The sequence below is a fragment of the Actinomadura sp. NPDC047616 genome, from assembly GCF_040642915.1.
Classification (GTDB): domain Bacteria; phylum Actinomycetota; class Actinomycetes; order Streptosporangiales; family Streptosporangiaceae; genus Spirillospora; species Spirillospora miaoliensis.
Window position 1 is genome coordinate 56112 of record NZ_JBEYTB010000001.1, and the last position, 56156, is coordinate 112267.

54 protein-coding genes and 1 pseudogene (2 of these 55 cut by a window edge) are annotated in these 56156 nt (G+C 72.1%); 23 read left to right on the top strand and 32 right to left on the bottom strand.

Features of this window, described 5'->3' with window-relative positions; all coding sequences use genetic code 11:
* The 4 genes from glmS to ABZ801_RS00290 form a co-directional block, all read right to left on the bottom strand.
* On the bottom strand, positions 1 to 148 hold the 5' end (the start) of the coding sequence (gene glmS / locus ABZ801_RS00275) for a glutamine--fructose-6-phosphate transaminase (isomerizing) (protein ID WP_360690622.1). It extends 1655 nt beyond the left edge of the window; 148 of the gene's 1803 nt are visible here — the first part of the coding sequence; its start codon is at positions 146 to 148; the stop codon falls past the left edge of the window.
* A 20-nt stretch (positions 149 to 168) separates the two neighbouring features.
* Positions 169 to 438 (bottom strand): hypothetical protein, encoded by a 270-nt coding sequence (locus tag ABZ801_RS00280; RefSeq protein WP_344958710.1) that lies wholly within the window; start codon positions 436 to 438, stop codon positions 169 to 171.
* A 113-nt stretch (positions 439 to 551) separates the two neighbouring features.
* Entirely contained in the window at positions 552 to 1760 is a 1209-nt protein-coding gene (locus ABZ801_RS00285; RefSeq protein WP_360690626.1) for a M20/M25/M40 family metallo-hydrolase, read from the bottom strand.
* A gap of 13 nt (positions 1761 to 1773) precedes the next feature.
* Entirely contained in the window at positions 1774 to 2871 is a 1098-nt protein-coding gene (locus ABZ801_RS00290) for a LacI family DNA-binding transcriptional regulator (protein WP_360690629.1), read from the bottom strand.
* A gap of 152 nt (positions 2872 to 3023) precedes the next feature.
* Between ABZ801_RS00290 and ABZ801_RS00295 the strand changes: the two genes are divergently transcribed.
* The 10 genes from ABZ801_RS00295 (at position 3024) to ABZ801_RS00340 (ending at position 14424) form a co-directional block, all read left to right on the top strand.
* Positions 3024 to 3908: a BtpA/SgcQ family protein gene (locus tag ABZ801_RS00295; RefSeq protein WP_360690632.1), complete on the top strand. Its 885-nt coding sequence runs from the start codon at positions 3024 to 3026 to the stop codon at positions 3906 to 3908.
* A complete protein-coding gene (locus ABZ801_RS00300) occupies positions 3905 to 4822 on the top strand; it encodes a carbohydrate kinase family protein (protein WP_360690635.1) in 918 nt (305 codons plus the stop codon). The genes ABZ801_RS00295 and ABZ801_RS00300 overlap by 4 nt, the downstream gene beginning before the upstream one ends.
* Before the next feature lie 119 nt (positions 4823 to 4941).
* Complete coding sequence (locus ABZ801_RS00305; RefSeq protein ID WP_360690638.1) at positions 4942 to 5952, top strand: substrate-binding domain-containing protein; 1011 nt, start codon at positions 4942 to 4944, stop codon at positions 5950 to 5952.
* A 3-nt stretch (positions 5953 to 5955) separates the two neighbouring features.
* Positions 5956 to 6711, top strand: coding sequence for an ATP-binding cassette domain-containing protein (locus ABZ801_RS00310; protein ID WP_344958698.1), 756 nt, complete (start codon positions 5956 to 5958; stop codon positions 6709 to 6711).
* Positions 6708 to 7739 (top strand): ABC transporter permease, encoded by a 1032-nt coding sequence (locus ABZ801_RS00315; RefSeq protein ID WP_344958696.1) that lies wholly within the window; start codon positions 6708 to 6710, stop codon positions 7737 to 7739. The genes ABZ801_RS00310 and ABZ801_RS00315 overlap by 4 nt, the downstream gene beginning before the upstream one ends.
* Positions 7740 to 7787: 48 nt before the next feature.
* Entirely contained in the window at positions 7788 to 8837 is a 1050-nt protein-coding gene (locus ABZ801_RS00320; RefSeq protein WP_360690643.1) for a phosphotriesterase-related protein, read from the top strand.
* Positions 8838 to 8891: 54 nt separating this feature from the next.
* Positions 8892 to 9629 carry a glutamine amidotransferase gene (locus ABZ801_RS00325; protein WP_360690646.1) on the top strand — a complete coding sequence of 246 codons (738 nt, stop codon included), beginning with the start codon at positions 8892 to 8894 and terminating at the stop codon, positions 9627 to 9629.
* Positions 9626 to 10252 carry a TenA family protein gene (locus tag ABZ801_RS00330; RefSeq protein ID WP_360690649.1) on the top strand — a complete coding sequence of 209 codons (627 nt, stop codon included), beginning with the start codon at positions 9626 to 9628 and terminating at the stop codon, positions 10250 to 10252. The genes ABZ801_RS00325 and ABZ801_RS00330 overlap by 4 nt, the downstream gene beginning before the upstream one ends.
* A gap of 292 nt (positions 10253 to 10544) precedes the next feature.
* Complete coding sequence (locus ABZ801_RS00335; protein WP_360690652.1) at positions 10545 to 11459, top strand: cation diffusion facilitator family transporter; 915 nt, start codon at positions 10545 to 10547, stop codon at positions 11457 to 11459.
* Positions 11460 to 11565: 106 nt separating this feature from the next.
* Entirely contained in the window at positions 11566 to 14424 is a 2859-nt protein-coding gene (locus tag ABZ801_RS00340) for a hypothetical protein (RefSeq protein ID WP_360690655.1), read from the top strand.
* A gap of 116 nt (positions 14425 to 14540) precedes the next feature.
* Here the strand turns inward: ABZ801_RS00340 and ABZ801_RS00345 are convergent, their stop codons facing one another.
* The gene (locus ABZ801_RS00345) at positions 14541 to 15587 is read right to left on the bottom strand and encodes a hypothetical protein (RefSeq protein WP_360690658.1); all 1047 of its coding nucleotides are present in this window, start codon (positions 15585 to 15587) and stop codon (positions 14541 to 14543) included.
* Positions 15588 to 16423: 836 nt separating this feature from the next.
* Here ABZ801_RS00345 and ABZ801_RS00350 point away from each other — a divergent pair.
* Entirely contained in the window at positions 16424 to 18037 is a 1614-nt protein-coding gene (locus ABZ801_RS00350) for a BTAD domain-containing putative transcriptional regulator (RefSeq protein WP_360692657.1), read from the top strand.
* A gap of 222 nt (positions 18038 to 18259) precedes the next feature.
* Here the strand turns inward: ABZ801_RS00350 and ABZ801_RS00355 are convergent, their stop codons facing one another.
* The 7 genes from ABZ801_RS00355 to ABZ801_RS00385 all read right to left on the bottom strand — a co-directional run bounded on the left by ABZ801_RS00355 (position 18260) and on the right by ABZ801_RS00385 (position 23417).
* On the bottom strand, positions 18260 to 18478 hold the full coding sequence (locus ABZ801_RS00355) for a hypothetical protein (RefSeq protein ID WP_360690661.1): 219 nt from the start codon (positions 18476 to 18478) through the stop codon (positions 18260 to 18262).
* 281 nt (positions 18479 to 18759) lie between these two features.
* Positions 18760 to 19194, bottom strand: coding sequence for a S26 family signal peptidase (locus tag ABZ801_RS00360; RefSeq protein WP_360690664.1), 435 nt, complete (start codon positions 19192 to 19194; stop codon positions 18760 to 18762).
* Between the two features lie 94 nt (positions 19195 to 19288).
* On the bottom strand, positions 19289 to 21154 hold the full coding sequence (locus tag ABZ801_RS00365) for an ABC transporter ATP-binding protein (protein ID WP_360690667.1): 1866 nt from the start codon (positions 21152 to 21154) through the stop codon (positions 19289 to 19291).
* Complete coding sequence (locus ABZ801_RS00370; protein ID WP_360690670.1) at positions 21151 to 21681, bottom strand: hypothetical protein; 531 nt, start codon at positions 21679 to 21681, stop codon at positions 21151 to 21153. The genes ABZ801_RS00365 and ABZ801_RS00370 overlap by 4 nt, the downstream gene beginning before the upstream one ends.
* A gap of 36 nt (positions 21682 to 21717) precedes the next feature.
* Positions 21718 to 22290: a MauE/DoxX family redox-associated membrane protein gene (locus ABZ801_RS00375; RefSeq protein WP_360690673.1), complete on the bottom strand. Its 573-nt coding sequence runs from the start codon at positions 22288 to 22290 to the stop codon at positions 21718 to 21720.
* A gap of 181 nt (positions 22291 to 22471) precedes the next feature.
* Positions 22472 to 22846: a phage holin family protein gene (locus tag ABZ801_RS00380; RefSeq protein WP_344941111.1), complete on the bottom strand. Its 375-nt coding sequence runs from the start codon at positions 22844 to 22846 to the stop codon at positions 22472 to 22474.
* Positions 22847 to 22955: 109 nt separating this feature from the next.
* Entirely contained in the window at positions 22956 to 23417 is a 462-nt protein-coding gene (locus tag ABZ801_RS00385; RefSeq protein ID WP_360690676.1) for a hypothetical protein, read from the bottom strand.
* Positions 23418 to 23647: 230 nt separating this feature from the next.
* Here ABZ801_RS00385 and ABZ801_RS00390 point away from each other — a divergent pair, with 230 nt between their 5' ends.
* Positions 23648 to 24325 (top strand): HAD family phosphatase, encoded by a 678-nt coding sequence (locus ABZ801_RS00390; protein WP_360690679.1) that lies wholly within the window; start codon positions 23648 to 23650, stop codon positions 24323 to 24325.
* A gap of 318 nt (positions 24326 to 24643) precedes the next feature.
* Here ABZ801_RS00390 and ABZ801_RS00395 read toward each other — a convergent pair whose 3' ends face one another.
* The 3 genes from ABZ801_RS00395 to ABZ801_RS00405 all read right to left on the bottom strand — a co-directional run bounded on the left by ABZ801_RS00395 (position 24644) and on the right by ABZ801_RS00405 (position 27896).
* On the bottom strand, positions 24644 to 25573 hold the full coding sequence (locus tag ABZ801_RS00395) for a superoxide dismutase (protein WP_360690682.1): 930 nt from the start codon (positions 25571 to 25573) through the stop codon (positions 24644 to 24646).
* 170 nt (positions 25574 to 25743) lie between these two features.
* A complete protein-coding gene (locus tag ABZ801_RS00400) occupies positions 25744 to 26628 on the bottom strand; it encodes an SDR family oxidoreductase (protein WP_360690685.1) in 885 nt (294 codons plus the stop codon).
* 2 nt (positions 26629 to 26630) lie between these two features.
* A complete protein-coding gene (locus ABZ801_RS00405) occupies positions 26631 to 27896 on the bottom strand; it encodes an MFS transporter (RefSeq protein ID WP_360690688.1) in 1266 nt (421 codons plus the stop codon).
* An 80-nt stretch (positions 27897 to 27976) separates the two neighbouring features.
* On the opposite strand from ABZ801_RS00405, the gene ABZ801_RS00410 reads away from it, so the two are divergent.
* Both ABZ801_RS00410 and recQ read left to right on the top strand, forming a co-directional pair.
* Entirely contained in the window at positions 27977 to 28876 is a 900-nt protein-coding gene (locus ABZ801_RS00410) for a LysR family transcriptional regulator (protein WP_360690691.1), read from the top strand.
* A 187-nt stretch (positions 28877 to 29063) separates the two neighbouring features.
* Complete coding sequence (recQ, locus tag ABZ801_RS00415) at positions 29064 to 30929, top strand: DNA helicase RecQ (protein ID WP_360690694.1); 1866 nt, start codon at positions 29064 to 29066, stop codon at positions 30927 to 30929.
* A gap of 104 nt (positions 30930 to 31033) precedes the next feature.
* Here the strand turns inward: recQ and ABZ801_RS00420 are convergent, their stop codons facing one another.
* Complete coding sequence (locus tag ABZ801_RS00420) at positions 31034 to 31171, bottom strand: hypothetical protein (RefSeq protein WP_360690697.1); 138 nt, start codon at positions 31169 to 31171, stop codon at positions 31034 to 31036.
* A gap of 248 nt (positions 31172 to 31419) precedes the next feature.
* On the opposite strand from ABZ801_RS00420, the gene ABZ801_RS00425 reads away from it, so the two are divergent.
* Positions 31420 to 32286 (top strand): NAD(P)H-binding protein, encoded by an 867-nt coding sequence (locus ABZ801_RS00425; RefSeq protein WP_360690700.1) that lies wholly within the window; start codon positions 31420 to 31422, stop codon positions 32284 to 32286.
* On the opposite strand, the gene ABZ801_RS00430 is transcribed toward ABZ801_RS00425, so the two are convergent.
* The 6 genes from ABZ801_RS00430 to ABZ801_RS00455 all read right to left on the bottom strand — a co-directional run bounded on the left by ABZ801_RS00430 (position 32279) and on the right by ABZ801_RS00455 (position 39980).
* Positions 32279 to 35029, bottom strand: a complete 2751-nt coding sequence (locus ABZ801_RS00430) for an AAA family ATPase (RefSeq protein ID WP_360690703.1) — start codon at positions 35027 to 35029, stop codon at positions 32279 to 32281. The two genes, ABZ801_RS00425 and ABZ801_RS00430, sit on opposite strands and share 8 nt — an antisense overlap.
* A 78-nt stretch (positions 35030 to 35107) precedes the next feature.
* On the bottom strand, positions 35108 to 36355 hold the full coding sequence (locus ABZ801_RS00435) for an ABC transporter substrate-binding protein (RefSeq protein ID WP_360690706.1): 1248 nt from the start codon (positions 36353 to 36355) through the stop codon (positions 35108 to 35110).
* Positions 36352 to 37470 (bottom strand): branched-chain amino acid ABC transporter permease, encoded by a 1119-nt coding sequence (locus tag ABZ801_RS00440; protein WP_360690709.1) that lies wholly within the window; start codon positions 37468 to 37470, stop codon positions 36352 to 36354. Before ABZ801_RS00440 ends, ABZ801_RS00435 begins: the two co-directional genes overlap by 4 nt.
* Positions 37463 to 38353, bottom strand: a complete 891-nt coding sequence (locus ABZ801_RS00445) for a branched-chain amino acid ABC transporter permease (protein WP_344941150.1) — start codon at positions 38351 to 38353, stop codon at positions 37463 to 37465. The genes ABZ801_RS00440 and ABZ801_RS00445 overlap by 8 nt, the downstream gene beginning before the upstream one ends.
* Entirely contained in the window at positions 38350 to 39171 is an 822-nt protein-coding gene (locus ABZ801_RS00450; protein ID WP_360690712.1) for an ABC transporter ATP-binding protein, read from the bottom strand. Before ABZ801_RS00450 ends, ABZ801_RS00445 begins: the two co-directional genes overlap by 4 nt.
* The gene (locus ABZ801_RS00455) at positions 39168 to 39980 is read right to left on the bottom strand and encodes an ABC transporter ATP-binding protein (protein WP_360690715.1); all 813 of its coding nucleotides are present in this window, start codon (positions 39978 to 39980) and stop codon (positions 39168 to 39170) included. Before ABZ801_RS00455 ends, ABZ801_RS00450 begins: the two co-directional genes overlap by 4 nt.
* A 227-nt stretch (positions 39981 to 40207) precedes the next feature.
* Between ABZ801_RS00455 and ABZ801_RS00460 the strand changes: the two genes are divergently transcribed.
* Positions 40208 to 41392 carry a helix-turn-helix domain-containing protein gene (locus ABZ801_RS00460; RefSeq protein ID WP_360690718.1) on the top strand — a complete coding sequence of 395 codons (1185 nt, stop codon included), beginning with the start codon at positions 40208 to 40210 and terminating at the stop codon, positions 41390 to 41392.
* A 139-nt stretch (positions 41393 to 41531) separates the two neighbouring features.
* Here ABZ801_RS00460 and ABZ801_RS00465 read toward each other — a convergent pair whose 3' ends face one another.
* Together ABZ801_RS00465 and ABZ801_RS00470 are read right to left on the bottom strand one after the other, a co-directional pair.
* On the bottom strand, positions 41532 to 42419 hold the full coding sequence (locus ABZ801_RS00465; protein WP_360692660.1) for an alpha/beta hydrolase: 888 nt from the start codon (positions 42417 to 42419) through the stop codon (positions 41532 to 41534).
* 267 nt (positions 42420 to 42686) lie between these two features.
* Positions 42687 to 43466: a hypothetical protein gene (locus tag ABZ801_RS00470; RefSeq protein WP_360690721.1), complete on the bottom strand. Its 780-nt coding sequence runs from the start codon at positions 43464 to 43466 to the stop codon at positions 42687 to 42689.
* A gap of 199 nt (positions 43467 to 43665) precedes the next feature.
* Between ABZ801_RS00470 and ABZ801_RS00475 the strand changes: the two genes are divergently transcribed.
* Positions 43666 to 44934 (top strand): acyltransferase, encoded by a 1269-nt coding sequence (locus tag ABZ801_RS00475; RefSeq protein WP_360690724.1) that lies wholly within the window; start codon positions 43666 to 43668, stop codon positions 44932 to 44934.
* Here ABZ801_RS00475 and ABZ801_RS00480 read toward each other — a convergent pair.
* A complete protein-coding gene (locus ABZ801_RS00480) occupies positions 44927 to 45754 on the bottom strand; it encodes an NAD(P)H-binding protein (protein WP_360690727.1) in 828 nt (275 codons plus the stop codon). The genes ABZ801_RS00475 and ABZ801_RS00480 overlap by 8 nt on opposite strands.
* Before the next feature lie 89 nt (positions 45755 to 45843).
* On the opposite strand from ABZ801_RS00480, the gene ABZ801_RS00485 reads away from it, so the two are divergent.
* Positions 45844 to 46218 carry a helix-turn-helix domain-containing protein gene (locus ABZ801_RS00485; protein ID WP_360690730.1) on the top strand — a complete coding sequence of 125 codons (375 nt, stop codon included), beginning with the start codon at positions 45844 to 45846 and terminating at the stop codon, positions 46216 to 46218.
* Here ABZ801_RS00485 and ABZ801_RS00490 read toward each other — a convergent pair whose 3' ends face one another.
* Entirely contained in the window at positions 46219 to 47043 is an 825-nt protein-coding gene (locus ABZ801_RS00490; RefSeq protein ID WP_360690733.1) for an SDR family NAD(P)-dependent oxidoreductase, read from the bottom strand.
* Between the two features lie 208 nt (positions 47044 to 47251).
* On the opposite strand from ABZ801_RS00490, the gene ABZ801_RS00495 reads away from it, so the two are divergent.
* The 3 genes from ABZ801_RS00495 (at position 47252) to ABZ801_RS00505 (ending at position 50425) form a co-directional block, all read left to right on the top strand.
* Positions 47252 to 49240: a protein kinase gene (locus tag ABZ801_RS00495; RefSeq protein ID WP_360690736.1), complete on the top strand. Its 1989-nt coding sequence runs from the start codon at positions 47252 to 47254 to the stop codon at positions 49238 to 49240.
* 167 nt (positions 49241 to 49407) lie between these two features.
* The gene (locus tag ABZ801_RS00500) at positions 49408 to 49860 is read left to right on the top strand and encodes a hypothetical protein (RefSeq protein WP_360690739.1); all 453 of its coding nucleotides are present in this window, start codon (positions 49408 to 49410) and stop codon (positions 49858 to 49860) included.
* The gene (locus tag ABZ801_RS00505) at positions 49847 to 50425 is read left to right on the top strand and encodes a DUF3995 domain-containing protein (RefSeq protein ID WP_360690742.1); all 579 of its coding nucleotides are present in this window, start codon (positions 49847 to 49849) and stop codon (positions 50423 to 50425) included. The genes ABZ801_RS00500 and ABZ801_RS00505 overlap by 14 nt, the downstream gene beginning before the upstream one ends.
* Here ABZ801_RS00505 and ABZ801_RS00510 read toward each other — a convergent pair.
* The gene (locus tag ABZ801_RS00510; RefSeq protein ID WP_360690745.1) at positions 50410 to 50640 is read right to left on the bottom strand and encodes a hypothetical protein; all 231 of its coding nucleotides are present in this window, start codon (positions 50638 to 50640) and stop codon (positions 50410 to 50412) included. The genes ABZ801_RS00505 and ABZ801_RS00510 overlap by 16 nt on opposite strands.
* Before the next feature lie 936 nt (positions 50641 to 51576).
* The gene (locus ABZ801_RS00515) at positions 51577 to 51873 is read right to left on the bottom strand and encodes a hypothetical protein (protein ID WP_344941186.1); all 297 of its coding nucleotides are present in this window, start codon (positions 51871 to 51873) and stop codon (positions 51577 to 51579) included.
* 239 nt (positions 51874 to 52112) lie between these two features.
* Here ABZ801_RS00515 and ABZ801_RS00520 point away from each other — a divergent pair, with 239 nt between their 5' ends.
* Positions 52113 to 53504 (top strand): hypothetical protein, encoded by a 1392-nt coding sequence (locus ABZ801_RS00520; RefSeq protein WP_360690748.1) that lies wholly within the window; start codon positions 52113 to 52115, stop codon positions 53502 to 53504.
* Between the two features lie 7 nt (positions 53505 to 53511).
* Here the strand turns inward: ABZ801_RS00520 and ABZ801_RS00525 are convergent, their stop codons facing one another.
* Both ABZ801_RS00525 and ABZ801_RS00530 read right to left on the bottom strand, forming a co-directional pair.
* Positions 53512 to 53817: a hypothetical protein gene (locus ABZ801_RS00525; protein ID WP_360690751.1), complete on the bottom strand. Its 306-nt coding sequence runs from the start codon at positions 53815 to 53817 to the stop codon at positions 53512 to 53514.
* 186 nt (positions 53818 to 54003) lie between these two features.
* Positions 54004 to 54597, bottom strand: a complete 594-nt coding sequence (locus tag ABZ801_RS00530; RefSeq protein WP_360690754.1) for a TetR family transcriptional regulator — start codon at positions 54595 to 54597, stop codon at positions 54004 to 54006.
* Positions 54598 to 54700: 103 nt separating this feature from the next.
* Between ABZ801_RS00530 and ABZ801_RS00535 the strand changes: the two genes are divergently transcribed.
* Positions 54701 to 55390: a nitroreductase family protein gene (locus ABZ801_RS00535; RefSeq protein ID WP_360690757.1), complete on the top strand. Its 690-nt coding sequence runs from the start codon at positions 54701 to 54703 to the stop codon at positions 55388 to 55390.
* Positions 55391 to 55499: 109 nt separating this feature from the next.
* On the opposite strand, the pseudogene ABZ801_RS00540 reads toward ABZ801_RS00535, so the two are convergent.
* Together ABZ801_RS00540 and ABZ801_RS00545 are read right to left on the bottom strand one after the other, a co-directional pair.
* Positions 55500 to 55637 (bottom strand): annotated as a pseudogene (locus ABZ801_RS00540) (IS630 family transposase); the annotation flags it as partial.
* A 61-nt stretch (positions 55638 to 55698) separates the two neighbouring features.
* Positions 55699 to 56156, bottom strand: the final stretch of a protein-coding gene (locus ABZ801_RS00545; RefSeq protein ID WP_360690760.1) for a hypothetical protein. The gene runs 460 nt beyond the window's last position; 458 of the gene's 918 nt are visible here — the last part of the coding sequence; the start codon falls outside the window, past its right edge; its stop codon occupies positions 55699 to 55701.

Genomic DNA, 56156 nt, shown 5'->3' on the forward strand with positions numbered 1-56156 from the left:
CCTTGGCCTTGCGGACCTTCAGGTCACCGGAGCGGGCGATGACGGCCAGGCCCGCCGAGTCGTACCCGCGGTACTCCAGGCGCGCCAGTCCCTCAGTGAGGATCGGGACGGCGTCCCGGGGACCGACGTAGGCAACGATTCCGCACACGATGTCTCCGTTTGAGGCGTTTATCCGTAGACGATGCGACGCAGCTGGCGCAGCGAGAGTTCGGGCGGCGCCACCCGCCGGAACGGCAGCTCGGCCGCGATGCGCTCGAAGATCTGGTCGTTGGTCAGCCCGCGCGCCCGCAGCTCGCCGTGCCTGCGCCGGATGAACTCCTCCACCGGCTCGCCGAAGTACGCCAGCACGTCGGCGATGACGCGGGCGGCCTCGCCCGGCCGGAGCGGGCTGGTGCGGCACAGGTGGGCGACGAGCTCGTCATGGGGCTGGGCGACCATGAGCCACAATCCTGCCGACCCCGCCCGGCCAACGCCAACATTCCTGCCCGATATCGGGCAGGCATCGTCTCAAAGCGGCCCGCCGCGAGGCCGCGTCGGCTGCGATCTTCGCGTCAGCGACTGCGCAGGAGGCGGTACAGGGCGGCGGCGCAGTCGCCGATGTTGGGCACCGAGCAGGTTTCGTCGGTGACGTGGGCCTGCTCGGGGTCGCCCGGTCCGTAGACGACCACGGCCGGGCCGCCCAGCTTGTCGCGCAGCAGCGAGGCGTCGGTGAAGTAGGTCGCGTACATGGGCGGCAGCGCCGACGAGCCGGGGACGAGGGTCTCCAGGACGTCGCCGAGCCCCGGCTCGGACGGGTCGGTGGCCACGCCCGGCAGGTCGAGCAGCCGCTCCAGTTCGATGCCCGGTCCGCACAGGCGAGCGACCGCGTCGGCCGCCTCGTCGGAGCCGAAGCCCGGGACGGTGCGGATGTCCAGGCACATCTCGGCGTGGTCGGGGACCAGGTTGGGCTGCACACCGGAGTGGAAGGTGCCCACGTTCACCGTGGCCTGGCCCACCGCCGGGTGCGCGGGCCAGCCGTCGTGGCCGTGGACGCGCAGCGCGGCGCCCGCCAGGGCCGCGATCGCGTTGCTGCCCAGTTCGGGGCGGGAGCCGTGGGCGGACACGCCGCGGGCGGTCGCGCGCAGCCACAGCGCGCCCTTGTGGCCGAGGACGATCCGGTTGCCCGTCGGCTCGGCCACGATGAGCAGCGCGGCGGGACGCAGGCCGGCGGGGTCGAGGTGGGCGGCTCCGTCGCAGCCGGTCTCCTCGCCGAAGGTGAAGACCAGTTGCGGGCCGTCCGCCCCCTCGCGCACATGACGCACCGCCGCGGCGACCTGCGCGGCGACGCCGGCCTTCATGTCGCTGGAGCCGCGCCCGAGCAGCCGGCCGTCGCGGATGTCGCCGCTCATCGGGTCGAACGACCATTCCGACTCGCGCGCGGGCACGGTGTCCAGGTGCCCGGTGAACGTCACGTCGTCCTTGCCGGAGCCGTACCGGGCGACGAGGTTGGCACGCCCTTCGACCGGCTCGTCCACGCGCACCCGGTAGCCCGCGTCGGTGAGGATCTCCGCCACCAGGTCGGCCGCCTGCCGCTCGCCGCCGGCACGGGTGTCCAGCCGGACGAGCCGCTGCGCGAGCGCCACCGCCTCCTCGCGCATGGCGGCGTCGGCCGAAGCCCCCTCACGTCCGCCCGAACCACGCTCGGCCTCGGCGATGTCGGAGGCGGTGCGATCGGAGTTGGCGTGTGCGGGCGGCTGATCGGCGCGGGCGGGGTCGGTCATGGGGGGTCTCCCGTCAGTGGTCGGTGGGGCGTTCGCGCGGGGCGGGGGCGCGGGTGCTGTCGCGGACGACCAGGGACGGGATCAGGGCGATGTGGGCGCAGGGGCCCCGCTCGCCGCCGTCGGCCGCGGCGGACGCGGCGGCGGCCAGCAGCCGGACCGCCTCGGTCGCGATGCGGTCGCGGGGCTGGTCCACCGTCGTCAGGGCGGGCTCGCCGAGCCGCGCGAACTCGATGTTGTCGAACCCGGTCACCTGGACCCGTCCCGGCACGTCGATCCCGTGGGCGCGGCAGGCGCGGGTGACCCCCAGCGCGATCAGGTCGTCGGCGCAGACGATCGCGTCCGGCAGCGCGTCCATGCGGGCCAGCCGGGCGACGGCGGCCTCGCCGAACTCCACGGTGTAGTCGCCGAGCAGGACCCAGTCCTCCAGGACGGTCAGGTCGCGTTCGGCGGCGCGGCGCCGGAAGCCCGCCAGCCGCTGCTCGGTGGAGGAGTTGGTGAGCTGGGACCCCACGAACGCGGCCGACCGGGCGCCGCCGTCGTGCAGGTGGTCGATGACCTGGCGCATCGCGGCGATGTCGTCCACGCCGACCCAGTCGGTGTCGGTGCCGCCGACGAACCGGTCGAGCTGGACGAGCGGCAGCCGGTCGGCGGTCTCCTGCACCGCCGCGCCGCTGGCGGTGCCGTGGCTGGGGCTGACGATGATGCCGTCGACGTTGCGCGCCACCAGGGAGGCCAGCCGCCGGGCCTCGACCTCGGGGTCGGACTGGGCGTCGCAGAGGAACAGCTCCTTGCCCTCCCGGCCGAGCGCGTGCTCGACGCTCTCGACCAGCGAGGTGAAGAACGGGTTGGTGATGCTCGGGACGACCATGCCGACGGTGTCGGTGCGGCTGTTGCGCAGCGCCCGGGCGATGGAGTTGACCCGGTAGCCGAGCTCGTCGGCGGCGCGCCGGACGCGGCGCTGCATCTCGGCCGAGGTCTGGCCCCGTCCCGACAGCACGCGGGACACGGTGGCGGTGGACACTCCGGCCCGTTCGGCGACCTCGGCGATGGTGACCCGGTTCCCGGGGCCGCCCGCGCCCTGACGTCCGTTGCCTGTCTCGGTGCTACGCAATCGTTTACCTCCATGAAACGATCCGCAACCAGAACGTCATCGGCTGCCCCTTGATCAATTGAGTATAGACCCTTGACTGCCTGCGGATATATACCTACGGTTCATTCCAACTTCCACTGCAATCGATTACAGCAACAGGGCGGAGACACGGGATGACGCAGACCTCCGGGGACGGCCACGACGGGCTCGGGCTGGGCGTCTTCCCGCCCAAGCCGAACGCGATCAAGGACCTGTTCGGCACCCCGAAGGCCCTGATAGGCGCGGTGCACCTGCCGCCGCTGCCGGGCAGCCCCCATTACGAGGGCGTTCCGCTGGACGAGATCTCGGTCTTCGCGATCGAGGAGGCCCGCGCGTACCTCGACAACGGCTTCCACGGCGTCATCGTCGAGAACCACTGGGACATCCCCTTCCTGAAGCCGGGCGAGCACGGTTACGAGACGGCGGCGTCCATGGCCGTGGTGACCCAGCGGGTGCGCGAGGCCACCGCCGGGTCGGTCGGGGTGAGCGTGCTGTCCAACGCCGCCGAGTGCTCCATCGCCTCGGCGTGGGCGGGCGGCGCCGGGTTCGTCCGGGTCAACCAGTGGGCCAACGCCTACGTCGCCAACGAGGGCATCATCGAGGGCCAGTCGGCGCGGGCCACCCGCTACCGCAGCAGGATCGGCGCCAAGCCGGTCAAGGTCTTCGCCGACGTGCACGTCAAGCACGGCGCGCACGCCATCGTCGCCGACCGGACGCTGGCCGAGCAGACCGAGGACGCCGAGTTCTTCGACGCCGACGTGCTGATCGCCACCGGCTCGCGCACCGGCGACGCCGCCGCTCTGGACGAGGTGGAGGGCATCGCCGCCGCCACCGTGCTGCCGGTGATCATCGGTTCCGGGATCAGCGCCGCCAACATCGGCGAGCTGCTGCCCGCCTGCTCCGGCGGGATCGTCGCCTCGTCGGTGAAGGACAACGGCCGCTGGTGGGGCCGGGTCGACCCGGCCAAGGTCCGCGAGCTGACCAGGGCCGCGCAGCGCGCCGGAGCCGAGCTGCCGTGATCGTCTTCTGCGGCTACGCCAACAGCGACCTCACGGTGAGCGTGCCCGAGCTGCCCACCGCCGGCGCCCGTGTCCAGGCCACGCGCCTGGACCGCGGCGACGGGGGCATGGGCGCCAACGCCGCCGTGGCCGCGTCCCGGGCCGGCGCGGACGTCCGGTTCGCCGGGGTGGTGGGCGACGACGCGCTGAGCGAGGCGTTCCTGCGCGCCCTGGCCGACGACGGCGTGGACGTGTCCTGGACGGCGCGCACCGGCACCCTCACCACGTCGGTGATCCTGCTGACCCCCGACGGGGAACGTTCCATCATCAGCCAGGACGACGAGCTGGACACCGCGCACGTGGCCGGCGTGCTGCGCGCCGCGACCGCGGCCGGGGCCGGCTGGCTCTACCTGGACGGGTATCGTTTCCCGCAGGCCGCCACGGTGTTCACCCAGGTCACAGGCCCAGAACGGGTCCGCATGCCGCGTCTGCTGGTCGATCTGGACGGCGCCGAGACGGCCGAGACGGTGCGCGCCGCGCTGGCGGTCGCCGACCACGCGATCGTCGGCCGCGCCCAGGCGACCCGGCTGCTCGGCGACGACGCCGCGCTCGCCGGGGCGGCCGCCGCGTCCGGGACCCACCTGGTCGTCACCGACGGGCCCCGCGGCTGGACGCTGCTCACCCCCTCCGGCGAGCGGCACGACGGCCGGGCGATCCCCGTCACGACCGTGGACGCCACCGGAGCGGGCGACTGCTTCGCCGGCACCTACGGCGCGCAGCTCGACCGCGGCGCGTCCCCGGTCGAGGCGGCCCGGTTCGCCGCCGTCGCCGCCGGGCTGTCCTGCACCCGGCCGGGCGCGCGGGACGGCCTGCCGACCCGCGAGTCCGTCCTCGAATACCTGAGCAGCCACCCCTACCCCGCCCCAGCCGCATAGCCCAGCCGTACAGCCCCAGCCCTGTAAGCCCCAGCCCCGTGAGCCCAGCAAACCCCCACCCCATCCCCGCCCCACCCATCCGTCGGCGCCGAGGGACGACCCGAGGGAGAGGACCCCGTATGAAGAAGATGGTGACGGCCCTGGTCGCGCTCGGCCTGGCGGCCACCGCCGCCGGTTGCGACGCCCAGGCCCGCAAGGAGACCGCCTCCGAGCAGAAGGCGCAGCAGGCGGGGCCGCCCGCCCCGGCCAAGGTGGCGCAGTCCTGCCAGGTGCAGGGCCGCGCGCCCAAGATCGGCATCGTCACGATCAACCTGCAGGCGCTGTTCTTCAACCAGATCAACACCGGCGCCAAGATGGTGGCGTCCAAGGCCGGCGCGCAGGTGCAGGTCGTCAACGGCAACGACGACTCCACCACCCAGGCCAACGCCATCGACGACCTGGTGGCCAACAAGTACGACGCGATCATCGTGGACGCGGTCGACACCGAGGGCATCAAGCCCGCCGTCCGCCGCGCCCACAAGGCGGGCGTGCCGGTCGTCGCGGTGGACGCCACGGTCAAGGACCCGGCCGTGTCCACCCAGGTCGGCACCGCCAACGCCGAGGGCGGCAAGCAGCTCGCCGAGCACCTGCTGAAGATCTCCGGCGGCAAGGGCGACATCGGCGTGGTCGGCGCGCTCAACAGCACCATCCAGCTGGAGCGGCAGAAGGGCTTCACCGACGCCGTCACCGGCGGCGGCATGAAGATCAAGTCGGTGGTGGACGGCCGCAACATCCAGGAGAACGCGCAGACCGCCGCCGAGAACCTGCTCACCGGCAACCCGAGCCTGCCCTACGCCTACGCCACCGGCGAGCCCGCCCTGGTCGGCCTGGCCGCCGCGGTCAACTCCCAGCAGCGCACCAAGAACATCAAGGTGGTCGGCTGGGACCTGTCGTCCCAGGCGGTGGACGGGCTGCGCGCGGGCTGGATCGTCGGCGTCGTCCAGCAGAACACCTACCAGTTCGGCTACGAGGCCATGAACGCGGCCATCGACCTGGCCTGCGGCCGCAAGCCGGCCAGGGACATCCCGGTGCCGACCCAGATCGTGACGCCGCAGAACGTGCAGGACTACCTGTACTACCTCGGGAAGTGAACCATGAGTGACACACCGCTGGTGAAGCTGCGCGGCATCACCAAGTCGTTCGGCGCGGTGAAGTCCCTGCGCGGCGTCGACCTGACGCTGCACCCCGGCGAGGTGCTCGGCCTGGTCGGCGACAACGGCGCCGGCAAGTCCACGCTGATGAAGGTGCTGGCCGGGGCGCTGCGGCACGACTCGGGCACGATCGAGATCGACGGCCGCGAGGTGCGTTTCGCCAGCCCCGCCGACGCGCGGGCCGAGCGCATCGGGATCGTCTACCAGGACCTGGCGCTGTGCGACACCCTCGACGTCGCCGGGAACCTGTTCCTGGGCCGCGAGCCGCGGCGCGGGCCGTTCATCGACCGCCGGGAGATGCACCGCCGGGCCGCCGAGATGCTGTCCGACCTGCACGTGCGGGTGAAGTCGACGCACCAGGAGATCGGCCACCTGTCCGGCGGACAGCGCCAGGCGGTGGCGATCGCGCGGGCGGTGTCGTTCCAGCCGCGCGTGCTGATCCTGGACGAGCCGACCGCCGCGCTGGCGGTCGCCGAGGTCCGCCAGGTGCTCAGCATGATCCGCAGGGTCGCCGCGCAGGGCGTCGGCGTCATCCTGATCACCCACCGGCTGCAGGACCTGTTCGAGGTCTGCGACCGGATCACGGTGATGTACGAGGGCCGCAGCGTCGAGGACGAGGCCATCGCCGACCTGGACATCGAACGCCTGGTCGGCATGATCACCCGATCGAACGTGGAGAACTCCGGGGAGGCCGCATGAGCGTGGGAACGGCCGCGCCGGGACGACGGGCCGGCGGCACGGTCACGGCCTCGAACCCGAGCTTCTGGGAACGTGCCAACAAGGCGACGCTGGCGATGGCCTGCGTCACCGTGGCGGTGTTCGTCGGCTTCGGCGTGGCGTCGGACAACTTCCTGACGTTCACCAACCTGTCCAACCTGGCCACCCAGGTCGCCATCACGCTGATCGTCGCGGTGGCGATGACGTTCGTCATCACCACCGGGCAGATCGACCTGTCGGTGGGCTCCACGGTCGCGTTCGTGGCCGTGGCCACCGCCGAACTGCTGCAGGCCGGCTGGGACTCGTCCCTGGTCATCGTGGCCGGGCTGCTCGCCGGGCTGTTCTGGGGCGCGGTGAACGGCTGGCTGTCGGCGTACCAGAAGATCCCGCCGTTCATCGTCACCCTGGCCACCATGTCGGTCATCCGGGGTCTGGCCCAGCTGTGGACGCAGGGCTTCTCGGTGCCGATCGACCGGCGGCTGCTGGTCGCCCGGATCGGGGAGACCGAGTTCCTCGGCTTCTCGGTGCTGGCCTGGATCGCCCTGGCGGTCGTGGTGGTCGGCGCGGTGGTGCTGTCGCGGATGCGCTTCGGCGCCTACGTCAACGGCATCGGCTCGCAGGAGGAGTCGGTGCGCCGGGCGGGCGTGAACACCGACCGGATCAAGATGATCACCCTCATGCTGACCGGACTGGCGGCCGGCGCGGCCGGCATCCTCACCGCGGCCCGGCTGGGCTCGGGGTCGGCCAACTCCGGCGAGGGCTTCGAGCTGACCGTGATCGCCGCGGTGGTGCTGGGCGGCACCAACCTGTTCGGCGGGCGCGGCACGGTCGTCGGCACCATCATCGGCGCCCTGCTCACCGGCGTGATCGCCAACGGCCTGACGCTGCTGGGCGTCAGCCCGTTCCTGACGCCGATCATCACCGGCCTGGTGCTGCTCATCGCGATCTGGATCAACCTGCGCGGCCGGTCGATCTCCGACCTGTTCGCCCATCTGACGGGGAAGCGGTGACCCCCGGCCGATGACGCGGATCGACGACGGCACGGCGACGGCGGAGCGATGACGGCGACGACCGTGATGACGGTGACCGGCCCCGTGCCCGCCACGGGGCTCGGCCTCACCCTGACCCACGAGCACCTGTGCAACGACCTGCGCGGGACCGTCCGCCCGCCGGACGACCCCGAGCTGGCCTTCCTGCGCGACGCCAGGACCGCACCGGAGCTGGCCTGGCTGCTGCGCGAGAACCCGTACGCCTGCCTGGACCACTGCGTCCTGGACGACACCGGCGCCATGCTGGCCGACCTGCTGGCCTTCGCCTCGTCCGGCGGCGGCACGGTCGTGGACGTCACCCCGGCGGGCCTCGGCCGCGACCCCCGGGTGCTGCGGTCGCTGGCCGAGCGCAGCGGCCTGCGGGTCGTCATGGGGTCCGGCTGGTACCTGGAGCGGTTCCATCCGCCGCACCTGGCCGACACCTCCGAGCGGGACCTGGCGGCCGAGCTGGTGGCGGAGTTCCTCCACGGCGTGGACGACACCGGCATCGTCCCGGGGGTCATCGGCGAGATCGGCGTCTCCCCGGACTTCACCCCCGCCGAACGGCACGCGCTGCGGGCGGCGGCGCGGGCGCAGCGCGAGACGGGCGTGCCCCTCTACATCCACCTGCCGGGATGGCAGCGCCGCGCCCACGAGGTGCTCGACATCGTCCTCGGCGAGTACGGCGTGCCGCCCGGTGCCGTCGTCCTGTGCCACATGGACCCCTCCGGCGAGGACCCCGGCTACCAGAACGCGGTGGCCGACCGGGGCGTCTGGCTGGAGTTCGACATGATCGGGATGCCGTACCGGTATCCCGGCGAGGGCCAGTCCCCGGCCCCGCACGAGACGGCCCGCGCCGTGCACGGGCTCATCGGGCGGGGGCACGGCGACCGGCTGCTGCTGAGCCACGACGTGTTCCTCAGGGGCATGCTCACCCGCTACGGCGGCAACGGGTTCCGCTACGTGCCGACCCTCTTCGTCCAGCGCCTGGTCGAGCTGGGCACTCCCCCGGAGACCGCCCACGACCTGTTGCGCGCCAACCCCACCCGGCTGTTCGAGGCGGCACGGGCCGACGCCTGAGCCCCTCGCGCGCCGCCCCGCTTCGGACGCAACGACACGACAAGGAGCATGTTCATGAGCCGCGTTCTGATCGCCGGCGAGAGCTGGATCACCCAGGCCACCCACATCAAGGGCGTGGACCACTTCACCGCCAGCTCGTACGTCGTCGGCGTGGAACCGCTGCGCAAGGCCCTGCGGAGCCGCGGCCACGAGGTGGTGCACCTGCCCGCGCACCTGGTGCCCGCGGAGTTCCCCACCGACCTGTCGGAGTACGACGTCGTCGTGCTGTCCGACATCGGCGCCAACTCCGTCCAGCTCGCCCCCGAGGTGTTCGAGCAGGCCCGGCCGGGCACCGACCGGCTCGCCGCCCTGCGCGACTGGGTGTCGTCCGGCGGCGGCCTGCTGATGATCGGCGGGTACCTGTCGTTCACCGGCATCGAGGGCAAGGCGGCGTACCGCAACACCGTCCTGCACGAGGTGCTCCCGGTGGAGTTGCTGCCCGAGGACGACCGGGTCGAGCTGCCCGCGGGCGCGCACGCCACCGTGACCGACGCCGCGCACCCGGCGCTCGGCGGGGTCGAGGGCCAGTGGCCGTCCCTGCTCGGCTACAACCGGGTGCTGCCCCGTCCCGGCACGAAGGTCCTGGCCACGCTCAACGACGACCCGCTCGTCGCCGTCGGCGAGTACGGGCAGGGCAGGACGGCGGTGTTCACCTCCGACTGCTCCCCGCACTGGGCGCCCACCCACTTCTGCGAGGACTGGGACGGCTACGCCCGCGTCTTCGGCGGCGTCGTCGAATGGCTCGCCGGATGACGCGCTCCCGGTGGCTGGCGCAGACCTGCTCGGACGCCCTCGACAGGGCCCTGGGGCTGCGCTTCGTCCAGGAGGTCCACACCGGCGTCATCAGCGACCAGGCGTACGCGGACTACCTGCTCATCGAGGAACGGTTCGTCGAGACCGCCACGCGCCTGCACGGCCTGGCGGTCTGGGACGCCCCCGACCGCGACGCCCTGGAGCGCAACGCCGCCGCCGCGTACGCGCTGACCACCGAGCAGACGGACTACTTCCGGGCGGCCCGCGCCGCCTGGCCCGTCCCGTCCGGCCTCGGCCCCGACGCGCTGGCCCGCGCCGACCGGCTGTCGGCCTACGCGCTGGACACCGCCCGCGCCGGCGGGTACCCGGCGGTGACGACGGTGATGTTCGCCGCCGAGATCCTGTATCTCACCTGGTGCACGCGGGCCCACCAGCAGGGGACGGTGCGGCCGGGACCGATCGGCGACTGGGTGGCCCTGCACGCCCGCGACCCCTTCCGCGCCGGTGTCGCGGCCCTGGCCGCCCAGGTCGACCGCCTCACCGTCCCCGACGACGACCTGGTCCGCTGGTTCACCGGCATGCTCGACGCCGAGGTCGAGTTCCACGACGCGATCTACACCTGAACCGCACCGACCCCGGCGGCGGGCCGCGCACTCCCATTTCCGGCCCGCCGCCGGATTCCAATTCACCGGCGGTTTCCCGGACGATTTCCCGGGCGGCTTCCCATTCCGCGCCGCGAACGCACCTGCGAACGATTCGCCGCTGCCTGACCTGCGTTGTTGTCGAGATGCCGCAACGCGATCCGTGAGTCATGGTGAGGGTATGAGCGGCCATCACCATCACGAACACCGGCATGGATTGCGGGCGCGCGTCACCCATGTACTGCGACCGCATTCGCATGAGACGCACGACAAAGTGGATTCGGCGCTGGAGTCGAGCGCCGAGGGGATGCGGGCCCTGTGGATTTCCATGGCGGGGCTCGGGCTGACCACGGTGCTGCAAGCGCTCGTGGTCGCGGTGTCGGGGTCGGTCGCGTTGCTGGGGGACACGTTGCACAACGCGGCGGACGCGTTGACCGCCGTCCCGCTGGCCGTGGCGTTCCTGGCGGGCAGGCGTCCCCCCACACGCCGCTACACCTACGGCTACGGCCGCGCCGAAGACCTCGCCGGAATCGTCATCGTGCTGGCGATCGCCGCGTCCGCCGTAGGGGCCGGGTACGCGGCGGTCCAACGGCTCGCCCATCCGCAGCCGGTGTCGCACCTGGGGGCGGTGGCGCTGGCCGGGCTCGTGGGCTTCGTCGGGAACGAACTCGTCGCCCGCTACCGCATCCGCGTGGGACGCCGCATAGGCTCGGCCGCGCTCGTGGCGGACGGCCTGCACGCGCGCACGGACGGGTTCACGTCCCTGGCGGTGCTCGTGGGCGCGGGCGGGGTCTTCCTGGGCTGGGCGTGGGCGGACCCCGTCGTCGGCCTCGTCATCACCGCGGCCATCCTCCTGGTGCTACGGCAGGCCGCCCGCGAGATCTGGCGCAGGCTCATGGACGCGGTCGACCCGGCGCTCGTGGAACGAGCCGAAACGACCCTGGCGGGCACCCCGGGTGTGCTGGGCGTCGGCCAGGTGCGGCTGCGCTGGGTGGGGCACCGGCTGCGCGCCGAATGCGACGTCGTCGTCGACCCGGGGCTCGACGTGGTCGCGGCGCACCAGGTGGCCGTGGACGCCGAGCACGCCCTGATGCACGCGCTGCCCCGGCTGGCGGGCGCCGCCGTCCACGCCGATCCGCAGCCGCGTGACGGAATCGACCACCACGCCGTCCTGACGGGGCATCGTTGATCCACAACGTATGAGACGTTAGTCCCGGGACGGACGGGAGACATACGGTCGCAAGCCGAGTCGGAAAAGCGGGATGGCGGCGGTGGAGCAGTCAGGACAGGGCAGCGTGACCAACGACGACAGTCCGCCGGCCGAACGGCTGCGCGCGGCCGTCGAGGAGACCTACGGACCGCTCACCGAGGCGTACGAGCGGCTGGAGGACCAGGTGCGTCCCTCGGCCACGGGCGTGCGCCCGGTGGGCTGGACCCCGTACGTCGACGTGCTGCGCGCCTTCCGTGAGCGACGCGTCGTCGGCGACTGGGACGAACTGGCGCGCCTGCTGGTCGACCCGGCGTCCCTCGACACGTCCAGCGTCAAGCTGATCGAGGTGACGCGGGACGCCGCCGAGGCCGCGCACGAGATCGTCAAGCCCCTGCTCTCCCGAGGGGAACGCGTCCTCCTGCTGGCGCCCACGGCCGACGATGTCGAGCAGATCACGGGCGGCTTCGCCGACGACCACGCCACATTCGTCGTCCAGCTCGACACGGTCGCCGTGCCGGAGCCGCAGGGATCGACCGGGACGCTCCCGCTGACGCCCGCCACCGAGGAGAACCTCGCCGACACGACCGGCACCAGGCCCCTGCTCCCCGTGGACGACGTGCCGTCCGGCGAACCTCCGGCGCCCGAGACGACCGTGCGCGCCGCGACCATCCGCCCGGTCGGGGAGGCGTGGCGGCAGGCGTGGCAGACCGAGGTGCGCTTCCTGCGCCGCGGCCTGGTGTGGATGGAGCAGTGGCCACGGGACGCCGCCGCCCTCGAATCCCTCCGCACCGAGGACCGGCGCCGCCGCGCCGAAACCGACGCCCGGCGCACCGACCTGAGCTCCCGCATCGACGAGCTGCGGACCGCCGTCGGCGCGGCCGAACAGGCCGTCACCGAGGCCGACCGCGAGGACGAACGGCTCGCCGCCGAACTCGACCGCATCACCGCCGAGCTGGCCGAGCCGCGCGCCGAGGCGCAACGTCTCCAGGCCGCGGCGGACGCGGCGGCGTCCGAAGCCAACCGCCTCTCCGAGGCCGCCGACGCCGCCCAGGCCCGTTGCGCCCAGATCGACGCCCGGCTCGCCCACGCGCGCACCGAACTCCAGGCCGCCCGCGAGCAGGAGACCACCCTCGCGGGGCAGCTCGAGAAGGCGCGCCAGGACCTGCCCGTCGCCACCGCCGAGGCCGAACGGCTCCAGGCCGCCTCCGCCGACGCCGCCGCCGTGGCCCACGCCGCCTACTACCGGGCCGTCTCCGCCGAGTCGGCGCTGTCGGCACGGCGCCGCACCATGACCCTCGGCCAGCGCCTGCACGTCGCCGCCCCGCCGCCCGACCTGCGCGACCTGCGCGCCGAGGCCAAGGCCCGCAAGCGCGAGGCCGACGACGCCGCCCTGCGCGCGGCCGAGGCCAAGCAGGCCGCCGAGCAGGCGGAACTGCGCCGCTCGGGGCTGATCCGGTTCGTCAACGAGGGCGGCGCCGGACTGACCGCCGCCCGCCAGGCCCAGCAGAGCTTCGACGCCGAGATCATCCGGTTGACGGCCGAACGCGAGACCGCCGCCGGCGAGTACCGCGAACGCGCCCGCGAGGCCGCCGAGGCCGTCGACCGGGCCACCCAGGCGTCCGGCGCGGCCCGGCACGCGCACCAGACCGTCCGCCTGATCGAGGAACGCCTCGCGGCCGCCCGCACCGCCCGCCAGGAGGCCCAGGCCGCGGGCGAACGCAGCCGCACCCTGGCGGCGACCGCGGCGCAGCGCCTGGCCGAGGCCGAAGCCGAACTGGCCGACCTCGAATCGGCCACCGAACAGGAACAGGCCACCCGCTCCGCCGAACTGGCGTCCGCCGAGGAGACCGCCCGACGCACCCGCGAGAACGTCCAGGACTTCTGCGGCACCGACCCCGCCGACGCCACCCCCGGCCAACTCGAAACCCACCAGCGCCGCGCCATGGAACGGATCGAGCAGCTCACCGGCTACCTGGAGGCGGGCGCCCACGACGCCTCCGGCGAGACCGCCGACATCCTCCTGCGCACCGCCGACCTCGTCTGCGCCACCCCACTCGCCGCCGCAGCCGCCCCCCTCCCCCCGTCCGCCGAGTACGACACCCTCATCGTCACCGGCGCCGAAGCCATCACCGACGCCCAGTTCCTGGTAGGCGCCGTCCGCACCCGCAACTGGATCCTCCTAGGCGACCCCACCCGCCCCCCGGAACACACGGACGACCCCACCCTGCCGGGAACCCCCTTCACCCGCTCCGCAGAACAAGCCCCCCACAAACTCCACCGCCGCCCCACCCCGGCCCCCATCACCCCGCCGGAAACCCCGTCCCCGGCCGCAGCGACCATGCCCGTCCCAACCGTCAACACCCCGGCCGACCCCGAACCCACCCCCACCTCCGCAGACGCCACCGAGGCCACCCCCACGGACGACCTCCCGCCCAGCGCCACCCCCACAACCGACCCTCCCGCCGTCCCCACGCCAGAGGCCGAACCCGCTGCTAAGGACGAGCCGCAGCCCACCAGCGATGTCGAGGCCGCCACGGAGCAGGCGACCGCGCCCGCAGACGCGACCATGCCCCTACCCACCTCCACCCCCGCCGAGGCCGAGCCCACACCCGACGCCGGGGCCACCGCCCAGGTGGAGCCCGCTCCCGCTGAGGCGACCATGGCCATGCCCACCCTCGCGGACGACCTCCCGCCCGACACCACCCGCGCAGACGTGACCATGTCCGCGCCCGCCCCCCAGCCCTCCGCCGAGGTGGACCCCGCCGCCGCGCAGGCCGATGACGACGCCGAACCGCCCGTCGCAGCCGACATCACCACGCCTGTGGCCGACCCCGAGGATGAGGCCGACGCGCGTCCGGCCGGGGACACTCGTCCTTTGGGCGAGCACGGATCAGTCGTCGACGAACAGGGTGAGCAGGCGGCCGATCGCGACGTCCAGCGATGAGGTGCGTCCGCGTGGTCAACATGGCCCGCAAGGGCACAGCGCGCCGACCGGCATTGTGATCTCGGTGGCACCGTCCCGCCGCATATGTGCCCGGCCGCGCAGAGGGCGCCGGCTCGTCATGAGGGGATGAGGTGGAACACCTGATGGGGCGCTTCGGGATCGCAGGGCTGCTGGAGCAAAGGCGCCCCTGCTCCGGCTCGGCCGCTGGCGAATCCTAGACACAGCCGGCTGTGGGCCGGGCTTATCCGGAATCCGGATGTTGGCGTGGTGACCGGTTTCACCCAGAATCGGTCGCCGCCGACGTTCGCGCCCCGGTCCCCGCAGAAGTCGTTGTAGACCATCGCGCCGGGGTCTGTGGAGGCGTTTCTGATCCCCATGCATCCCGGCCCCTTCTCCGGATGGTTGGGGATGACGAGGTACGTCCCGTCGGGCTGGGCCTGCAACGCCAGCGGAGGGAATGCCGCCTCACAGGGCAGTTGGAAGATCTGGCCGCTGGAGCCGGATCCTTCTTCCGACAGGCAGAGGCCGGAGCGCGCCGACCGGATCTTGTAGCGACCGGACGGCATCGGCCCGGCGGCCTGGTGACGGGTGTCCGCAGACTGACGGCCGGGCGGCGAGGACGGTCCTTTGTCCGCTCGGGCATGGACATCGCCGCCGGTGGACAGGGAAGCGGTGATCACGATCGCCGCGCCCAGCCGTACCGCCGCCCGAACGGGACGCTCGTTCGATCGTGGCGGACGGGCGGCACTGGGGGCGGCCGGAGACACGGGGGCCGGCGGCGCCGGAGTGGGGCGGCTGTCGGGGGTGAGCTCCGCGTCCGGTCTCTGCCAGGAAGCAGGGACCTGGGAAGCGGGCGGAGCCTCGCGCGTGCGGTCCGTGTCAGTCACCGCGAGCCGCCTGCGGATCGTCAGCCATTGGGCGACGGTGTCCGGCCCGCCTCCGCACGCACGCACGAAGGCGGCCAGCAGTTCCTCTCGGGGGAGGCGCTCACGCCTCAGCGCCTCCACCAGCGTGCTGCGGGGAAGTACATCCCCCATCGCCGCCGCCCGGCTCTCCAACTGCCGAAACGTCAAGCCCGACCAGGACTTGAGCCGACGCATATCACCGACGAACTCCGCCGCCGTATCCGCATGCTCGGGAACGGGAATGCCCTCGCCGGACATGAGCCTCCACAGCCAGCCGCACACCAAGATCAATAAGACGTCCGGGGTCTTGACCTGCCCGGACAGATCCGGTCAAACCCAGACAGCATGGATCTTGCCATGTGAGCCAGCCCACAGCAACATCCTGAATCGGCCGGAAGATCGAGTGTCGCCCACCCGGGAGAGAGAATGCGGGTACGTCCTGCCGTCGGCGCCATCGGGCCCGCGGCTTCGCCCGTTCCTGTCTCAATCTGTTCCGCCCGTCCCGGAACACATTGGAGAATTGGCTCCGGCCATCCATTATTTGGTGTACTCCGGTAGCCGCGGAATCAATTCTGCGAACAGCACGTAGCGTGACCAGGCTTCTGCGGCCGGCGCCTCGGCCCCCGCATGGTCGGTTCGGTCTCCGCCTGCGGCCGGACCGTCAGCCCGACCGTGCCCGAGGCCGGCTCAGGCCGCGATACCGCACGTCCAACCCGCCCCCGCCGACGGTCATGGGCTCTCCGGCGACCTCGCGCACGCCCGCACCTGCCGACGACCGCTGATCACGACCTGCACACCGCGGTGGATCCGGGGGCGCTCCTCCACCGCCCGCGATCCCGTGCGCGGCATCGACACAACCGAGGGTCACCATGAAACAGCCGCCGCCCCGCCGACTGCCGAACTTCAGGATCATGGGGCAACTGGAGATCCACCACAACAGAACGCCCATTCACCTAGGTGGACCGAAGCAGAGAACCTTTCTGCTCGCGCTCCTGATCAACCACAACGGTTTCGTCTCCCTCGACTGGCTCGCCGAGGCGATATGGGACGACGAGCCCTGCGCGTCGGCGACGGCGAACATCCGCAATTACGCGATGTCGATCCGCCGCGCACTCCGTCCTGTCGACGACTGCCTGATCACCACGAAGAGGGGTGGCTACGAGATCACCGTGGATCAGACACGAATCGATCTTCACCGTATGGAGGAACTCACCACGCAGGCGACGCTGGCGGCCTCCCGTGGGGATGCCGCCGCGGCCCTGGAGTGCGTGACCGCTGCCATCGCGCTCAACCGGGGCCCGGTGGGGCACGGCCTGGACTGCGGCCGGGCGCTTGCCGCACGCCTGACCGCGCTGAACGAACAGCGTCTGACCATGATGGAGGATCTGATCACGGCCGAACTCACCGTGGGCGGCTACGCGGAGGCCGCGCGCCATCTCAGGCACCTCCTGGGGGAGGCGCCCCTACGCGAACGGTCCTGGGGCCTGCTCATGCGCGCCCTGTACGGCCTGGGCGACACGGCGGGCGCCCTCAGGGCGTTCGGGGAGGCCCGCGCGGCCCTGGTGGATCTCCTCGGCATCGAGCCCGGCGCGGAACTGCGGGACATCCATCACGCCGTCCTGCAACGCGACCCGGATCTCGTGACCGCGGGCGTCCGTCCGGAGATCCATGCCGCCCGGCCGCCGGGCGCCGTCCACGTCGACGAGCCGAACTGGCGGCCGCCCAGGCAGCTCCCGCTGGACAGCCGCTTCACCGGACGGGAGCGGGAGGTCGACACGCTGGTCGCGGACGTGTCGGACGATCGTGAAGTCCCACTGATCAGGGTCGTGTACGGAACATTCGGAGTGGGAAAGTCGGCGCTGGCACTGCACGCGGCGCACCTGATCGCGTCCTGTTTCCCGGACGGGCAGCTCTACGCCGACCTGGACGACCCCTCCCACGGCGAGCCGAGGACCGCGGACCGGGTCATCACCTGGTTCCTGCGGGAGCTCGGGGATCCGCGCGCGTCCGCCGTCAGCGGTCCGGCCGAGGCCATGCCCCGGTTCCGCTCGCTGACCTCCCGGCTGCGGCTGCTGATCCTCCTCGACAACGTCGTCCACGAATCGCAGGTCGCCCCGCTGCTCCCGGCGGGGCCGGGTTGCGCCGTGCTGGTCACCAGCCGACGGGCACTGACCCTCGATCACGCCGACCTTCATCGGCTCGGCGTCATGCGGCCACCGGACTCCGTCGCCCTACTGGCGGCCTTCGCGGGCGACGAACGCGTCAGGACCGAGCCCGACGCCGCGGCCGAGCTCGCGGCACGGTGCGATCATCTGCCGTTCGCCCTGCGGGCCGTGGGGGCGCTGCTGTCGACGCGCCCTGACACGCCCCTGCGCGGCGTCCTCGCCGAGTTCGCCGACGATCCCTCCCGGATCCTGCGCCGGTACGGCGACCCGGGCGTGAGCCGGCGACTGGGCGCCGCGTACGAGCGGTTGGCCTGCGACGACCCGGAGGCCGCCCAGATGCTTTCCCACCTGGGCAAGCTCGGCGACACCGAAATCACGGCCGCGGCGGCCGCGGCGGCGTCCGGTGGATGTCCCGCGCGGGCCGGCAAGGCACTCGACCTCCTCTGCGACGAGCAACTCGTCGAACGCGTACCGCCCGACGGCTATCGGCCGGCTCCGCTGATCAGGCTCCTCGGAGACCCGTCCGGTCTCGCGTCGCCATGACGACCGGACGGCCCTCGGTGCGATGACGCGGGACCACGGGAACGGGCGTCCATCCCTGCGGGGGCGATGGACGGGACGTTCCGGTTCCGCGGACCGCACAAGGGAGGCCGCCCGGCCGTCCGCTCCGTGCCAGCGGACGGCCGGGCGGCCTCATCGAGATGGATCACCAGACGTGCGGCCCGCGGGCCGCACGCCCCCGTGAGCGAGGAGCCCTGCCGGACGTCAGGCGGAGCAGGCGCCGCAGGAGGTGTACCAGTAGTCGCCCGTGTACACACCGTTGCAGACGACGTTGTACCGGATCTTGTTCTGCCACGGAAGCGTGCATCCGCTGACGCAGCAGCAGTACTCGTTGACGCAGGCGTCCGCCGCCGCCTTCGCGGTGACCGCCGGCGCCACCTTGCCCACCAGGCGCTCGCCCAGCCTTTCGAGCTGTTTCACCATGGCCGTTCCCTTCGCTCGGTGAAACCTTTCAGAGAAAACGCTAATCACTTGACATAAAATTCACATAGATGAGCCATATAAACGCCGCCGGCGGCCGTGGCGCGGCCTGCGTCTTGTACTGGGAGTGTGTTGTGAAACTCCGCCCCAACCCCTGCACAGGCGACTGCCCGGCCCCCCTGAGCGATCAGGTTGGAGCCGGGCAGTCGACCGTTCTTCGGCGCCACGTCAGGCGGATGTGACGATGAGTGACGCGCCAGATTCGGGGAATCAGGGGTCCGCCGTCAACATTCCTCGCCGAGGACGCTCCGACCCGGACGAACGACTTTGCCGATGACCTGCTTTTCCAGGTAGTAGCCATGCTTGCGGGAGTCGTAGCTGGCGACGGCGTTGTCACCGGCGAGGACGATGCGCCCCTCGGGGACCACCGGCTCGGTGACGTCCCGCAACGCGGGGATCAGATCCCGGGGAACGGGGTCGCCGGAACGCGCCACCACCCGTTTGATCAGGCATGGTGCGTAACGCAGCAGCTTGTCGTCCACGTCAGGCGCTCCGGGCGGCCCGATGCCGTCGATGTCCCGCACCACCACCACGTCGTCGGCCCGGACCCGCCTTCCCTGAACCCGGCGCGCGACGACCTGCTGGCCGGGGCGGAACGTGGGTTCCATGCTGGACCCGACGACGTCGACGACCAGATACCTGCGCCTCAGCCACACCATGGCGCCGACGACGGACAGTGCACCGAGCGATGACAGGAGAACCGCTTTCATCATTTTTCTCCCGCTCAGGGATGAGCCGTTCGGCCAGCGTGTTTCACGCCGTCGACACTTCTTCCCGATATCCCTGGGACTGCAGCCGGAACAGACGCGCGTACACGCCATCGCGAGCGAGCAGGTCCGCATGCGTTCCCGTCTCGGTGATGCGCCCGTCGTCGAGGACCACGATCGAGTCGGCGTCGCGCAGCACCCCGAGCCGATGGGAGACCAGAAGACTCGTCCGGCCGGCCCGATAGTCCTTCAGCCGCATGTGCAGCTCGTATTCGGCCTCGGCGTCCAGCCCGGCGCTCGGCTCGTCCAGGATCAAAAGGTCCGGCCGATCGCGCAGGAAGGCACGGGCCACCGCGAGGCGCTGCCACTGTCCACCGGACAACAGCACCCCGGCGGCCTCCCCGTCCTCATCGGCGTCGGCGTCGGGGAACATGCGGCTGAGGAAGGTGTCGTAACCGCGCGGCAGTGCCGCGATGTAATCGTGCGCACCGGCCCTCCGGGCGGCGTTCTCGAGTTGCGGCTGATCATCCGAAACCGACAGATCGCCGATGCCTATGTTCTCTTTTACGCTGAGGTCGTAGCACATGTAGTCCTGGAATACCGTGCTGAGGTGCCGGCGGAACTCGGCCGGATCGAACTCGCAGACGTCGATGCCGTCCCAGCGAATGGTGCCGATCGTGGGATCGTAGAGGCGGCACAGCAGCTTGATCAGAGTGGACTTTCCCGCGCCGTTGTGCCCCACCAGGGCCAGGGTCCGGCCGGCCGGGATCACCAGGTCGACCCCGCGCAGCACCCACGGCCGGTCGTCCCCGTAGCGGAACCAGACGTTCTGCAGTTCGATGCCCTCACGGAGCGGCGGAACCGGACGGACGCGTTCGGCGACGCGAAGATCGGGCGGGGTGCCGATCACCGCCCGGTAGTGGCCGAACACCAGGAGCGCCTCGTGGGCCGTCGACAGGCTCTTGACCGCGTTGGCCAGCGCGCTCTGGGTGCCGGACACCGCCGCGACGAACATCGCCACGTCGCCGACGCTGAGCCGCCCGCTCGCGACGGCGTGCACCGCCCAGATCAGGCCACCGCCCGCCACCGTGGCCGACAGCAGCGACAGCCCGCCCTGAACCCCCAGCGCCTTCTGGTCCAGGCGCCGCCGCGCCGTGTTGATGGAGGTCAGTTCGGTGAGCATCTTGCCGCGCAGATAGTCGGCGACACCGAAGAGCCTGATCTCCTTGGCCGCCTGCACGTCGCGCAGCAGGTGCGCGTAGAAGAGTTCGCGTCGCTCGGACGGCCCCAACCGCCAGAACAGGGCGGCACGGCGATGGTTCAGCGCCCGCTCGGCGACCAGCACCGGGACGACGGCGATCACCACGACGACGGCCATGGTGGGAGCCAGCACCAGGAGGGTGCCGAAGAAGCCCCCCAGTGTCAGCATCGCCTGCAGCAGACCGAGAACGCCGCCGAGTACGCGCGACGGGCTGTCGCTCCCCGACTGCTGGGCGAGCATGAGGCGGTCGTGGAAGGCGGGATCCTCCAGCCGCGCCATCCCCGGAAGCCCGCCGACCTTGGCGTAGAGCCGGTCCTGGGTGGTCAGCTTCAACCTGCGGCTGGTCTCCGCCGAGGCGTACGCCGACAGGTGCGGCAGCACCGCCGCGGCGGCCCCCACGGCGGCCAGCCCGGCGGCCACGGCCGTCAGAGACGCCAGGCCGTCCGGTACCCCGGCCGCGATCCGGTCGAGCATGACCTTGGTCAGCCACGCGGTGGCGACGGGCGTTCCCCCGGCGGCCAGTCCCGCCACGACGCAGAGTGCGACATGCGCGGGGGCGGCCCGCAGCGCCAGCAGGAGCGCGGCCGGAGCGTCGCCGAACTCCGCCCGGATACGCCTCAGGCCGGCGAGCCGCCCCAGGACCCCCATCATGCGGGAACGGCGGCCGGAAGATCGCTGACCTTGCGCGTGCTGATGGTGACGACGTGGTTGTCGTCGAGGATGCCGAAGGCCGGACTGCCGTCCAGCGCGAACGCGGACTGCACCGGGCCGTCCGGGAGCTCACTGATCACTTGGGCGATGTCGGCCAGGCGGCTGCGGTACTCCTCCACCTGCTCTGGAGGCCCGGTCACGACCGCGAAGACGTGTTCGCGGCCCCCGGGAAAGCCCGCCGCGTAATCGATGAACTGCGGCATCGCCTCCTCACACGGCCGGCAGCCTGTCGACAGGAATCCGATGAGCACCGGCGCGGTCAGCGAGTCACGTGAGACGGTCCGGCCGTCCATGGTCTCGGCGGTGAACGGGGCCGGCATTCCGGCAAGGCTCGGTGTGGGACGTCGCTGGTTCTCGTTCAGCAACTGGGTGTGCTCCCGCAGCCGCCGGACGACACCGAGCGTGAACACCAGATTCACCGTGGACAGCAGCGCAAGGAAAACCACGAGGGCGATGAGGTAGGGCATGCGGGCCTCCTTTGTTCGTTTTCCCGGTCGCCGGACTCATTCGGCTGTGACGTTCGGACCGACGGTGAACAGCTCGACGAGGTCGTCCAGGAAGGCGACCATCAGCGCGAGCACGCATCCCATGGCGGCGGCGAGGGCCGCGCCGCCCACCTCGACCGGATGCGCGGAACCCGTGGCCTCCGCGCCCAGCGCCACCAGCGCGACCAGCGACAACACCGTGTTCCTGGCAACGTGCCGCCAGCCCATCGCAGCCCCGCCTCCACCGAAGCAACGGCAGGAGACGCGGACGCCCCGAAGCATCGAGGTCGCGATGATTCCGATGAATCCGAGCAGCAACAGCAGAGCGACGGTCAGGCCGGCCACGCTCAGGGCTCCCGAGCCGGCGATCCCCCGGGCCGGCACGGCCGCCAGCAGCGCCACCGGCACCACCGCCTCGCCGGCCACCGTCCCCACCGCGATGCGGGTCACCCATTTCCCCGGCACGATGTTCAGCTTGCGGACGGCATCGGCGAACGCGGCGAAAGAATCCGTGTCGCGGATCTTCGACAATGCGGCGATGGCGAAGACGACACCAACCAGGAATTGGCACCCTATCGCTACATATCCCATCTGCGCGCTCCCCTCGGCCGCCGTCGACGCCCTGCCGAGCAGGCTATTCAGGCCGCATATAGATCGGATATAAACGCGCTATGGGGGAATAGCACACCGGCCCGCCGAGTACGCCGAAGGGCCCGCCCTCCTGGGCGGGCCCTTCATCTGCAGGGTGGAGACCATCCACCGCTGGGACGGATCAGTCGTCGTCGCCGACGAAGAGGTTGAGGAGCCAGCCGACGACGCCGACGATGATGGCGCCCCAGAAGGCCGCCCAGAAGCCCGCGACGTGGAAGGGCAGGTCGATCTCGGTGGCGATCTTGCTGGTGAGCAGGAGCAGCAGGGCGTTCACCACGAGCCCGATGAGCCCGAGCGTGAGCACGTAGAACGCGCATCCGAGGGTCTTGATGATCGGCTTGATGATGGCGTTGACCAGGCCGAAGATGACCGCGACGGCGACCAGCGTGAGGGCTCGACGTCCCGTGTCGTCTCCGGTGACGGTGATGCCGTCCAGCACCAGCGCGGCCACGGCCAGCGCCACCGCGGTGATCCCGGTCTTGATGAGAATCGACACGTCGTCCATCCTGCGCGGACGGCGCACCGACGTCATCCCTCCGTGCGGCGATCCGCCGGACGGCCGCCTCACCATTGGGGACGACCGGCGGCTCATCCGGCCGTAGCGGTCAGTCGGCGCGGTCGAAGAACGGGGACGCCGCGGTGACCTGGGAGCGCGCGGCGGAGCGAGGCCCCGGGGCCGGGGCCGGGGCGGGCGCCGGAGCCTGGGCGGGGGCGGGGGCCTGGCGGGCGGCGGAGGCGGCGGCGCTGTTGCGGATGCGGGCCAGTTCGCGTTCGAGCTGGCGCTTCTCCATCTCCAGGGTGGTGAGCGACTCCTCGTGCTCCTCGCGCAGGGCGCGCACCTCGCGGCGCGTCCGCATCGTCCGGGCCGTGCCCATGAACGTGAGCACCAGGCCGATGACCAGCACCACCGCGAACAGGGCACCGGCGAAGAACACCTGCCACTGGCTGCTCACGCCGGGGACGGCGGTGCCGAAGACGGTCAGGGTGGTGTCGCCGGAGTTGTCCAGCGCGACGCCGACGCCGACGCCGACAGCGGCGGCGATCAGCAGGATTCCGAGGAAGGCCATGACTCTCCTCTCCAACGGCCACAGAGCCGGGGCGGGGGCTCTCACCCTGCCAGAGACCGCTTGGATCTTGTGCGTTCTGTCCGCAAATGAGCGGAGACGACCACGCCGGGTAACCGGCGGTCCGTTCCCCGGCCGTGCCGCGTCCCGCCCCTCGGAGACCACCGGGTTGCACCGTCGCCCGCCGGGGTAGCGATCAGCGCGGAATCGGTGAGTCGCTGGAGGTGCCGCCCATGTCCGTCCTGCGGGCCGTCGTGTTCGATCTCGACGGCGTCCTGGTCGACTCCGAACCGGTGTGGGAGGAGGTGCGCCGCGGCTACGTCGCCGACCACGGCGGGCGGTGGCGGCCCGACACCCAGGACCGGCTCATGGGCATGAGCACCAAGGAGTGGTCGCGGTATCTGGCGACCGAGCTGATCGGCGGGATGGAGCCGCGCGAGGTCGCCGAGGGCGTGATCGGCCAGATGATCCGCCGGTACGACGAGCACCTGCCGCTCATGCCCGGAGCGCGGGAGGTGGTGCGGCGGCTGGCCGAGGACGGCCGTCCGCTGGGGGTGAGCAGCTCGTCCCCGCGCACTCTGATCGATCACGTGCTCGACGAGATGGGGGTGCGCGACCTGTTTCGCGCCACGCTCTCCACCGAGGAGGTGGCCCGCGGCAAGCCCGCCCCTGACGGCTATCTCACGGTGGCCGAGCGGCTGGACGTCCCCGCCGAGGAGTGCGCGGCGATCGAGGACTCCAGCAACGGCCTGCGCTCGGCCCACGCGGCGGGCATGCGGGTGATCGCCGTCCCGCATCCCCGGTATCCCCCGGACGAGGACGCACTGGCGCTCGCCTCCCACGTCGCCCGGGACCTCGACGCCATCACCCCGCGCCTGCTCGACCAGATCGCCGACAAGCCGCGCCCCTGAACCGCCCCTTCAACGAGCCATCACCGACGGCGATCGCGCGCGACGCCCACCTCCACGGAAACCGGTGATCGTCCGGCTGATCCCGCCGGGGGCCGAGACGTCGCGGTGTTCGATCTCCCAGCCGAGCGAGCTGCCGACGTTGGCCGCCGCCGGCAGTTCGTCCAGGTCGGGCGGGGCGGTGGCGCGGCCGGCCAGGTAGGCGGTGCCGCCCGTGCCCTCGCCCTCATCAACGGACGTGAGGCCGGTTCGGGCCCGCCGCGATCGGCGGCGCCGCGCGCCCGGCGGAGATCGAGGTGATCACCTGACGCCGGCCACCGCTCACGACCGCCGCTCAGGGTCGGGGATGGCGACCGCGTTGTACCAGGTCTCCGAGGTCGCCGGCGTGTCGAAGCGGGCGTTGGGGAGGTACAGCCGGGAGCCGAACGCGGCCACGGTCGCCGGTACGTCGAACCGGAGATCACCCACCCGCCGTACGACGCGGCCTTCGGTCCCCGCCGCGTTCAGCCGCAGGACGGCCACCGCATTGAGCCGGTTCTGCACCGCGAACAACGTCCGGCCGCGCAGCAGCAGGCCGTCGCCCTCGGGCAGCGATTCGCCGTGCAGGTTCACCCGGCGGGTCGCGCCGGACCAGTCGACGCGGAACAGTCCGCCGGTGTTCGACTGCACGACGATCAGGCCCCGGCCGTCCGGAGTCGGTGTGATGCCGTTGGCGTTGAAGCCGGCGCCGTACACCAGGTCGCCGGTGAGCGGGATCCGCACCGCGGCGCCGGGCAGCCGTCCGTCGCGCAGCGGCAGCTTGTAGAGCACCGGGTTGGTGGAGTCGGTGAACCACGCCGCGCCCTGGGTGAGGATGACGTCGTTGACGAACGCCGGGCCGGTGGCCAGCCGGTAGGAGGCCAGCACCCGGCCCGTGCGGACATCGACGACCCTCGCGTCACCGCCCGTGCCGCCCGCGACGAAAAGCCGTCCGCGCGAGTCGATCTTCATGCCGAGGGAGGGTGTGCCCGGCCCTCGGGTGAAGATCGCGCCGCGTCCGGTGCGCAGGTCGGCGCGGTAGATGGAGCCGTCGGCCATGGAGCTGAAGTAGGCGAACGGGCCGGGTCCGGTCGCGATGCCCTCGGGGCGGAACCCGTCCGGAAGCCGGATCGTGGCCGGGAACGCCGCCGGAGCGGGGTGGTGGCGGTCGGCGGCCGCATGGGCCGGTGCGCTGATCGTGGTGACCAGCCCGAGCACGAGTACTGCGGACACTTTCCAACGTCGCATCATGCGTTCCTTTTCTGGGGGAGCGGTGGCTCTGGCAGACACCTGCCGCAGCGACTGGTTCGGGGCATCCCGCCAGTGCGGGCCGGAGAAGCCGGCGGATATCGCCGAACCGGGGCAACGGGCGGTGCCGGGAGGCTGATCAGCGGGTCATGGCGTCAGGCGCCGTCGGGCGGGGTGAACGCGTCGGAGTGGTCGCGGACGAAGTCGGCGACGTCGTGCGGGGGGTGGCCGAGAAGGTCGGCGACCGTGTCGGTGGTGAAGTCTCCCCAGCCGGAGACGTACGCCTGCGCGTACTCCTCCAGCATGTCGACGATCCATTCCGGAACCCCGTAGCCGAGCAGGGTCTTGCGCTTGGCGTCGTCGCTGACCGGCAGGTACGTGACGGACCTGCCGAGAGCGCGACTCAACTGGTCGGCGACCTCGGCGAACGTCAGCGAGCGCGGGCCGGTGAGGGTGTACGTCCGGCCGTGGTGGCGGTCGGGGTGGTCGAGGAGCACGCGGGCGGCGCACTCGGCGATGTCGCGTACGTCGATCATGCCGATCCGCGCCGAGGCCATGTTCAGCGAGAACGTTCCGGTGGCGGAGATGTCGCCCGCCTCGTTCAGCAGGTTCTGCATGAACCAGTGGGGGCGCAGGATCGTCCAGCGCATGCCGCACCGTTCGGTCTCCAGGTCGGACAGCGCGTGCAGCCTGCCGCTGCGGTTCGGCGCGTCGTGCGCCGCGCCGACGACGGACAGGCGCACGATGCGCTCCGCACCGGCCTGGCGTGCGGCCCACACGGCGTTCATGTTGTTCTCCGGAGCGCGTGGGCCGTTCGGGGTGAGCAGCCACACGTCGTGCACCCCCTCGAAGGCGGGCGGCAGCGACCGGGCGTCATCCAGGTCGCCGACGAAGACCGCGGCGCCCCGCTCGCGCAGGCCGTCGGCCTTGGACTCGTCGCGGACGAGCGCACGAAGGTCCACATCGGCCCCTCGCAGCGCGTCGATCAGTGCGGTGGAGACGGTTCCGGTGGCTCCGGTGATCAGCACGGTGCGTGACACGCTCATTCTCCTTCGGTGGTGGCGGGGATACGGACGGGGTCGCGGACGACGCCGGGGGACGGCCGCTTCCCGGCCGCCCGGTTGACGGTGATGCGCTCCAGGACCCAGAGCACGAGGGTCCCGGCCGAGAGGGCGGCGCCCAGGACGCACACGCCGGACCAGCCGCCATGCGCCCAGACCACCGAGGTCAGCGCGGACCCCGCCGCGCCGCCGACGAAGAAGGTGGTCATGAACGCGGAGTTGATCCGGTTGCGGGCCTCGGGGCGGAGTGCGTAGACGACGTTCTGGCTGCTGTTGAGCACCGCCTGATGCGCCAGGTCCAGCACGACCACACCGACGACCAGCAGGACCAGCGAGTGCGCCCCGGCGGCGATGGCCGGCCAGGACGCCACCAGCAGGACCGTCCCGGCGCCGGCCACGATCTGGACGTGCCCGCGGTCGGCCAGCCGCCCCGCCACCGTGGCGGTCAGCGCACCGGCGACGCCGAGCAGGCCGAACAGGCCGATGGCCGACTCCGACCAGCCGTACGGCGGCCGCACCAGCAGGAAGGTCAGCGCCGTCCACAGCACGCTGAACGAAGCCAGGCTCAGGGCGGCGATGCCCGCCCGCCACCGCAGCAACGGCTCGTACCGGAACATCGCCACCGTCGAGCGCAGCAGCCCGGAGTAGGACATGCGCGGGCCGTCCGCGCCGAGCCGGGGCAGGAAGACGCGCAGCAGCACGGCCATCAGCGCCATCAGCGCCGCGTTCACCCAGTAGACCGTCCGCCAGCCGCCCAGCTCGGACAACACTCCGGACGCCGTGCGCGCCAGCAACAGGCCGAGCATGAGCCCGGTCATCACCGTGCCGACCACCCGGCCACGCTCGGCCGGGTCCGCCAGCGCCGCCGCGAACGGCACCACGACCTGCGCTCCCACCGAGGTCAGCGCGGTCAGGGCCGTACTGGCCAGGAGCACCGTGCCGTTGGCCGCGGTGGCCGACACCAGCAGGAACACCGCGGTCGCCGCGTACAGCGACACCGCCAGCCGGCGCCGGTCCACCAGATCGCCGAGCGGCACCAGCAGGATCAACCCCAGCGCGTACCCGCACTGCGCGGCCGTCACTATCAGTGCCGCCAGTGAGGTCCCGGTCCCCAGCTCCCGGCCGATCAGGTCGAGCAGCGGCTGCGCGAAGTAGTTGCCCGCGACCGCCAACCCGGTCGCCACCGACATGAGCAGAAGCAGCCCGCGCGGCATGCCGCCGGCCGCGTGAGGTCTCGTCGCCGTCATGTCCCCCAGCCTGGAGGACCGACGATCAATGAGTCCAACACATGTTTGTCATGAGATCGATCGTGAACCACGATTGATCCATGGAGCTTCAGCAGATGCGCTACGTCGTCGCGGTCGCGGAGACGAGCAACTTCACCCGCGCCGCCGAGCGGTGCCGGGTCGTCCAGTCCGCGCTGAGCCACCAGATCGCCCGCCTGGAACGTGAGCTGGGCGCCAAGCTGTTCGACCGCACCAGCCGCCGCGTCCGGCTGACCCCCGCCGGCGAGGCGTTCCTCCCCGCCGCCCGCCAGGCTCTGGACGCCGCCGAACGCGCCCGCGCCGAGGTGGCGGCCGCCGCGGGCGAGATCCGCGGACGGCTCGCCATCGGCGCCATCCCCACCGTCACGGCGGTCGACCTGTCCACCGCGTTGAAGGACTTTCACCTGCGGCACCGGCAGGTGCGCATCACCCTCCGCTCGGGCGCGAGCGAGGAGCTGATCGAACAGGTGCGGCAGGGCACCCTGGACATCGGGTTCCTGGGGCTGCCGGTGGACCTGCGTCCCAAGGGCGTCCGCGGCCGTGAACTGGCGCGCGGTGACCTCGTCGCCATGATGGCGCCCGACCACCCGCTGGCGGGCGAGGAGCACCTTGACCTGCACCAGCTGTCGGACGAACCCTTCGTCGACTTCCCCGCGGGCACCGCCGCGCGGACCCAGTCGGACCAGGCGTTCGCGGCGGCCGGAGTCCGGCGCGAGGTCGCCTTCGAAGTGACGACCGTGGACTTCATGGCCCGCCTCATCCGGCAGGGCCTGGGGATCGGGATGATGCCCGCCTCCTTCGCGTCCGAACTCCCCGACCTGCCCACCGTCCGGGTTCGCGACGCTCCGGCCCGCGTGGAGCACCTCATCTGGAGCCGCTTCCGCCCCTCCCCCGCCGCCGCGGCCTTCCTGTCCACACTGGGCATCTCCGCGGACTCCGGCGACCAGCACGCCGCGACGTGAGAATCCTGCGGACGAGCCCATATCGCCGATCCCGCTTCTCCTGAGCCTTCGCGGATTTCTCGTAGCTGACCTGGACGCTTCTTCGGTCTCGAACTGATCCTCGACGGCATCGCCGGCGCGATCGGCACCTCAGGGGGCCTGTGGATAACCCGCGCGGCCCGTCGTACCCGGCCCCTAGGATGGCCGGGTGTCCACTCACGCGAGCGAAGTGCAGGCCAGTAGCGGCGCGCTGGACGTGCTGCGGCGCGTGTTCGGGTACGACGCGTTCCGCGACGGGCAGCAGGAGATCATCGAGCATGTGATCGCCGGGCACGACGCCCTGGTGCTCATGCCGACCGGCGGCGGCAAGTCGCTGTGCTACCAGATCCCCGCGCTGGTCCGTAAGGGCGTCGGGGTGGTGATCTCCCCGCTGATCGCGCTGATGCAGGACCAGGTGGACGCGTTGCGCGCGCTCGGCGTGCGGGCCGGGTTCCTCAACTCCACGCAGGACTTCGACGAGCGCCGCGTCGTGGAGGCGCAGTTCGTCGCCGGCGAGCTGGACCTGCTGTACCTGGCGCCCGAGCGGCTGCGGCTGCCCGCCACCGTCGAGCTGCTCGACCGCGGGACGGTCTCGCTGTTCGCGATCGACGAGGCGCACTGCGTGGCGCAGTGGGGGCACGACTTCCGGCCCGACTACCTGATGCTGTCCGGGCTGCACGAACGCTGGCCGGACGTGCCGCGCGTCGCCCTCACCGCGACCGCCACCCCGGCGACCCGCGCCGAGATCGCCGCCCGCCTCGACCTGGAGCGGGCCCGGCACTTCGTGGCCAGCTTCGACCGCCCCAACATCCAGTACCGGATCGAGCCGAAGGTCGACCCGAAGAAGCAGCTGCTGACGCTGCTGCGCACCGAGCACGCCGGGGACGCGGGCATCGTCTACTGCCTGTCGCGCAACTCGGTCGAGAAGACCGCCGAGTTCCTGTCCGCGAACGGGGTCGAGGCGCTGCCGTACCACGCGGGCCTGGACGCGGCCACCCGCGCCGCCAACCAGGCGCGTTTCCTGCGCGAGGACGGCCTCGTCATGGTCGCCACGATCGCGTTCGGCATGGGCATCGACAAGCCGGACGTACGGTTCGTGGCGCATCTGGACCTGCCCAAGTCGGTCGAGGGCTACTACCAGGAGACGGGCCGCGCCGGACGCGACGGCCTGCCCTCAACGGCCTGGCTCGCCTACGGGCTGCAGGACGTCGTCAACCTCCGCAAGCTGATCGAGGGCTCCGAGGGCGACGACGCGCACCGGCGCCGCCTGACCCTGCATCTGGACGCGATGCTGGCGCTGTGCGAGGCGGTCGACTGCCGCCGCGTCCGCCTGCTGGACTATTTCGGCCAGCCCGCCGAGCCCTGCGGCAACTGCGACACCTGCCTGTCGCCGCCGCAGTCGTGGGACGGCACGATCGCCGCCCAGAAGATCCTGTCGGCCGTGGTGCGGCTCGACCGCGAGCGGCGCCAGAAGTTCGGCGCGGGCCACATCATCGACATCCTGCTCGGCAAGAAGACCGCCAAGGTCATCCAGTTCGACCACGACGCGCTGACGGTGTTCGGCATCGGCACCGAGCTGCGCGAGGCCGAGTGGCGCGGCGTGGTCCGCCAGCTCCTGGCGCAGGGACTGCTCGCCGTCGAGAGCAACCACGGCACGCTGGTCATCACCGACCGCAGCGCCGAGGTGCTGCGCGGCCGGCGCAAGGTCATGCTGCGCCGCGAACCCGAACGTCCCGCCACCAAGGCCGCCGGCGCCGCCAAGTCGGGCAAGAAGTCCACCCCGGCCGCCGACCTGCCCGCAGAGGCGGTGCCGTTGTTCGAGCGGCTACGCGCCTGGCGCGCCGCCACCGCCAAGGAGCAGGGCGTCCCCGCCTACGTCATCTTCCACGACGCCACCCTCCGCGAGATCGCCACCGTCCGCCCGGCGTCCCTCGCCGAGCTCAGCCGCGTGAACGGCGTCGGCGAGAACAAGCTCGCCAAGTACGGCCAGCAGGTCCTCGACACCCTCACCGAAGACACCCCCGCCACCGAGTGATCTCCCTGGCGGGGCGGACGTTCACAACACGCCCCGGAGCGTGGCCACCCCCGCGAACCGCGAGCTCCGACCGCGGGCGTGGCCGCACGTCTCCGTCGTGATCGTCAGGCGATGGTGCGGACGGCGCCGCCGGTGGCCGTGCGCAGCGCCGCGGCCAGCCGGTCGCGGGCCTCGGTCTGGGCGGCGATGCGCGCGTCGAGGACCGCCAGTGTCTCAGCGCTCGCTGGTGACGCCGTACGCATGATGCCGCTTGGCGGCCGCGATTGCGATTTGTTCGCCGCGATGGAGAAAGCGCAGTTCAAGGCGGCGCATGGGAGCGTGAAAAGGGTCTGGTCGCCGCCGCGAAGGTTCGGCGTTTTCGCTGGTCAGCGCCATATGTGAACGACGTGTTCGCGTTTGCTCTGGCCGCCGTGACGGTTCAGGATGAGGGAAATGCCGCGACCGGCCCCGGCGGGGGCTTGTTCGGCGTGCCCGAAAGAAGGGAAACGCGATGACGATTCTGGTGACCGGGGCGACCGGAAATGTGGGCAGGCTCGTGGTCGAGCGGCTCGTCGAGGCGGGCGCGGACGTGCGGGCGCTGACCCGCGACCCGAGCAGGGCACGTTTTCCACAGGGTGTGGATATCGTCGGGGGCGATCTCGCGGTGCCCGGGGGCCTCGCCGACGCCTTCCACGGCGTGGAACGCATGTACCTGTTCCCGGTGGCCGCCACGGCGAAGGACGTGGTGACGCTGGCGAAGGACGCCGGGGTGAGGCATATCGTGACGCTCTCGTCCGGCGCCGTCACCGGGGGGATCGACACCGACTTCCATCTGCCCGTGGAGCAGGCGGTGGAGGCGTCCGGTCTGGAATGGACGCATGTGCGGCCCGGCGAGTTCATGCTCAACAAGGTGTGGCTGTGGGGTCCGTCCATCCGGCAGGAGAGCGTGGTCCGCGACCCGTTCCCGGATGTGCCCTGGTGCCCCGTCCACGAACAGGACATCGCCGACGTCGCCGCGGCGGCGCTGCTTGAGGACGGGCACGCGGGCAGGGCCTACGACCTGAACGGTCCCGAACTCCTCTCCAAGCGCGACCAGGCGAAGGCCATCGCCTCCGCCATCGGACGGGACATCCGGGTCGAGACGGTCACGCCCGAGGAGGCGCGCGAGCAGTACCGCAGGCTGGGCGGATTCGCCGCCGCGAACGCCGACTTCCTTCTCGGCTTCGAGGACTACTCCGGGAAGCCCGCCGACCCTCACGCGATGGCCGAACTCGACCTCGCCTCGTTCGGGCCGATGCCCACCATGCAGGACGCCATCGGCAGGCCCGCGCGGACGTTCGCCCAGTGGGCCCGTGACCACGCCGACGACTTCAGGTGAGCAGACGGGCCAGTTCCACGCGCGACCGGATGCCCAGCCGGGAGAAGACGTTGCGCAGGTGGTGGTCGACGGTGCGGGGGCTGATGGTGAGCCGGGCGGCGATCTCGCGGTTGGTGGCGCCCGCGGCGACGAGCCGGGCGATCTGGAGCTGCTGGGCGGTCAGCCGGTCCAGGCCGACCGTGCCGCCGCCGTCCACCACCTCCCCCGCCGCGCGCAGCTCGGCCCGCGCGCGTTCGGCCCACGTCGCCGCGTCGTAGTTGTCGAAGATCTGCACGGCGGTGCGCAGGTGGCCGCGGGCCTCGCGGGGACGGCGGTCGCGGCGCAGCCGGTGCCCGTACAGCAGTTCCGTCCGGGCCAGCTCGAACGTCGCGTCGCAGTGGCCGTGCAGCCGCAGCGCCTCCTCGAAATGCGCGACGGCCGTGTCCTCGTCGTCGGCGAGCAGGGCGTGGCAGCGGTGGGCGAGCGCGCGCCGTCCGGGGCTGCGGGTGCCGCGCGCCCACCGGTCGTACAGCTCGAAGGCGCTGCGGGCCTCGTCCCGGCGGCCGCAGCGGGCGGCGGCCTCCACCAGGTGCACGGCGGCCATGACGCGGACGGCGGGATGAGCCGAGTCGGTGCCGGTCAGCAGCCGGAGCCGGGCCAGGGCGTCGGCGGGACGGTCGTCGGCCAGGTCCAGGCAGGCCAGGGCCCACGACCCGTACGCGGCGGGCCGGGCGAGCCCGTGGCGTCCCACGGTGTCGCTGAGCCCGTCGAGGTGGTTCAGCGTGGCGGCGCGGTCGCCGCGGAACGCGGTGACCAGCGCGATCGTGGCCAGGTGGTCGGCGGCGATGTTGCGCTGCCCGGCGGCGCGGGCGAGGTGCAGCCCTTCCTGGGCGATGGCGGTCGCCGCCGGGTAGCGGCCGAGGAACAGTTCGGTGTGGGCGAGGATCGCCAGCGCCTGCGGCTCCAGGACGGGAACGCCGCCGCAGCGCGCGCTTGCCACCGCCCGTGCGGCCAGTTCCCGGGCGCGCCGTCCGTCGCCGCACACCATGGCGGCGAACGCCGCGTACATGACGGCCGCGCAGTCGTCGGCCTTGTCGGCGAGATGCAGTGCCTTGGCCAGGTTCCGGGACGCGACGTCGTACCGTCCCCGGAAGGTCGCCGCCAAGCCGACGAGGTGCGCGAACACCAGCTCGGCGACCGGGCCCCGCGCGTGGAGTCCCGCCGCGTGGTCGGCGATGGCGGCGAACGAGTGGACGTCGCCGCCCGATTCGGCGGCGTGCGCGGCCTTCATCAACGTGGTGGCGGCCAGCGCGGGGTCCGCGCCGGCCAGGCGGTCGGCGGCCTCGCGCAGGATTCCGGCGGCGATGGCGGGCGTCCCGTCGTACAGCTCGATCTCGCCCTGGAGCAGCCGGGCGCGGCCGAGCCGTTCGGGGGTGTCGGCGAACGGCAGCACGGGACGCAGCATCGCGCGGGCACGGCGGGGCAGCCCGGCCGTCCACGCGTCGGCGGCGGCGGACACGTACCGGTCCGCCTTCAGGTCCAGGCCCGTGGTGAGCTCGGCGGCGCGCTGCCAGGTGCGCGAGGCGTCCAGGTACTGGCCGGTCGCGCGTGCGGAGGCGGCGGCGTCGGCGAGCTCGTCGGCGAGGGAGTCGTCCGGACGGTCCACGGCGGCGGCGCGGTGGCGGCCGCGCCGGGCCCGCTGTCCCTCCTGGTCGAGGACGTCCGCGAGCCGCGCGTGCGCCCACCGCCGTTCGGCGGGCGAGGCGTCGGCGTACACCGACGACCGGACGAGCGGCGGCACCTCCACGGCCTGCCCGTCCACGCGCAGCAGCCCTGAGCCGAGCGCCGTGTCCAGGTCGGCGAGGTCGGCGGCGCGGGCGAGGGTGTCCAGGTCGAGCCGGTCGTCGGCGACCGCGAGCAGCACCAGCCGCCGGGCCCCGGTCGGCAGGCCGAGGTAGCGCCGCCGGTAGCGGGCGCGCAGGCGGCTGCCGGGGGGCAGCGCCCGGGGCGGCGCCGCCGTGCCCGCGAGCTGCTCGGGCGTCAGCGCCTCGGCCAGCTCGACCAGTGCCAGCGGGCGGCCGGCGGCCAGCTCGACCAGTTCCTCGGCGAGCTCCTCCCGGATCAGGCCCCGGGTGAGCCGGTCCAGCAGGCGCACGGAGGCGGCGTCGTCCAGCGGGGGGACGGAGAGCCGGGGCACGTCGGCCGGGCCGTCCCGCCCGCACACCGTGAACACCATGGCCACGCGGTCGTCGCGGACGCGCCGCGCCGCGTACGTCAGCGCCTCCAGCGACACGCGGTCGAGCAGGTGCGCGTCGTCCACCCAGCACAGCAGCGGCCGGCCGGCCGCCGCCTCGGCCAGCAGCCCGCACACGGCGGTGAACAGGGTGAACGGCGCGGCGGTGACGCCGCCGCCGTGCCCGAGCAGCGGCCCGAGCACGTCGGCGTGCCTGGAGGCGTGCGCCGGGGACGACCGCCGCGCCGCGTCCGCCAGCGGGCGCAGCAGCCGGTGCAGGCCCGCGTACGGCACGGCGGTCTCCTGCCGGATGCCCCGGGTGCCGAGCGCGCGGAACCGGGGCGGCGCCTGGCGGACGACCGCCTCCAGCAGGCCGGTGCGGCCGATGCCGGGCGGCCCGACGATCGCCAGCGCGCCGCCGTGTCCGGTGCGGGCCCGGCCGAGCAGCCCGCGCAGGGCCGCCAGCTCGTGGTCCCGCCCGTAGAGGGTGGTCGTCGTGGTCGTGGGGGCGAGGTCGGTTCCGAGGGTCATGTCGCACCTCCCAGCCGGATGCCGCTCGTGCGATGCGGCTCGCGGCTCAGTGGCTTGCCGGCCCGGGGCCGATCGCGGTCAGCCGTGGCTCGGCGCCGCGTACCCCTTGGCGAGGTCGGACTCGGTGGCGTCGCGCACCATCCGGGTGCCGCCCGCCGCCTTGGCGTCGGGCTTGACGACGTAGCTGGCGCGGGACGCGGGACGGTCCCACTTGGAGAAGTCCTGCGGCGCGCCGCCGAACCCGAGGTCGAACCTGGCGTTGGAGCGGTGGGCGTTGACGATGCCGTCGCGCGTGAGGTCCTTGCTGGCGCACGCCTTCTTCAGCGCCTCGCCGACGATCCCAGCCGTTGTGTAACCCGAGTAGACCGAGCTGTCCAGGGGCTGCCCCTTGTAGGCCGCCTGGTACTCCCCGGCCAGCTTCCGCACGGCGGCGATGTCGGTGCTGAACGGCGGCGCGGCGGTCATCACGTAGTAGTCCTTCTGCAGCGCCGCGCCGACCGGGGTGGCCAGCAGTTGCTGCGCGAACGCCGAGTTGCTCGCGGCGAACGGCACGTCCAGCCCGGACGCCGCCGCCACGCCCACCAGCGACGCGGCCTGCTTGGGGCTGACGCTGACCAGCACGGCCTTCACCCCGGCCTTGCGGAACGCGCCGACCTGCGCGGTCATGTCCGCGTCGGTCGCCTTGACCTGCTGTTCGACCAGCGTCATCCCGAGCTTGCCGGCCGCGTACTTGGACCCGGCGAGGGCGCTCTGCCCGTAGTCGCCCTCCAGGTAGATGTGGCCGACCTTGTCGCCGCGCTTGAGACCCTTCTCCTGCGCCAGGTACGCCAGCCCGTTGATCATGTCGATGTCGTAGGTGGTGCTGGTGACCTGGATGTAGCGGCTGCCGAGCAGGTCGTGCGCCCACGCCTGCGGGATGGTCAGCAGATGGTCGGACTCCACCCGGGCGCGCAGCGCGTTGGTGATCGGCGACCCGATGACCTGCGGCAGCGCCACCGACCGGGGGACGACCTCGCTGTAGGCGGCCACGGCCTTCTGCACGTCGTAGCCGTGGTCGCGGACCACCAGCTCGATCTTGCGTCCGCACACCCCGCCCGCGGCGTTGAGCTGGTCGAAGTAGAGCTTCTGCGCCTGGGTGACGCCCTTGCCGAGCGCGGCGTACGGGCCGGTGAGGTCGGTCAGCGCCGCCACGGTGATCTTGTCGTCGGTGACGCCGGGTCCGGTCTTGACGCCATCGGAGGACGAGCCGCCGGTGGCCTTGCCGCTGCACCCGGCGGCCGCCAGGGCGAGCGCCAGCGTCGTCGCGGCGACGGTCAGGGTTCTCATGCGGGTGTCTCCTCGGGGCTGGAGGGAAGGGGGGACGCGGGGCGGCGGCGGGCGCGGACGCGGATCCGGACGCGCGCGGCCAGGCCGAGCACGCCGCCGGGCAGGTACAGCAGGACGGCGACGAACGCGACGCCGTACAGCAGCCGGGCGGCCTCGGCGGGCGACATGCCGCCCGACGAGCCGGGCGGGGCGACCAGGGGGACGGCGTCGCCGTAGCGGGTGAGCAGCATGGGCAGCACGGACACGAACACCGCGCCGGTGACCGCGCCCGCCACCGTCCCGAGCCCGCCGATGACGATCATGGCGAGGTAGTCGAGGGCCAGCGCCAGGCCGAAGTACTCGGGCACCGTCCGCTGGAACGCCAGCGCGACCAGCACCCCGGCCAGGCCCGCGTACATGGACGACAGCACGAACGCCGCCGCCCGGTACCGCGCGACCGGCACGCCCATCGCGCCCGCCGCGATCTCGTTGTCGCGGATCGTGTTGAGCGCGCGTCCGGGACGGGAGCGCAGCGCGCCCCGCGCGAACAGCCCGGCGAGGACGAGCAGCAGCAGGGCCAGGTACCAGAGCCGTTCCAGCCCGCCGAACGGCACGCCCAGCACGTACAGCGGTTCGGGGGTGTCGGCGAACCGGAACCCCAGCAGCTCCATCGGCGGGACGGCGCGTCCGTTGACGCCGCCGGTGACCGAGTCGGCCCGCAGCATCATGTGCTGGCCGAGGAAGACCAGCGCGAGCGTCGCGATGCCCAGCGCGGGGCCTTTGAGGCGTCCCGCGATGGGGCTGCACACCCCGCCCGCGATCCCGGCGACGACGACCGCCGCGACCGCCGCCGGCCATGTCGGCCAGCCCAGCCCGGACAGCGTGTGCCCGGCTGCCTCCTCCGGCTCGGCGGCCAGCCACACGTAGGCGTAGGCGCCCACGGCCAGGAAGAACGCGTGCCCCATGGACAGCTGACCGGCCGCGCCGGTGAGCACGTTCAGCCCGATGGCGCCGATCGCGGCGGCCATCGCGAACAGCCCGGCCTGCAGCCAGAACGGCCCGGCGTAGAACGGCAGCGCCAGCAGCACGACCAGGCCGGCGGCGGCCGCGCCGGCCGTCACACGTCGCTCAGACACGGGCGGGCTCCCTGGTTCCGAACAGCCCGGCGGGGCGGGCGAGCAGCACGACGGTCATCAGCAGGTAGGGCGCGATCTCGGCGAAGCCGCCGCCGAACAGCGCCACGTCGTTCTGGTAGCCGACGACCGCCGCCTCGGTGATCCCGATCAGCACGCCGCCGACGAGGGCGCCGGTGGTGGAGTCGACCCCGCCGAGCACGGCGGCGGGCAGCGCCTTGAGCGCGGCGAACGACGTCGTCCGGTCCAGGCCGGGGGTGGGGAACACGCACAGGAACAGCGCGGCGAGCGCGGCCAGCGCCCCGGCGACGGCCCAGGCGCCCGCCGAGACCCGGCCGAGCCGCACGCCCATCAGCGCCGCCGTCTCCCGGTTCTCGGCGGCGGCGCGCATCGCCACGCCCCAGGAGGTGAACCGGAACGCCAGCAGGAACGCGGCGATGACGGCGACCGCGACGACGAACGCGGCGATGCGGGTCTGCGCGATCGTCACGTCGCCGATCCGCACGACGCGGTCGCCCCAGGGGTCGCCGAGCGGCAGCACCTCGGTGCCGATGCGGCGGGTCAGCTCGACGGTGAGGACGATGTCCACGCCGATCGTGACGATGCTCAGCGTGGCGTGCCCGCCGGCCCGGACGCGGCGCAGCACCACCAGTTCCACCAGCGCGGCCAGCGCCGCCGTCGCCGCGACGCCCGCCAGGACGGCGCCCGCGAAGCCGATGTCGTCGTGCAGCACCGCGACCAGGTAGCCGCCCGCGAGCAGCAGCGACGGATGGGCGAAGTTGATCACTTCGGTGGCCTTGAAGATCACCACGAAGCCGAGCGCGATCAGCGCGTACACCGCGCCGGACGCCAGCCCGTTGACCAGGATCTCCACGATCGAGCTCACGCGTGCTCCCCCTCCGTGGCCGGTGCCGCGGACTTGCCGGTGCCGAGGTAGGCGCGGACGACCCGCGGGTCGCGCTGGACGCTCGCCGGGGTGCCGGTGACGATGCGGCGGCCGAAGTCCAGGACGGTGACCTCGTCGGCCAGCCGGGCGACCATGTCCATGTCGTGCTCCACCAGCAGGACCGAGATGCCGAGCGAGGCGCGGACCTGGCGCAGCACGGTGGCCATCACGCGCCGCTCCGGCGCGTTCATCCCGGCGACCGGCTCGTCCAGCAGCAGCACGCGCGGCTCCAGGCACAACGCCCGGGCCAGCTCGACGCGCTTCTGCACCCCGTACGGCAGCAGCCCCACGGGGTGGCCGAGGTGCCCGGCGACGCCGACGAACTCGGCGATCTCCGCGACGCGGGCGCGGTGGCGGCGTTCCTCGCGGCGCGCGGCGGGCAGCCGCAGCCCGCAGGCGACGAACCCGGCGCGGGTGAGGCGGTGGCGGCCGAGCATCAGGTTGTCGGCCGTGCTGAGCCGGGGCGACAGCGCGATGTTCTGGAACGTGCGGGCCACGCCGAGCGCGGCGATGCGGTGCGGCGGCAGGCCGGTCAGCTCCGTGCCGCCGAGCCGGACGCTGCCCGACGTCGCCCGGTAGACGCCCGACAGCACGTTGAAGCAGGTCGACTTGCCCGCGCCGTTCGGGCCGATGAGCGCGTGCATGCTGCCGGGCGTGACGGTGAAGTCGACGTCGTCCAGCGCGGTGAGGCCGGCGAACCGCACGGTCAGCCCCGTGACGGCCAGCTCGGGTGCGACGAACTCGGGCGCGGCGGTCATCCGGCCCACCTCGCCAGGGTCCGCTCCGGGACGTCGGCCGGCTCGTCGTCGTCCGCGCCCGCCGGTCCCAGGTAGCGGCGGCGGACCTCCTCGGACGCGGCCAGCTCGGCGGACGGCCCGGACAGCGCGACCGCGCCGACCTCCAGCACGTAGGCGTGCGACGTCAGCTCCAGCGCCAGCGCGGCGTTCTGCTCGATCAGCAGCACGGCGGTGCCCTGCCGGTTGATCGCGGCGATCGTCTCGGCGATCCGCTCGACCATGATGGGCGCCAGGCCGAGGGACGGCTCGTCGAGCAGCAGCAGCCGCGGTTCGGCCATGAGCGCCCGGCCGATCGCGAGCATCTGCTGCTCGCCGCCCGACAGCAGGCCCGCCTTCTGCCGGTCGCGTTCGGCCAGCACCGGGAACAGCTCCAGCACGCGCGCGCGGGTGGCGGCCGTGCGGCGCCGGTCGCGCCGGGTGCCCAGCGCCCCGGCCCGGAGGTTCTCGCCGACGGTCATGCGGGCGAACACGTCGCGGCCCTCGGGCACCTGGACGACGCCGTCGGCGACGATCTGGTCGGGGCGCAGGCCGCGCAGCGGTCGTCCGTGGGCGGTGACGTCGCCGTCGCGCACCGTCCCGCCGTGGAACGACAGCACGCCGGACACGGCCCTCAGCAGCGTGGTCTTGCCCGCGCCGTTGCCGCCGAGGACGGCCACGAACCCGCCCTCGGGCACCTCCAGGGACACCTCCCGCAGGGCCCGGACGGGGCCGTAGTCGATGGTCAGGCCGCTCACGCTCAGAGCGACCCCGGGGCCATGCCGTACGCGCACCTGTGTCTCCTCGCGGTCAGCTCGCGGGGGGTGGGGAGGCACACACCAACACGGGCCGGCGGGGCAGGTCTAGAGCGCCGTTCTAATACGGGGAGCGGACGCAACCCGCGCCGCCCGGGGTTGTGAGCGCTCACAATCCCGCGGGTCTGGGTCTGGTCACGGCCCCGCCCGGATGCGACCATGAGCGCCCTGCGGCGGCACCTGCGGTGGCGTTCGAGGAGGCGAGCATGGCGATGCTCACGACGGTGTCCGACGGCGCCGACCGGGCGGTCGTCCGCCGGGCGGTGGCGCGGCTACGCGAGCGGCTGCCCGACCTCGCGGGACGGCTGGTCGGCGAGATCCTCGACGGTGAGGGCGGTGACCGTCCGAGCGGTCCGCGCGAGGATCTGTGGGAGGTCTGCCACACCGGGCTCGGCCACGGTTTCGCGGCGATCCTCGACTCCGGCCGGGGCCGCGCCGACCTGACGTGGGCCGAGGAGCTCGGCCGGCGCCGCGCCGAGCAGGGCCTGCCGCTGGACCGGCTGCTGCGCTCCTACCGCCTGGCGGGCACCGTGTTCTGGGACGCGCTGGTGGAGGCCGTCACCGAGGACGACCCCGCGCAGGTGCCCGCGCTCGTCCGGCAGGCCACCCGCACCTGGCAGACCATCGACCAGCAGTCCAGCGCGGCCGCGGCCGCCTACCACCGCACCGAGTACGACCTGCTGCGGCGCAGCGTGGAGCGGGTCAACGCCGTCGTGGACGCGCTGCTGGAGGGACGCGGCGACGGCGGCCTGATCGCCACGGCCGTGTCCGTGCTCGGCCTGGCGCCCAGCGGCCGCTACGCCGTGGTGATGCTGCGCCAGGACGAACCGGGCCGTCCCGCCGACTCGGCGACGGGCGGCATGCGGTTCATCTGGCGGGTGCGCGCCGACGTGCAGGTGGCGGTGGTCGACCTCGGCGAGGCCGACCTGGACGACCTGGAGGCCGCGCTGCGCCCGCACCTGCGCGCGCACGCGGGCGTCAGCGCCGTCGTCGACGGCCTGGCCGACCTCGGCACGGCGCGCTGGCTCGCCGAGCTGGCGCTGCGCACCTGCCGCCCGGGCGAGCCGGACATCGCCCGCATCGACCGGCGCCTCCCCGAGGCGCTGCTGGTGTCGCAGCCCGCGCTCGCCGGACGGCTGCACGAGCGGGTGCTGGGCCCGCTGGCCGCCCTGGACACCGGGACCCGCGACGTGCTGATCGCGACCCTGGCCACCTGGCTGGAGTGCGACGGGTCGGCCGCCCGCGCCGCGACCCGGCTGTACTGCCACCACAACACCGTGCTGAACCGGCTGCGCCGCATCGAGACCCTCACCGGCCGGATGCTCAGCCGCCCCCGCGACCTGATGGAGATCGTCCTGGCCCTCAGCTCCCGCAACCTGTCCGACGACTGAACGCCACCCCGCCCGGGCGCAGCGCCGCCACCGTGGCGTCGATTCATCGTTGGATCGACCTCGCTTCGACGTTTCGCACGAGAGGCCCGGCGGCGGTCGCCGGGGGAGGCGACCGCCGCCGGGCGGATGTGTCACCCGCTCAGACGGGGCAGGTGTCGCGGTAGTCCGAGATGGTCAGGTCGTTGGGGGCCGGGCACAGGAACTGGCTGTAGCGGGTGTCGTCGTCGATGAACCGCTTCATCCAGCTGATCATGTACTTGGCCATGGTGGTGTTGGACGTCTGCGGGAAGAAGTGGCTGGCGCCGCGCAGCTCCATGTACGCCTTCTCCGGCGTGTTGCTCAGCGTCAGGTAGAAGGGGATGGAGTGGGTGGCCACCGGCGCGACGGCGTCGGACTGGCCACCGATGATCAGGGTGGGGGTGCGGACCTCGGGCCAGGTCGTGTCGAGGTTCCACGGCGCGATCGGGATGGCGGCCTTGAGCGAGGGACGGTCCTTGGCGGCCTCCAGCGTGCCGCCGCCGCCCATGGAGTGGCCGGCCACGGCCAGGCGCGACGCGTCCACCCGGCTGCGGACCGAGCTGCGCTGGGTCAGGTAGTCCAGCGCGGCCAGCAGCTGGGAGCCGCGGCTGTCCGGCTGGTCGAGCAGCGTGTTGGTCTCGATGCCGAACACCACGAAGCCGTGCGAGGCCAGGCGCGGGCCCAGCCAGTCCAGGCTGGACCAGGTGGCGGTGAAGCCCGGCGAGATGGCGATCGCGCCGAACGTGCCCTCACTGGTGGTGGTCGGGTAGTAGATGACGCCGCCGCCGAAGCCGGTGACGCTCAGGCTGGAGACGGCGGTCTGGGACGTCGAGTACGGGCCGCGCGCCGACTCGATGAGGGCCTCGGTCGGGTCGGGCCCGTGCTGGTACGGGCTCGCCGCGGTGACGGCGGCCGGGGCGGCGGGAGCGGCGTGCGCGGCGGGAGCGGCGAGCGCGCCGGTGCCGGCGGCCAGCGTGACCGCCAGGGCCGCCTTGGCGACGGCCCGCAGGGCGCGGAGGCGGGGGGCGCGGTGGCGGGGGGCCGGAGCGGTCAGGAGCCCGGATCTGATGGGCGGGGCGCTGTCAGATGGGGTGTTCCGGGACTGCACGTCGATGCACTCCTGTTCGGGGGGGGAACCGCGGCACGTGGGGGCCGTGACGTGGTTCACACGGATGTCGACGTGGAGAGCGTGCAATCCCCCGCGCGAGCAGGCATCGGCGAAATCGCCTGCCTCGTCGCGGCCCTTGGCCCCACCAGGGCCGTTACCGCCGGGGGGTTACCGCCACCCGCAGGCCGCGGCCGCGGCGTCCCACGCGTCGGCCCCGCCCGGCAGGGGCCACGCCCGCGTCCGCTCGTCGTCGTACGGGACGGCCGCGGCCGTCCGCGCGAGCCCTTGGACGAGCGCGTCGATCTGCCGCTGTGTGCCAGGCTCCGGCCGCCGCCGCAGCTTCTCGATGACGCCGGTCACGTAATCCTCCACGGCCTCCAGGACCGCCCGTTGCCCGGCGGCGTCCATCCCCCGCGTCAGGACGAGCATCGGTGGGACGACTTCCTCGGCGAGTGCAGCGGCCAGCCGGTCGTGACCGTCCAGCACCACATGCCCGTCCAACCCGCTGACGGCCCACAGGAGTACGGGCGGCAGCGCACGTTCCCGTACCTGCTTGCGGTAGGCCTTCACCCGTCCCGCGTCAGGAGGGGAGAGCGGACGCAACGGCAGGATCCCGCCCCACCCGTTGCCGTCCCAGTCGATGTAGGTGGACGGCTGGGGCTCGGCGCCGACCAGGCCCCACCCCCACCACCCGGAGAGCGGCTCCCAGACGTTCGTGTTGAACATCCGCAGCACCCACCGCCCCTCGTGCAAGGGGGAAGTGTCGGCCTCGTCCAACCACATGGCGAACCGGTACGCCCAGTCGCGGCTTTCGCGTACGCGCGCCTCGGCGGCACGCAACGGCGGCAGGGGCGAGGTGTAACGTCCCGTACGGAAGACGTCCACGCCCGACCGGTCCTCGTCCACCAAGCCGAGCAGCACCGCGTCGTGTCCCTGACGCAGGAGCATGCGACGTGGATGCGCCACCTCCATGCGAAGCCCCGGCATCCGACCCCGTTCGACACTCAGGCCGAACGCACGCCCATTGCCCAAGGCCTCGATCTCCATGTAGCGCATCGCAGGTATCGTCCCACCCGCCCCCCGCCATTCAGGAAACGTTCAGGGAAACGTCAGCATCATTGGAGTGTCCGCACCTAGCGTGACCCCGATGCTCGTGCCCGCGCTCGCGTCCGTCACGGCGCCCCGCAACCGCTCCCGTCCGCAACCGACCGAACGCGTACCGCCCAGTTCGCGACGCCTGGCGTGGCTGGACGGCCTGCGCGGCCTGGCGGCCATGGTGGTGGTCTTCGAACACTCGCTGGACGTGCTGTTCCCCGAGGTGCGCCGCACCGCGAGCCCGTGGTTCGACTTCGGCCGGTACGGCGTGTTCGTGTTCTTCCTCGTCAGCGGCTACATCGTGCCCGCGTCACTGGAGCGGCGCGGCGATCTGCGCGCGTTCTGGATCGGCCGCTTCCTGCGCCTGTACCCGCTGTTCGCGGTGGCCGGGCTGCTCGGCGTGACGCTCGCGGCGACCGGGGTGGCCTGGCCGCTGCCCGCCCCGCTCACCGACCGCCCGTGGATGGCCACGCTCGCGCACGCCACGATGCTGCAGGACCTGCTGGGCGTGCCGAACGTCGTCAACGTCTTCTGGACCCTCTCCTACGAGATGGTGTTCTACCTGCTGGTGACGGCGATGTTCGTGGCCGGGGTGCACCGGGCGAGCGCGGGCACGGCGGCGGCGTTCGCGGCCGTCGCCGCGTTGGCGGGCGCCGCGCTGCCGGTCTGGCTGATCGCGCTCGACTGGCAGATGGGGTCGATCGCGGTCACCGCCCTCGTCCTCGCCTGCGGCCTGCTGGCGGTGATGTACGGCACCGGACGGCTCCGCCGCTACGGCGCGCTCGTCGTGGCCGTCCTCGCCCTCGCCCTGCTCACCGTCAACAGCCGGATCGGCGGCATGGAGAGCCTGGCGATCCTGGCGACGATGTTCGCGGGCACCGCCCTGTACCGGGTCGAACGCGGCCAGATCGCCCGCCGCCCCGGGCTGACGCTGGTCGCGCTGGTGCCCGCGCTGACCGTCGCCGCCGGGGCCTGGCCCGCCCTCACCTCGGGCGACGCGTCCTGGGGCTGGCCGGCGGCGGTGACGGCGGCGTGGCTGACGTTCCTGCTCGGCTGGACCCTGCGGCACCACCGGATGCCGAAGGTTCTGGCCTGGCTGGGCCTCGTCAGCTACTCGCTGTACCTCCTGCACCCGCTGGTGCTCCAGGTCGTGTGGCGCCTGGTAGGGGAACCCGACGACATGGCCCTTGCCGAACGCCTGGCCTGGGGGGCGGCCGCCGTCGCCTGCGTGGTCGCCGCCGGGGCGTTCACCTACCGCCACGTCGAACGCCCCATGCAGAACCTGGCCCGCCGCCTGTCCCGTCCCCGCACGGTTACCTGAACGCCGCCACGTTGCGGACGGCCCACTCGGCGAAGGTTCGCGGGGCCCGCCCCAGCACCCGCTCCACGTCGGGACTCACCTGCTGCTCCTCCGGCAGCGGCTCACCCAGGATGTCGAGCGTGCCGTCCACGACGGGCTCCGGCATGAAGGTCAGCATCTGCGCCCGCGCCTCCTCCCGGGTCTGCTCGACGAACCGCACGGGCTCGCCCAGCGCGTCGCCGATGGCCGCCGCCCGCTGCCTCGGCGTGCTCGGCTCCGGCCCGGTGAGCACGTACGCGTGCCCCTCGTGCGCCGCATCGGTCAAGGCCCTGGCCGCCACTTCCCCGATGTCGGACGGGTCGATGAACGGCAACGCCACGTCCGCGAACGGCGCGGCCGCCACCCTCCGCGTGCGGATCGGCTCGGCCCAGGCGTACGCGTTGGACGCGAACCCGCCCGGCCGCAGGATCGTCCACGGCAGCCCCGACTCCCGGACGACGTCCTCCATCGCCCGCAGCGGCGCGTGAGACGGGTTCTCCGGCCGCGTCCGCGCCCCCTGCGACGAGAGCAGAACGACCCGCCGCACACCCCCGGCCTTCGCCAGGTCGAGAAGACGCCCGTTCAGGTCCCGGTTGTCGACCACCATCCAGAACAGGGCGTCCGCGCCCTCAAGAGCGGGCTTGAGCGTCTCGGGCTCGGCCACGTCGGCCTGGACGTGCCGCACGCCCTCCGGCACGTCGACGGGCCGCCGCGACACCGCCGTCACCTCCTCGCCGGCCTCGGCGAGCGCCCGCACCAGCGGCCGTCCCACGTTCCCGGTGGCCCCGGTCACCACGATCATGAAAACCCCCTCCATCACTTGACGAAGGGAAGCTAACATCCTGGATATAGTAGGTACCTAGAAGAAAGTGACTACCGGAAGGGAACCCGATGGCCGCGAAGACCGCCGAGCCCGTCGCCCCCGAGCAGGCATGCCCCATCGCCCCGGTGGTCGACATCGTGTTCAGCCGCTGGACCACGCCGATCCTGTGGACGCTGCACGAGTACGGGCGGCAGCGCTTCGGCGAGCTCGAACGCCGCATCACCACGATCACGCCGAAGGTGCTGACCCAGCGGCTCCGCCAGCTCGAACGCGACGGCCTCGTCGTGCGCACCTACCACCCCGAGGTCCCACCGCGCGTCGAGTACGAGATCAGCGACCTGGGCCGCAGCCTGGCCCCGCTGTTCGCCCACCTGAGCGAGTGGGCCACCGCCAACCTGCCCAAGGTGGAGCAGGCCCGCCGCACCTACGACGCCCGCTCGTAGTCACAGCGACGGCAACGGAGTGCCGGTCAGCTCGGCGCACAGCGCGAGCAGATCGTCCTGCACCTTCAGCGACCGCGCCGCCGGATGCACCTCACGCGGCCGCTGGTGGTAGAAGTACCCGCCGGTGACCGTCGCCTCCGGCTCGTCACTCGTGGCCAGCCACGCCTGCGTGACCGCGCCGAGCGTCAGATCGTCGGGCGCGCCCGGCCCGCCCATCTTCGTCGGCACCCAGCCCGGCTCCACCGCGTTCGACAGCACCTTTGGCCAGGCCCGAGCGACGGCGAAGGCCAGCACGACGTCGAACAGCTTGCTGTCCGAGTACGCCTGCGCGCCGTTCCACCGCCGCCCGACCCACTGCGGATCGCTCAGATCAGGGTGCCCGTCACGGTGCATGCCCGAACTCAGGTAGACGAGCCGATCCGGCGGGGTGATGAGCGCGGTGAGCAGGTAGGGAGCCAGCACGTTGACGGCGAACACCTGCGACAGCCCGTCAACCGTCTCGATCCTCGGTTCCCGGTACCCGACACCCGCGTTGTGGATGACCGCGTCGTACCGTCCCAGCTCATTCGCCTGCCGCGCCACCGAACGCATCCCAGCGATGGCACCCAGATCCCCCACGACAACGGCCTCCGCCTCGGGCAACGCCTCCAAGGCATCACGCGCCCGTTCCGAGTTGCGCGCATGCAACGTCACCCGATGCCCGTCCCCGGCGAGCAACCGCCCGGCCATCAACCCCAGCCCATCACTGGACCCCGTGATCAGTATCCGAGACATCCCCCAAGTCCCTTCTCTCCCCAGGTAGCCGCCCCCTTCCCTGCGACGCATTCCCGCTACACCCAGGAAAAAGACAAACGAAACACCAGGAACAACGGCGAGCGGTGCGGACCGTCCCGGACCGCCGAACTGGCCGGTTTTGAAACTCCTGCGTCCGCCACCAACCGGCTCGCTCGTTTCGTTCGTCCAAGAAGCCAGAGAAGGTTGTGGCCTCTTTTCGTACTTTGGTGTGGATCACCTGGAGGGGCGGAGCGCTGTGGTGAGGCTCTTGTCGGGGCGATACGAGCTGCTGGAAGTGCTGGGGCGGGGTGCGATGGGGGTGGTGTACCGGGCGCGTGACCGGGAGCTGGAGCGGATCGCGGCGATCAAGGTGCTGCCCGCTCAGATGCTGCGCGACGAGGACTTCCGGGCCCGGTTCCGGCGGGAGGCGCGGGCGGCGGCGGGCCTGTCGCATCCCAACATCGCGGTCGTCCACGACATCGGCGAGGACGCCGGTGGCGAGCAGCCGGTTCCGTACCTGGTGATGGAGCTGGTGCAGGGAAGGACGCTGGCCGACCTGCTGAGGGAGGCGCCGCCGAGCCCCGCGGAGGCCGGGCGGATCGTGCTGGCGGTCCTGGATGCTCTGGAGCACAGCCACGGGCGGGACATCGTGCACCGCGACATCAAGCCCGCCAACATCATGGTCCACCGCACCGGCGGCCAGGTGCGGGTGAAGGTGATGGACTTCGGGATCGCCAAGCTCATGTCGGAGACGGCCACCCGGCTGACCGCCACCGGGATGCTGATCGGCACCCCGTCCTACATGTCGCCCGAGCAGGCCGACGGCAAGCCCGCCGACGCGCGCTCCGATCTGTACTCCACCGGCTGCGTCCTGTACGAGATGCTTACCGGCCGGCCGCCCTTCACCGGGGACTCGCCCACGGCCGTGCTCTTCCAGCACATCCAGAAGACCCCGCAGCCGCCCTCTCGGCTGAACCCGGCCCTGGCCCCCTTCTGGGACGAGGTGCTGGCGACCGCGCTGGCCAAGGACCCCCAGGAACGCTACCGGGACGCCGCGGCGATGCGGCAGGCCATCGAAGCCGGGTCAGCGGCCCCCACCGTCCAGGTGCCGCCTCCCGCGTTCGCCCCCGCCACCCGGCTCGACGGCCCCGGCCCCGCCCCCACCGAAACGACGCTTCCCGCGCCCGGCTCTCCCTACCGCGAGGAGCGGCCGGCGCCCGAGTCCACAACGCCGGATCACGTCGCTGCCCCGCCGCGCCGGCTCCTGACCCGCCGCCGCCTGCTCACAGGACTGGGCGCCGCGGGTCTGGCCGCCGGCCTGCCGGCCGCTTACTACGCCTTCGACCGGAGAGGCACGGCGACCCTCCTCGGCCGGCCCCTCGCCGGCCACAACGCCGCCATCAAATCGGTGGTGTTCAGCCCGGACGGCAAGATCCTGGCCACCGGCAGCGTGGACGACACGGTGCGGTTCTGGGACGTGGCCGCCCGCACCCCGATCGGCCGCCCTCTCACCAGCCACTACGACTCCGTCCTGTCGATGGCGTTCAGCCCGGACGGCAAGACCCTCGCCACCGGCAGCGCGGACGACACACTGCAGTTGTGGGACGTGACCGCCCGCACCCCGATCGGCCGCCCCCTCGTCAGCGGCACGGACGTTGGATCGGTGGTGTTCAGCCCAGACGGCAAACTCCTTGTCACCAGCGACGCGAACATGACCGTCCGCTTCTGGGCTGTCGCCACCCGCACCCCGGTCGGCCGCCCCATCGACCACAACTCCACGGTCAACTCGGTGGCGTTCAGCCCGGACGGCAAGATCCTGGCCACCGGCGACGCGGACATGACCGTGCGGTTGTGGGACGTGGCCACCCGCACCCTGATCGGCCGCCCCCTCACCGGCCACACCGCCGGCGTCGAATCGGTGGCGTTCAGCCCGGACGGCAAAGTCCTGGCCAGCGGCAGCAAGGACAAGACGGCGCGATTGTGGGGGGTGGACACCAGCATCCCGATCGGCCGCCCGCTCGACCACGACTCCGCGGTCAACTCGGTGGCGTTCAGCCCGGACGGCAAAGTCCTGGCCACCGGCGGCGCGGACAGGACAGCGCGATTGTGGGATGTGGCCGCCCGTTCCCCGATCGGCCGCCCCCTCACCGGCCACACCGCCAGCGTCGAATCGGTGGCGTTCAGCCCGAACCGCAAAATCCTGGCCACCGGCAGCTGGGACAGGACGGCGCGGTTGTGGCAACTGTGAAGTCCCGCGCCGTGGTGCGGCTGGATCACCACCGACTGTACGAGGCCCTTCACCGAGGCTCACGGGCTGCGATGGGCGCGGTCACGCCGTAACTCCCTCCCGTGGGGGAGTCACCTCCCGCGCTTCGGGGAGTTGGTCCTCACCGCGTGGTGACTACGGTCGCAGCCATGGTTGCGTCCAATCAGCCGCGACGCTGGCCGGCGTACGCGCTGGCGGTGCTGTTCCTCGGTTACGCAGTGGGGAAGGCCGTGTTCGCCGCGCAGGCCCGGCTCGGGTTCCCGGGCGGCCCGCCCGTGTCGGCCGCCGAGCAGGAGCACTACTTCCTGGACGCGGCGACGGCCCAGTGGCTCGCGACCACGACCGGTGTGCTGGGTGCGTGTGTCGCCATCGCCACGGTCACCCCGCTGGCGCGCAAGGTGCCGCGAGCGCTGATGCTGCTGGTGCTGGCCGGGATGCTGCTGGCCGTCGGCGGCGGCGCGTCGATCATGATCGTGGACGGGTTCGTCGGCATCGGAGTGGGGTGGCGCTGGTACCACGGCGTCCTCGGGATCGTCGTGATCTGGCTGGTCGTGGCGATGATCCGGTCTTATGCGGCGGCGGTGAGACGTGTCGCGGGCTGACCGGGCGCGGGCGGGCGCGTACGGGGCGGCGGCCTGCGCCGCGGCCTACGGATCGATGAAGCTGGCCCAGGCGCTGGGAGCCGAGGCGCTGGCGGACAAGGACCCGCTGCCTCCCCATCTACGGGAACGGCTGCTCGCGCGTGATCCGCTGTTCGTGGCGAGCCACTGGATTCTGGCCGCTGCCGCGGTGGTCGGTGTGATCGTCGCGCTGGCCACCGTGCGGCCCTGGGGTGCGGCGGTCCCGCGCCGGCCGCTGCTCACGATCGCCTGGACGCTGGGGATCTTCATGATCGTCCGATCGATCGGCGGGGTCGGGTTCGGATTCGTCGGCGACGGGCTGCTGCTGAGCGGTCTTCGGACGGCACCGGCCGAACACGCCGCGCTGGCCCGCGAACTCGCCCGCTGGGACCTGCTGCTGTGGTCGCCGTTCTTCCTGCTGTGGGGCCTGTGCTGGACGACGGCCGGATGGCGGCTGAGCAGACAGGCCCCGCCTCAGAAAGCAGCCCAAGGACGCCGACGGCGCGGCACCTCCGGTCAGCTCAACGACGGTCAGCCGCTGACGTAGACGAGGGCGGTGCGTCCCGGACCGACCAACAGGAGGCAGGAATCGCCTTCACCGTGCAGGACCTCTTCGAGCGGGAACTTCTTGGCATAGGCGAGCAGGACGCCGGACGTGCCCGCGACCTCGGCGGCGATCGTCGCGTAGAGGTCGCGCGCCAGCCAGGAGACGAGTTCGTCGCCGGGGATCTCCGGTGTGGAGTCGTCGAACTCCCAGAGCACGGTCGCGGCCCGGGCCGCTTCGACGATGTTCCGTTCCGACGCGGCCAGCGTGGCCTTCAGGGCGGTGGCGTCCAGTGCCCAGAGGACGTCGTCGTCCTCGTCGTCGCCCTCCGACCGCGAGCCGCCATCCCGGCACCCACAACCTGAACAGGCATTCCAGAGCTTGGAATGCCCCGACCTGGCGAGTGGCCGTCAACGCCGATCTCCGAAGTTCAGGTGCAGAGGAAACGCCAAGAATAACCACAAAGGGAGGCTTTCCAGCGGGTCATTCGGCAGCTGCGACGTCCTCGATCGCGGTCGGCACGTACGCCGCCGACCGGCCTTCCAGAACAGGGGATCGCGCTCGGTCTCACCGTGCTTCCATCGCGACCAGTCCGCCCAGCAGGCGCCGCAACAGCCCACCCCGCTCCCGCCGCCGCCTTGACGACCTCCGCCCGCTCGACGTCAACGGCCGCCCACCTCGTCGTCCACCTGTTGACGTGCGCGGCCTCCGCCCCGGCGGCCTCTGCCCGGCCGGCCTGGACGCCCCGGACCCGTCCCACCCCGGCCTTCCCTGCCCGGTCCCTCGCGCCGCGTCTCGCCCCGGCGGCCTGTACTCATGGGGCCCCGGCGGCCTCGCTCCGTCGTGGCCTCGCATACCTTGCCCGCCCGGCCTGGGCGACATCGCCCCGTCCCGCCCGCGCGACCACTGCTCATCCGGCACCGGCGGTCTCTGCGCGGTCGGTGTGGGCGGCCGCTGGGGAGGGCGGCCCCATGTACGGGCCGCGTGCAGGAGTTGGGCCAGTTCGTGGGGGGTGGCGGCCTCGACCAGGCGCGCCGTCCCCGTGTGGTCGTAGACGAGCGCCCACAGGCTGCCGGTGAAGCGGCCGTGCCAGATCACTGCTTCGGGGAAACGGGCGCGCAGGCCGGCGAGCGCCTCGTCCGTGATGACCTCCGTCATCGCTCCTCACCGCCCGCACGGCGGTTGAGGTGCCCGATGATGTGGACGGCCGCGTCGATGATGTCGTAGGCGGGCGTGATCGGCTCCTGCCGGCCGGTGTAGAACCACAGCTCGTCGCCGTCCTCGGGACGCGGCCGGCACGTGACCGTGTCCGCCGCCTCCTCGCCGCCCTTGACCTGCGGATTCGAGACGCGCAGTCCGTCCGCCGTCAGCTTCGTCACCAGCCCTTTGGCCGCCATGTACGTGCCGAGCACCGCCAGCCGGTCGTAGGCACCCCTACGATCGATTCCCATGGGGGTTGGCCTCCTTGGAAGGTCGATTCCCTAGGCCCCGGGATGCGTGCTGCTACACCGCCCGGGGCCGCCTGGTCTTCGGGGCGGGACGCGGGCCTCGGAGGACCCGCCCGCGCGCAGATCAACGTCAACCCGCATCCCGCTACTCTCAGTGAAAAGCCCCCACGCTCCGAAATTCCATGGCGACAATGGAGTCACGGACTCTGTATCCCCCTATCCCCATGTGAAGGGCGGACGCGATGATCAATGAGCAACGTCCGGAATGGGCGGCTCGCATCGAAAATGAGCGCAGTCGGCGGGGTTGGGGAAGATTCGCCATGGCCCGCCGCCTACGTCAGGCCGTGGGAATGGACGATCATCCACCCGCCAAGATCAAGAATCTGGCCCGGCAGATCTACGGCTGGGAGCGAGGTGATCACTTCCCCCGCGACTGGGCGGACGCATACGTGCGAGTGTTCGAGATCGATTACGAAGATCTATTTCCGGACGCACCTCAGGATCAGAACGCCGCCCCTACGGGTACCGTGGAGGACGCATCTACGAACGGCACGTACCCGAATGAACGGGACGAGGATGGCGAAGAGATGGAAAGACGCACGCTGTTGCAGGCGCTCGTCGCGCTCGGCGTTCCGGTCGCCGTGGGCCTCGAAGCGCTCCAGCCCATCCGATCCGGTGTCGACCGCGCCGTAGGCCGCAACGAGGACAGCCATCTGGACGAATGGGAACAGACCATCGCCGATTACGGTCACACCTACCGGCACGTCGCCCCGCGCCAGCTGATGCTGGAACTGGCCGCCGATCTGGCCACCGTCCAGCTGATCACTTCGCGGAACAAGAAGGAGAAGAGCGCGGCCTATCCCTCGTGGTGCCGGGTGAGCGCCGGCCTGTCACTGCTGATGGCCAAGACGCTGTCCAATCTCAGCCAGCCGCGCCTGGCCCGCGAATGGTGGTTCACCGCACTCCACGCCGCCAAGACCTCCGGCGACCACGATCTCCACTTGTGGATCAACGCGGAGCGATTGATTCACGGTCTCTACGAAGGACGTCCGACCGCGATCCTCCTTCGGGACGCCGACAAGATCATCGAAGAAGCCCCGGAAACGGCGTGTCGTGGGCTGCTCGGCGTACGGGCGACGAGGGCACAACTGCTCTCGCTCGACGGTGCCGACAGCCAGGCCCGCGCGGAGATACGGGTGTGCAACGAGCTGTTCGAGAAGCTTCCCGCGTCCGTCACCTCGTCCAGAGGGGACCGCTCCGTCATCACAGGATGGCCGGAATCCCGCACGCGCTACACCGAGTCGTGGGTGTACGCCCACATCGGTGACTCTCAGGGACTCGACCAGGCCATCGGCCGCCTCCAAGACGTCCACCCTTTGGACAGCCCTCGGTACAGGGCACAAGTGGCGCTTCTGGAGGTCATCGGACACGTCCGTAAGGGCGACATCACCGAAGGCGTACGGCGTGCCCACGATGTCTACGCCGGACTGTCCACCAACAACCGCTGCGTCATGGTGAACGGCCTGGCTAGGCGAATCCTGGAGGACGTGCCGGAGCGGCGGCATGCCGAGGCCGGGGTCGCCGAGTACCGGGAGCTGCTGGTCGCCGACACCGACCGCAAGGCCATCACCTGAGCAGCGCTCACCGCGACCAGCGACTCGTGCTGAATGCGGCTGGAGAGGCACGTTCCTTGTCGCGGGGCCGGACGCGGTGCCAGGCGCCGCAGTGGGGGTCGCGGCAGATCAGTAGTTGGGCACCGACGTAGTCGCCGAAGTCGATGCCGTATCGGAGGATCCGGGGTCGTCCTTGCCGGTCCACCTCCATGGCGAGGCGGTGGACGGGGTCGACCTCGTTGCGGACGACCACGGTGCCGCGCCGGGCACAGCCGACGTCCCGGCAGACGAGGACGACCAGGTTGCTGCGCTCGATGTCGTAGGTGGCGATCAACGACAGCCCGTCCCTCCCGAGCGCCGGCGCCCGGTGAGGCGATATCTCGCCGTCACCGTAGCGGGGACGGAACCGCGACGGTGACGGCGTCGGCCGCGGCGCAGTCCCGGGTGCGGCAGCACGGCATCCGGGCCTCCCCGTTCCGGGGCCGCGCAGGCGGCTGTTGCGACACAGAAGTCCGCCGTGTCAGGTCGTGGTCGGCAGGGCGTGCGCGAGGAGGATCTCCGCTGCCGCCCGTGCGTGCCGGCCGTAGTCCGCTTCGCCGAGCACCATGGCGCGACTGGCCGCCCCGTCCGCGAGGGTGACCAGTTGTTCGGCGAGTGCGGCGGGTTCGCGGCAGCCCAGCTCCGTCACCAGCGCGGTGACGAGCCGGACCATCCGCAGCTTCTGTTCGCGGGCGTAGGAGTGGACCGCGCTCTCCGGGTCGGGGAACTCCGCGGCGGCATCGATGAACGGGCACCCGCGTACCGGCGCCGCGTCCGGCACGGGCTGGTCGAACAGCCCGAGGATCCGCTCCCGCGGGGGGATGTCCTCGCGGGTCAGCACGCTTTCCAGAGTGGCCCCCGACGAGGCGAGCTCCTTGAGGTGGGCGATCACCAGGTCGTTCTTGGTCCTGAAGTGCGCGTAGAGCGTGCGCTTGGACACCGGTGCTTCCTCCGCGACCTGCTCCATGCCGGTCGCGTTGATCCCCTGGGTCGCGAACAGCCGGGCGCTGGCGGCCAGGATGCGCTCCCGCCCGCCGCGTCCTCGCCCTTGGGATGCCGCAGTCGTCGCAGTCACACATGAAGTATACGCCTGCGTTTACTTCGAGAGGGCAGGCCTGCTAACGTCCCGTCATGTAAACGTCTCCGTTTACATCGATCGCTGTCGAGGAGTGTTTTTCATGAGCCTGCCGACCCCCACCGAGCTGAGTGGCTGTGCGGAGAAGCTGATACGCGGGCGTCACGCAACCCGCGCGTTCCGTCCGGAAGCGGTGCCCGAAGACACGATGCGTGCGATCTTCTCGCTGGCCGGCGCCGCACCGTCCAACTCCAACGCGCAGCCCTGGCGGGTGGAAGTGGTGAGCGGCGCCCCACGGGAACGCCTGGCGGACGCCTTGCAGGCGGCCCACGCCGAGAAGCGCATCTCGGTCGACTTTCCGTATTCAGAGGACATGTACGCACAGGTGCACCAGGCGCGCCGGGCAGCGTTCGGTGCCCGGCTGTACGGAGCGCTGGGCATCGGTCCTGACGATCACGAGGCGCGGGCGGCCTACGACGCGGAGAGCCTGCGCTTCTACGGCGCACCCCACGCTGCGTTCCTGTTCGTCACCGGGGACGGCGGGGCTCGGCTGGCCGCTGACGTCGGTGCCTACATGCAGACCCTGCTCCTGGCGATGACCGCGTATGGCGTGGCGAGCTGTCCGCAGGGGCTGCTGAGCTTCTATGCCGAAACAGTCCGCGCCGAACTCGGAGTCACCGGGGGACACCTGCTCGTGGGCGTCTCCTTCGGCTACGCCGACGAGGCCGCGCCGGTGAACCACGTCACGACCGAACGGGCTGCGCTCGAAACGGTCACGACCTTCCACGGCTAGTGCGGTGTCCATGAACGCTCACCATGTTCGGTCACGCGGCATCGGGGCGGGGGCCGCCCCAGCGTTGCCGGCCTTGGGCGGCCGGCACGTCGGGATGGCGAGCGTTGGCGTTGAAGCAGCGGACGCCATGGGTTCGGCGGTAGGTCGCCGGCAGCCGATCCGGCCGTCCCCGCCCGGCCCAGGAGGTGCCGTGGCGGGGACGGATCGACAGCGGCCCGAACTGGTCGAAGGCGAAACACCTGCGGTCGGCATGGCGGGCCAGGTGGTCGGAGTGTCGCTCGCCCCGGTGAACGTGAGTGGTCAGCGCACTAGCGGGGGCAGTTGCGGAAGAGGAGTTCGTTGTCGCGCTTGCCGGTCGGACGGTCCTTCTGGACGAACAGCATGACCTCGCCCGGGGCGTGGGGGTTCGCGTCCGTCACGTACCAGTCGCCGGGGATCTTGTCCCGTCCGACGTTGACGTAGCCCTGCGGGCCGCCGGTGTCGTAGTTGAAGACGGTCGCCGTCACCTTGCGCTTCTTGATCCGTTCGACGGCCTCGTCCACGGTCAGGCCGCGAATGTCCAGGCAGTGCAGCGCCTCGCCGGGGGTGAACGCGCTGTTGGTGCTGTTGTACGGCTCGCCGGGGCGGGCGGGGCGGCCGATGGCGATCGTGGCCTCGCCCTTGAAGCCGAGGGGGACGCGCAGCCCGCGGACGCAGACGTCGCCGCCGCCTCCGGAGTAGCAGCCCTTCTCCTCGATCAGCTTGATCGTCTCACCGCCGTCCTGCA

Excerpts from the sequence above, each read along its gene's own strand:
- ABZ801_RS00350 (WP_360692657.1), top strand. The coding sequence starts at position 16,424 with ATGTCGATCCGCCGCGCACTCCGTCCTGTCGACGACTGCCTGATCACC.
- ABZ801_RS00375 (WP_360690673.1), bottom strand. The coding sequence starts at position 22,290 with ATGGGATATGTAGCGATAGGGTGCCAATTCCTGGTTGGTGTCGTCTTC.
- ABZ801_RS00365 (WP_360690667.1), bottom strand. The coding sequence starts at position 21,154 with ATGATGGGGGTCCTGGGGCGGCTCGCCGGCCTGAGGCGTATCCGGGCG.
- ABZ801_RS00470 (WP_360690721.1), bottom strand. The coding sequence starts at position 43,466 with ATGCTCCTGCGTCAGGGACACGACGCGGTGCTGCTCGGCTTGGTGGAC.
- ABZ801_RS00345 (WP_360690658.1), bottom strand. The coding sequence starts at position 15,587 with ATGTCCGGCGAGGGCATTCCCGTTCCCGAGCATGCGGATACGGCGGCG.
- ABZ801_RS00535 (WP_360690757.1), top strand. The coding sequence starts at position 54,701 with ATGAGCCTGCCGACCCCCACCGAGCTGAGTGGCTGTGCGGAGAAGCTG.
- ABZ801_RS00410 (WP_360690691.1), top strand. The coding sequence starts at position 27,977 with ATGGAGCTTCAGCAGATGCGCTACGTCGTCGCGGTCGCGGAGACGAGC.
- ABZ801_RS00355 (WP_360690661.1), bottom strand. The coding sequence starts at position 18,478 with ATGGTGAAACAGCTCGAAAGGCTGGGCGAGCGCCTGGTGGGCAAGGTG.
- ABZ801_RS00460 (WP_360690718.1), top strand. The coding sequence starts at position 40,208 with ATGGCGATGCTCACGACGGTGTCCGACGGCGCCGACCGGGCGGTCGTC.
- ABZ801_RS00480 (WP_360690727.1), bottom strand. The coding sequence starts at position 45,754 with ATGATCGTGGTGACCGGGGCCACCGGGAACGTGGGACGGCCGCTGGTG.
- ABZ801_RS00485 (WP_360690730.1), top strand. The coding sequence starts at position 45,844 with ATGGCCGCGAAGACCGCCGAGCCCGTCGCCCCCGAGCAGGCATGCCCC.
- ABZ801_RS00420 (WP_360690697.1), bottom strand. The coding sequence starts at position 31,171 with ATGCGTACGGCGTCACCAGCGAGCGCTGAGACACTGGCGGTCCTCGAC.
- ABZ801_RS00330 (WP_360690649.1), top strand. The coding sequence starts at position 9,626 with ATGACGCGCTCCCGGTGGCTGGCGCAGACCTGCTCGGACGCCCTCGAC.
- ABZ801_RS00295 (WP_360690632.1), top strand. The coding sequence starts at position 3,024 with ATGACGCAGACCTCCGGGGACGGCCACGACGGGCTCGGGCTGGGCGTC.
- ABZ801_RS00280 (WP_344958710.1), bottom strand. The coding sequence starts at position 438 with ATGGTCGCCCAGCCCCATGACGAGCTCGTCGCCCACCTGTGCCGCACC.
- ABZ801_RS00305 (WP_360690638.1), top strand. The coding sequence starts at position 4,942 with ATGAAGAAGATGGTGACGGCCCTGGTCGCGCTCGGCCTGGCGGCCACC.
- ABZ801_RS00515 (WP_344941186.1), bottom strand. The coding sequence starts at position 51,873 with ATGGGAATCGATCGTAGGGGTGCCTACGACCGGCTGGCGGTGCTCGGC.
- ABZ801_RS00360 (WP_360690664.1), bottom strand. The coding sequence starts at position 19,194 with ATGGTGTGGCTGAGGCGCAGGTATCTGGTCGTCGACGTCGTCGGGTCC.
- ABZ801_RS00405 (WP_360690688.1), bottom strand. The coding sequence starts at position 27,896 with ATGACGGCGACGAGACCTCACGCGGCCGGCGGCATGCCGCGCGGGCTG.
- ABZ801_RS00500 (WP_360690739.1), top strand. The coding sequence starts at position 49,408 with ATGGTTGCGTCCAATCAGCCGCGACGCTGGCCGGCGTACGCGCTGGCG.
- ABZ801_RS00490 (WP_360690733.1), bottom strand. The coding sequence starts at position 47,043 with ATGCGTCGCAGGGAAGGGGGCGGCTACCTGGGGAGAGAAGGGACTTGG.
- ABZ801_RS00370 (WP_360690670.1), bottom strand. The coding sequence starts at position 21,681 with ATGCCCTACCTCATCGCCCTCGTGGTTTTCCTTGCGCTGCTGTCCACG.
- ABZ801_RS00430 (WP_360690703.1), bottom strand. The coding sequence starts at position 35,029 with ATGACCCTCGGAACCGACCTCGCCCCCACGACCACGACGACCACCCTC.
- ABZ801_RS00285 (WP_360690626.1), bottom strand. The coding sequence starts at position 1,760 with ATGACCGACCCCGCCCGCGCCGATCAGCCGCCCGCACACGCCAACTCC.
- ABZ801_RS00390 (WP_360690679.1), top strand. The coding sequence starts at position 23,648 with ATGTCCGTCCTGCGGGCCGTCGTGTTCGATCTCGACGGCGTCCTGGTC.
- ABZ801_RS00450 (WP_360690712.1), bottom strand. The coding sequence starts at position 39,171 with ATGACCGCCGCGCCCGAGTTCGTCGCACCCGAGCTGGCCGTCACGGGG.
- ABZ801_RS00435 (WP_360690706.1), bottom strand. The coding sequence starts at position 36,355 with ATGAGAACCCTGACCGTCGCCGCGACGACGCTGGCGCTCGCCCTGGCG.
- ABZ801_RS00325 (WP_360690646.1), top strand. The coding sequence starts at position 8,892 with ATGAGCCGCGTTCTGATCGCCGGCGAGAGCTGGATCACCCAGGCCACC.
- ABZ801_RS00320 (WP_360690643.1), top strand. The coding sequence starts at position 7,788 with ATGACGGCGACGACCGTGATGACGGTGACCGGCCCCGTGCCCGCCACG.
- ABZ801_RS00520 (WP_360690748.1), top strand. The coding sequence starts at position 52,113 with ATGATCAATGAGCAACGTCCGGAATGGGCGGCTCGCATCGAAAATGAG.
- ABZ801_RS00425 (WP_360690700.1), top strand. The coding sequence starts at position 31,420 with ATGACGATTCTGGTGACCGGGGCGACCGGAAATGTGGGCAGGCTCGTG.
- ABZ801_RS00315 (WP_344958696.1), top strand. The coding sequence starts at position 6,708 with ATGAGCGTGGGAACGGCCGCGCCGGGACGACGGGCCGGCGGCACGGTC.
- ABZ801_RS00310 (WP_344958698.1), top strand. The coding sequence starts at position 5,956 with ATGAGTGACACACCGCTGGTGAAGCTGCGCGGCATCACCAAGTCGTTC.
- ABZ801_RS00385 (WP_360690676.1), bottom strand. The coding sequence starts at position 23,417 with ATGGCCTTCCTCGGAATCCTGCTGATCGCCGCCGCTGTCGGCGTCGGC.
- ABZ801_RS00475 (WP_360690724.1), top strand. The coding sequence starts at position 43,666 with ATGCTCGTGCCCGCGCTCGCGTCCGTCACGGCGCCCCGCAACCGCTCC.